This is a genomic window from Rhodothermales bacterium (assembly GCA_017643395.1).
GTDB lineage: Bacteria > Bacteroidota > Rhodothermia > Rhodothermales > UBA10348 > JABDJZ01.
This window is the reverse complement of the sequence record JAEPNP010000002.1, coordinates 346,029-403,699: the sequence shown is the minus strand read 5'-3', so window position 1 is coordinate 403,699 and position 57,671 is coordinate 346,029. Positions and strand designations below refer to the sequence as shown.

37 protein-coding genes and 1 tRNA gene (2 of these 38 cut by a window edge) are annotated in these 57,671 nt (G+C 63.4%); 23 read left to right on the top strand and 15 right to left on the bottom strand.

What is annotated here, in order from left to right:
- The 4 genes from JJ896_09990 to JJ896_09975 all read left to right on the top strand — a co-directional run.
- Nucleotides 1–474: the 3' portion of a DUF4956 domain-containing protein gene (locus JJ896_09990; protein ID MBO6779970.1), read on the top strand. 207 nt of this gene lie to the left of the window's left edge; only the last 474 of its 681 coding nucleotides appear in the window; its start codon lies beyond the left edge, outside the window; the stop codon is at nt 472–474.
- The gene (locus JJ896_09985; protein ID MBO6779969.1) at nt 461–2,689 is read left to right on the top strand and encodes a CotH kinase family protein; all 2,229 of its coding nucleotides are present in this window, start codon (nt 461–463) and stop codon (nt 2,687–2,689) included. The genes JJ896_09990 and JJ896_09985 overlap by 14 nt, the downstream gene beginning before the upstream one ends.
- The gene (locus JJ896_09980; protein MBO6779968.1) at nt 2,686–3,003 is read left to right on the top strand and encodes a Smr/MutS family protein; all 318 of its coding nucleotides are present in this window, start codon (nt 2,686–2,688) and stop codon (nt 3,001–3,003) included. Before JJ896_09985 ends, JJ896_09980 begins: the two co-directional genes overlap by 4 nt.
- Nucleotides 3,004–3,116: 113 nt before the next feature.
- A tRNA-Leu gene (locus JJ896_09975) sits at nt 3,117–3,204 on the top strand.
- Nucleotides 3,205–3,260: 56 nt separating this feature from the next.
- Here the strand turns inward: JJ896_09975 and JJ896_09970 are convergent.
- Nucleotides 3,261–4,658 (bottom strand): sulfatase, encoded by a 1,398-nt coding sequence (locus tag JJ896_09970; GenBank protein ID MBO6779967.1) that lies wholly within the window; start codon nt 4,656–4,658, stop codon nt 3,261–3,263.
- Nucleotides 4,659–4,757: 99 nt separating this feature from the next.
- Here JJ896_09970 and JJ896_09965 point away from each other — a divergent pair, with 99 nt between their 5' ends.
- The 5 genes from JJ896_09965 to JJ896_09945 all read left to right on the top strand — a co-directional run bounded on the left by JJ896_09965 (nt 4,758) and on the right by JJ896_09945 (nt 14,266).
- Complete coding sequence (locus JJ896_09965; protein ID MBO6779966.1) at nt 4,758–6,029, top strand: hypothetical protein; 1,272 nt, start codon at nt 4,758–4,760, stop codon at nt 6,027–6,029.
- Nucleotides 6,030–6,060: 31 nt separating this feature from the next.
- On the top strand, nt 6,061–6,741 hold the full coding sequence (locus JJ896_09960) for a hypothetical protein (protein MBO6779965.1): 681 nt from the start codon (nt 6,061–6,063) through the stop codon (nt 6,739–6,741).
- A gap of 93 nt (nt 6,742–6,834) precedes the next feature.
- Complete coding sequence (locus JJ896_09955; protein MBO6779964.1) at nt 6,835–7,950, top strand: hypothetical protein; 1,116 nt, start codon at nt 6,835–6,837, stop codon at nt 7,948–7,950.
- A gap of 65 nt (nt 7,951–8,015) precedes the next feature.
- Entirely contained in the window at nt 8,016–10,937 is a 2,922-nt protein-coding gene (locus JJ896_09950) for a PD-(D/E)XK nuclease family protein (GenBank protein MBO6779963.1), read from the top strand.
- Between the two features lie 29 nt (nt 10,938–10,966).
- Nucleotides 10,967–14,266, top strand: coding sequence for a UvrD-helicase domain-containing protein (locus JJ896_09945; protein ID MBO6779962.1), 3,300 nt, complete (start codon nt 10,967–10,969; stop codon nt 14,264–14,266).
- Nucleotides 14,267–14,628: 362 nt separating this feature from the next.
- Here JJ896_09945 and JJ896_09940 read toward each other — a convergent pair whose 3' ends face one another.
- From JJ896_09940 to JJ896_09930, 3 genes are read right to left on the bottom strand one after another with little or no spacing between them, the layout of a single operon-like run.
- Nucleotides 14,629–15,516, bottom strand: a complete 888-nt coding sequence (locus JJ896_09940) for a hypothetical protein (protein ID MBO6779961.1) — start codon at nt 15,514–15,516, stop codon at nt 14,629–14,631.
- Nucleotides 15,513–17,795: a TonB-dependent receptor gene (locus JJ896_09935; protein ID MBO6779960.1), complete on the bottom strand. Its 2,283-nt coding sequence runs from the start codon at nt 17,793–17,795 to the stop codon at nt 15,513–15,515. The genes JJ896_09940 and JJ896_09935 overlap by 4 nt, the downstream gene beginning before the upstream one ends.
- Nucleotides 17,795–19,273 (bottom strand): calcineurin-like phosphoesterase C-terminal domain-containing protein, encoded by a 1,479-nt coding sequence (locus JJ896_09930; GenBank protein MBO6779959.1) that lies wholly within the window; start codon nt 19,271–19,273, stop codon nt 17,795–17,797. The genes JJ896_09935 and JJ896_09930 overlap by 1 nt, the downstream gene beginning before the upstream one ends.
- Before the next feature lie 161 nt (nt 19,274–19,434).
- On the opposite strand from JJ896_09930, the gene JJ896_09925 reads away from it, so the two are divergent.
- On the top strand, nt 19,435–20,304 hold the full coding sequence (locus JJ896_09925) for an acyltransferase (protein MBO6779958.1): 870 nt from the start codon (nt 19,435–19,437) through the stop codon (nt 20,302–20,304).
- Nucleotides 20,305–20,306: 2 nt separating this feature from the next.
- Here the strand turns inward: JJ896_09925 and JJ896_09920 are convergent, their stop codons facing one another.
- A complete protein-coding gene (locus JJ896_09920; protein MBO6779957.1) occupies nt 20,307–21,095 on the bottom strand; it encodes a hypothetical protein in 789 nt (262 codons plus the stop codon).
- A gap of 98 nt (nt 21,096–21,193) precedes the next feature.
- Here JJ896_09920 and JJ896_09915 point away from each other — a divergent pair, with 98 nt between their 5' ends.
- The 6 genes from JJ896_09915 to preA are packed head-to-tail and all read left to right on the top strand — an operon-like array spanning nt 21,194 to nt 29,574.
- Nucleotides 21,194–22,717 carry an NCS1 family nucleobase:cation symporter-1 gene (locus tag JJ896_09915; protein ID MBO6779956.1) on the top strand — a complete coding sequence of 508 codons (1,524 nt, stop codon included), beginning with the start codon at nt 21,194–21,196 and terminating at the stop codon, nt 22,715–22,717.
- On the top strand, nt 22,714–24,069 hold the full coding sequence (locus JJ896_09910) for an aspartate aminotransferase family protein (GenBank protein ID MBO6779955.1): 1,356 nt from the start codon (nt 22,714–22,716) through the stop codon (nt 24,067–24,069). Before JJ896_09915 ends, JJ896_09910 begins: the two co-directional genes overlap by 4 nt.
- A gap of 3 nt (nt 24,070–24,072) precedes the next feature.
- Nucleotides 24,073–25,479 carry a dihydropyrimidinase gene (gene hydA / locus JJ896_09905; protein MBO6779954.1) on the top strand — a complete coding sequence of 469 codons (1,407 nt, stop codon included), beginning with the start codon at nt 24,073–24,075 and terminating at the stop codon, nt 25,477–25,479.
- Nucleotides 25,476–26,948, top strand: coding sequence for a CoA-acylating methylmalonate-semialdehyde dehydrogenase (mmsA, locus tag JJ896_09900; GenBank protein MBO6779953.1), 1,473 nt, complete (start codon nt 25,476–25,478; stop codon nt 26,946–26,948). Before hydA ends, mmsA begins: the two co-directional genes overlap by 4 nt.
- Nucleotides 26,945–28,192 (top strand): FAD-dependent oxidoreductase, encoded by a 1,248-nt coding sequence (locus tag JJ896_09895; GenBank protein ID MBO6779952.1) that lies wholly within the window; start codon nt 26,945–26,947, stop codon nt 28,190–28,192. The genes mmsA and JJ896_09895 overlap by 4 nt, the downstream gene beginning before the upstream one ends.
- Nucleotides 28,189–29,574, top strand: coding sequence for an NAD-dependent dihydropyrimidine dehydrogenase subunit PreA (gene preA, locus JJ896_09890; protein ID MBO6779951.1), 1,386 nt, complete (start codon nt 28,189–28,191; stop codon nt 29,572–29,574). Before JJ896_09895 ends, preA begins: the two co-directional genes overlap by 4 nt.
- 21 nt (nt 29,575–29,595) lie before the next feature.
- Here preA and JJ896_09885 read toward each other — a convergent pair whose 3' ends face one another.
- Nucleotides 29,596–29,919, bottom strand: a complete 324-nt coding sequence (locus JJ896_09885; protein ID MBO6779950.1) for a GIY-YIG nuclease family protein — start codon at nt 29,917–29,919, stop codon at nt 29,596–29,598.
- Nucleotides 29,920–30,111: 192 nt separating this feature from the next.
- Between JJ896_09885 and JJ896_09880 the strand changes: the two genes are divergently transcribed.
- Nucleotides 30,112–30,957, top strand: a complete 846-nt coding sequence (locus tag JJ896_09880; GenBank protein MBO6779949.1) for a hypothetical protein — start codon at nt 30,112–30,114, stop codon at nt 30,955–30,957.
- A gap of 310 nt (nt 30,958–31,267) precedes the next feature.
- Here JJ896_09880 and JJ896_09875 read toward each other — a convergent pair whose 3' ends face one another.
- From JJ896_09875 to JJ896_09865, 3 genes are all read right to left on the bottom strand, one after another.
- The gene (locus JJ896_09875) at nt 31,268–32,128 is read right to left on the bottom strand and encodes a hypothetical protein (protein ID MBO6779948.1); all 861 of its coding nucleotides are present in this window, start codon (nt 32,126–32,128) and stop codon (nt 31,268–31,270) included.
- Between the two features lie 466 nt (nt 32,129–32,594).
- Nucleotides 32,595–34,286 (bottom strand): sigma 54-interacting transcriptional regulator, encoded by a 1,692-nt coding sequence (locus JJ896_09870; protein MBO6779947.1) that lies wholly within the window; start codon nt 34,284–34,286, stop codon nt 32,595–32,597.
- Complete coding sequence (locus tag JJ896_09865; protein ID MBO6779946.1) at nt 34,283–37,339, bottom strand: hypothetical protein; 3,057 nt, start codon at nt 37,337–37,339, stop codon at nt 34,283–34,285. Before JJ896_09865 ends, JJ896_09870 begins: the two co-directional genes overlap by 4 nt.
- Nucleotides 37,340–37,573: 234 nt before the next feature.
- Here JJ896_09865 and JJ896_09860 point away from each other — a divergent pair, with 234 nt between their 5' ends.
- The 4 genes from JJ896_09860 to JJ896_09845 all read left to right on the top strand — a co-directional run bounded on the left by JJ896_09860 (nt 37,574) and on the right by JJ896_09845 (nt 43,914).
- Nucleotides 37,574–38,908 (top strand): S8 family serine peptidase, encoded by a 1,335-nt coding sequence (locus tag JJ896_09860; GenBank protein ID MBO6779945.1) that lies wholly within the window; start codon nt 37,574–37,576, stop codon nt 38,906–38,908.
- A gap of 178 nt (nt 38,909–39,086) precedes the next feature.
- A complete protein-coding gene (locus JJ896_09855; GenBank protein ID MBO6779944.1) occupies nt 39,087–40,481 on the top strand; it encodes an alpha/beta hydrolase in 1,395 nt (464 codons plus the stop codon).
- Between the two features lie 80 nt (nt 40,482–40,561).
- The gene (rmuC, locus tag JJ896_09850; GenBank protein MBO6779943.1) at nt 40,562–41,965 is read left to right on the top strand and encodes a DNA recombination protein RmuC; all 1,404 of its coding nucleotides are present in this window, start codon (nt 40,562–40,564) and stop codon (nt 41,963–41,965) included.
- Nucleotides 41,966–42,060: 95 nt separating this feature from the next.
- Nucleotides 42,061–43,914: a hypothetical protein gene (locus JJ896_09845; protein ID MBO6779942.1), complete on the top strand. Its 1,854-nt coding sequence runs from the start codon at nt 42,061–42,063 to the stop codon at nt 43,912–43,914.
- Nucleotides 43,915–43,969: 55 nt separating this feature from the next.
- On the opposite strand, the gene JJ896_09840 is transcribed toward JJ896_09845, so the two are convergent.
- The 6 genes from JJ896_09840 to JJ896_09815 all read right to left on the bottom strand — a co-directional run bounded on the left by JJ896_09840 (nt 43,970) and on the right by JJ896_09815 (nt 53,712).
- Nucleotides 43,970–44,392, bottom strand: coding sequence for a hypothetical protein (locus tag JJ896_09840; protein MBO6779941.1), 423 nt, complete (start codon nt 44,390–44,392; stop codon nt 43,970–43,972).
- A gap of 68 nt (nt 44,393–44,460) precedes the next feature.
- Nucleotides 44,461–44,997, bottom strand: a complete 537-nt coding sequence (locus tag JJ896_09835; protein ID MBO6779940.1) for a GNAT family N-acetyltransferase — start codon at nt 44,995–44,997, stop codon at nt 44,461–44,463.
- Nucleotides 44,994–48,569: a S8 family peptidase gene (locus JJ896_09830; GenBank protein ID MBO6779939.1), complete on the bottom strand. Its 3,576-nt coding sequence runs from the start codon at nt 48,567–48,569 to the stop codon at nt 44,994–44,996. Before JJ896_09830 ends, JJ896_09835 begins: the two co-directional genes overlap by 4 nt.
- Before the next feature lie 53 nt (nt 48,570–48,622).
- The gene (locus JJ896_09825; protein ID MBO6779938.1) at nt 48,623–49,462 is read right to left on the bottom strand and encodes a hypothetical protein; all 840 of its coding nucleotides are present in this window, start codon (nt 49,460–49,462) and stop codon (nt 48,623–48,625) included.
- Nucleotides 49,463–49,561: 99 nt separating this feature from the next.
- Nucleotides 49,562–53,437 carry a response regulator gene (locus JJ896_09820; protein ID MBO6779937.1) on the bottom strand — a complete coding sequence of 1,292 codons (3,876 nt, stop codon included), beginning with the start codon at nt 53,435–53,437 and terminating at the stop codon, nt 49,562–49,564.
- Nucleotides 53,434–53,712 carry a hypothetical protein gene (locus JJ896_09815; protein ID MBO6779936.1) on the bottom strand — a complete coding sequence of 93 codons (279 nt, stop codon included), beginning with the start codon at nt 53,710–53,712 and terminating at the stop codon, nt 53,434–53,436. Before JJ896_09815 ends, JJ896_09820 begins: the two co-directional genes overlap by 4 nt.
- A gap of 92 nt (nt 53,713–53,804) precedes the next feature.
- Here JJ896_09815 and JJ896_09810 point away from each other — a divergent pair, with 92 nt between their 5' ends.
- Complete coding sequence (locus tag JJ896_09810) at nt 53,805–54,638, top strand: hypothetical protein (GenBank protein ID MBO6779935.1); 834 nt, start codon at nt 53,805–53,807, stop codon at nt 54,636–54,638.
- Nucleotides 54,639–54,930: 292 nt separating this feature from the next.
- Nucleotides 54,931–57,671: the 5' portion of a DUF11 domain-containing protein gene (locus JJ896_09805; protein MBO6779934.1), read on the top strand. 1,735 nt of this gene lie beyond the right edge of the window; the window shows 2,741 of its 4,476 coding nt (coding positions 1–2,741); its start codon is at nt 54,931–54,933; its stop codon lies off the right edge, out of view.

The window sequence follows — 57,671 nt, the reverse complement described above, 5'->3', positions numbered from 1 at the left end:
TCGAACCTGGCACGCGCATTCGGCCTGGTGGGCGCCATGTCCATCATCCGTTTTCGAACGGCGGTAAAGGACACACACGACATCGTTTTCATCTTTTTTGCCCTGGCGGTTGGCCTGGCGGCGGGCGTCGGCATGTACCTCATTTCATGGATCGGCACGGCCGTGATCGGCCTGACCGTGCTGGCCACCACCGGCTTCGGATTCGGGACCGTTCAGCGCAACGCGATGCTGCTGGAATTTGGATACGAGGCCGATGGGGCGCCGGACGTGCCCACGTACCAGGCGGTCATCGATCGCTACTGCCGCAATTCGTCGGTGCTGAGCGTGCGGCAGCCCCTGGAACGCGATGATTTGGCCATCACGCTGCACGTGCGGCTAAAACGATCGATGCAGGCAGGGGAGTTGGTGTCGGAGCTCAGGAAGACGGACCGGGTAAGTCGGGTCAGCCTCTACTATGATGATGAGGAGCTGTAAGGGGGCCGGCACCACGGTGGTGCTGTTTTTGGTCGGGGTGCTCCCGATTTTTTGGGTGCCGGGGGCCGGGGCTCAGGTGTTTGATGACTCGGTCTTGCCGCGGGTGGATATCACGGTGGACCCGGGGAATCTGGCGTTGATGTTTCGGAGGGGGAATGAGGAGAGTGATACGGAGCACCTGGCCACGTTTCGGTGGACGTCGCCGAATCTGACGGCGGAGGTGGACTCGGTTGGCTTTCGGCTTCGGGGCAATACCTCGCGGTATGCACAGAAGAAGTCATTCAAGGTGTCCTTCAACACCTTTCGCCGGGGCGGCAAGTGGGAGGGGCTGGAGAAGCTGAACCTGAACGGGGAGCACAATGACCCGTCCATCATGCGCTCCAAGCTGTCGTGGGATTTGTTCGCCGACGTCGGAGTGCCGGCATCCCGGGCCAACCACGTCGAGCTCTACATCAACGGCGCCTACTACGGACTCTACATGAATGTGGAGCACGTGGACGAGCAGTTTTTGCAGCGATACTTCGGGGGCGACGGTGGCAACCTCTACAAGAGTTTGTGGCCTGCGGATTTGATAGTTCGCGGTTCGGACGGCAGTGCCTACAGACCAGCCGCCGGCGCCGAGCGGCGTCCCTATGACCTGACCCAGGGGCAAAGCGACGAGGAGGGCTACGAGGACATCGCCCGTTTCATCAGCGTGCTGAACACGACGTCCGATTCAGCTTTTCGCAGTGCGATTTCGGAGCTCTTCGATGTACCGGGTTTTCTGAAGGCGCTTGCGGTGACCGCCATCACCGGGTCCTGGGATACGTACTGGTATCTCAAGAACAACTTCTACCTGTACAACAGTCCCGAGACCGGACGCTGGCACTACATCCCGTTCGACATGGACAACTCGTTCGGGATCTGGTGGGGCGGCATCCAGTCGGGCATCGACTGGAGCACGCGTGATCTCTACGAGTGGGGACATCCGAGTGAGCCGAGACCGCTGACCGAGCGCATCCTGGGCGTGCCCGAGTTCAGGGAGCTGTACACGTACTACCTGCGAGAGCTGCTTTCGGACCACTTTCTGCCGTCCGCGCTGGAGGCGGACATTGACCGGCTGAAGACGATGACCGAGGCTGCGGCCGCGGTCGACAGCTTCCGCACCCGCGACTACGGCTGGAACGTGCAGGCCTACCAGAACAGCTTTACGCAGGCGCTTGGTGCACACGTGACGGCCGGGCTGAAGCCGTACATCTCGACCCGCTATTCGACGGCGTTCGGGCAGCTCGATTCGGGCACGTTCGCACCGTTCATCCTGGATGTGCGCATCGAGCCTTCGGACCCAAGGCCCAGCGATCCGCTGCGCGTTTCGGTTCAGGTGGAGTCGGACACGGAGCCCCAGGTGACGCTGTCCTGGTGGCCGGATCAGCCCGAGCGCAATCAGCAGGCAATGCGCCTGGACGGCGGTCGTTGGGTGGCCGACATTCCGCCGCTGGGTGCAACGGGCACGGTGGACCTGCAGATCTCAGCGTCCGCTGGTGGCTTGACGCGGGAGTCTGACCTGTTTCGCATCGGGGTCACGGCCAACCGGCCTGCGCTCTACATCAACGAGCTCATGGCCAACAACGAGACGACGCTCGCGGATGATGCCGGGGAGTTCGATGATTGGCTGGAGCTCTTCAACGGCTCCGATGTGCCCCTTCACCTGAACGGATTGACGATTTCGGACGACCCCGCGGTGCCGGACCGGTGGGCGCTACCGGACATCTTTGTGCCCGAGAATGGTTACCTGGTTCTCTGGATGGACGGCCAGCCCGAGCAGGGTGAGCTGCACGCGCCGTTTCGGCTCGACGCGGACGGGGAGTCGGTGGCACTGTACGATGCGGCGGGAGATGTGATTGATCAGGTGAGCTTTGGTGCCCTGGAGGCTGATCAGGCCTGGGGGCGGACTGAGGACGCAGGGCTGGTGTTCTCGGTGTTGGCGGCGCCGAGCCCAGGGGCGCCCAATGCCGTCGTCGATTCGGCGGAAGATGGCCCGGTACCGTTGGATGTCGCCGTTTACCCCAATCCGTTTTCTGAGCGGCTGCACGTGAGCGGATCGTTTGAGGTGTTCGATGTGCTGGGACGCCGGGTATTCCGCGGCGAGACGGCCTGGGACTCCGGAGGTGCCGCGCCCGGCGTGTATTTCGTGGTTGTGGGTACGGAGGTCCGGCCCGTGGTCAAGGTGCGATGACCCGGCGTGCGCCGGACGCGCCGCAGGCGGTGCGGGATGACGGCTCGGTGTTGACCGTCGATGTGCACGGCTGCACGGTGGACGCGGCGATGCGGATTGTGCGACGTGCGGTGGCTCTGGCTGTCCAGCGGGGACGCGGTTCCGTTGAGGTCATACACGGCCTAGGTGGTGTGATTGCCGGGCGCCTGGAGGCAGAAGGCGTGCCGGGCGCGACCGGAAACTTCCGCCAGGGCGGCCGCACGCTGTTCAGTTTGCCGCTTGGTGGCGGCGGATCGGATCCCGCGCGGATTACCGCCGCGGATTTGGTGGGGTGAAGTAAGACACGTCGCCGCGGGTCCTGAGCGTGAAGATTCACTCCGGAACCTTGTCGGGCCCGGGAGGATTTGTTACCATCTGCGCCCGCTCGCGAGCCTAGCTTGCGACACCTGCCCAGGTGGCGGAATTGGTAGACGCGCTAGATTCAGGTTCTAGTGTCCGTTTAGGACGTGGAGGTTCGAGTCCTCTCCTGGGCACCATCGGGTAGGACCCGGTGTTCTGGCAAACCCGTCGCACTTCGGTGCGGCGGGTTTTTTCACTCCACACGCCCCGGCTCGCGCACCCCGCTGCCAACAACCCCCGTCAGCCGGTCCCCCAGTTCCGCGCGCATCGAGTCCGCCAGCGCCGACAGCCGCGCTAAGACCTCCGGATTCGCCTCCGCGACGTCGCGCGTCTCACCGATGTCCTCCCGCAGGTTGAAGAGCTCAAGGCCCACCTCCGCTGAGTAGTCGTACCGCCCCGGCTGTCCATCGAGACCCGGCTCCCGGCCCTGCATCGTGCGATACGTATGCGGGAAGTGCAGCTTCCAGGGCCCAGACCGCACCGCGTGGAGCTCGTTGGTCCGGTAGTAAAAGAAGTACGCGTCCTGAACGGCGTCCTGCTCATCGCCCGAAAGAAGAGGCCAGATGGATGAGCCGTCGGTGGGAAACAGCCCCGGCTCGGCGCCGGTCAGTTCGGCCAGCGTGGGGAAGATGTCGATGGTCATGGCCGGCGCGCTCACTTCCAAACCGGCCGGAATCTGCCCGGGCCAGCGCGCCAGAAACGGCACGCGCACGCCGCCTTCCCACGCCGTGCCCTTGCCCTCGCGCAGCGGCTCTGCGCGGCCGGAATGATTGCCGTAGCTGAGCCAGGGCCCGTTATCGGAGGTGAAGATGACCAGGGTCTCCTCATCCAGATCCAACTCCTCCAGCGTCTCCAGAATGCGCCCGACTGACCAGTCGATTTCGTGGATCACGTCGCCGTACACACCCGCTCCGCTCAGACCCGCCCGTTCCTCTGACACAAACAGCGGCACGTGCGGCATGGGATGCGCCAGGTACAGCAAGAACGGTCGTTCCTCTGCCGCTGCCTGCTCAATAAACGCCACGCCGCGTTCGGTAAAGTCCGTAGTGAACCGCCTCTGATCCGTGTTCAGGCCCACCGTCTCTTCGCCCTCGATGGTCGGCAGATCTCCCCAGGCCTCCGGGTTCTCCGGATGGAAAGGCCACATGTCGTTCGAGTAGGGGATGCCGTAGAACTCGTCGAAACCGTGACGGGTGGGGAGGAAGGGCGGGTGGTGCCCCAGATGCCACTTTCCGAACACGGCAGTGCGGTAGCCTTGCTCCTGGAAGAGTTCGCCCAGCGTGCGCTCGCCTGCGCTGATGCCGTGCGTATTGCCGGGCCCGAGCGCTCCGTGGATGCCGATGCGGTTGGCATACATCCCGGTCAGCAGCGACGCCCGCGACGCCGAGCAGACGGCCTGACTCACGTAGAAATCAGTGAACCGCGCGCCTTCGGACGCCAGTCGATCCAGGTGCGGTGTCTCATAACCAGGCTCGCCAAATGCGCCGATGTCGGCGTAGCCCATGTCGTCCACAAAAATCAGGACCACGTTCGGCTGTGGGGGCGGACCCGCGCAGGCCATCAGGAAGAGGAGGGGGAGAACGATGCGCATGCCGGAGTATAGGCCTTCGTCAGAAGGCTCTGCGAAACCGCCCAGTCGCGGGACATCGGGTCGGTCCAAGGGGTTGCACCGGGAGAAAACCAGCTTGCAATGAAGACCGTATCTGCCTCCGAAGCCGTCCAGGCCATCCAGTCCGGAAACCGGGTATTTGTGCACACCGCGGCCGCCGCACCGGTGGCGCTGGTGGAGGCGATGGCCGCTCGCTCAGACACGCTCCGCGACGTTGAGGTGGTGCATCTGCACACCGAAGGTCCGGCTCCATACGCGCAGCCGGACATGGCCGCAAGTTTCCACACCCGCGCGCTCTTCGTGGGAGCCAACGTGCGCAGGGCTGTGGCCGAAGGACAGGCAGACTATGTGCCCGTCTTCCTCTCCGAAACACCAGGACTGTTTCGCGATGGGGTCCTGCCGCTGGACGTGGCGCTGGTCCAGGTTTCTCCGCCGGATCGCCACGGCTTTTGCTCTCTGGGTGTGTCGGTGGACTGCTCCAGCGCGGCGGTCGAGTGTACCTCGGTGGTCATCGCCCAAATCAACCCCAGGATGCCGCGCACGCACGGGGACGGGGTCATTCACGTGCGCGACATCGACTTCGCTGTTGAGCTGGAGGCACCGCTGCCCACCCATCCGGCACCGGAGCTTGGCGAGGTGGAAATGCGCATCGGGCAACTGGTGGCAGACCTGATCCCCGACGGCGCGTGCATGCAAATGGGTATCGGTGCCATTCCGGACGCGGTACTCGCTGCGCTTACCGGACACCGGGACCTGGGCATTCACACGGAAATGTTCTCCAGCGGCATCATTCCGCTGGTGGAATCCGGTGTGATCACGGGCGCGGAGAAGCGCACGCACCCAGGCAAGATTGTGGCCTCGTTCCTGGTCGGCAACCAGGAGCTGTACGACTTCGTGGACGACAATCCGCAGGTGCTAATGCTGGATTGCGCCTACACGAACGACACGGCCGTCATTCGCAGGAATCCCAACGTGGCGGCCATCAACAGCGCCATCGAGGTGGACCTGACCGGCCAGGTCGTCGCGGACTCCATCGGCACCCGCCAGTACTCCGGTGTGGGCGGACAGATGGACTTCATCCGCGGCGCGGCGCTCAGCCCGGGAGGCAAGCCCATCATTGCGCTGCCGTCCACGACGCGGCGCGGCGAGTCCCGTATTGTGCCATTCCTGAAAGAAGGCGCCGGCGTGGTGACCACACGGGCGCACGTGCATTTTGTGGTCACCGAACACGGGGTTGCCGACCTGTACGCGAAGAACCTGCGCGAGCGGGCGCGGGCGCTGATCGAAGTCGCGCACCCGGACCATCGGGAGGCCCTCGAGCGGAGCGCGGCTGAGCGCTTCCGGCGCCTGTAACACGGATGGTGCTAATTCCGTAGCACCGCACATGAAACGCTTCCTGGCCCTGCTGGCCGCCCTCACGCTCCCTCTGACCGCGCTCGCGCAGCCCGTCAGGCACTTTCAGGACGGCTACTTCACGTCGAGTGAGGATCCGGCCATTCGCATCCGCATCGCGCCCGAGTTCACGTATGTCGGCTCGATCAGCTTCATTCTGTTTGACAGGGCGGATGTGGAGCGCTATGTCTGGGTCAAAGCGCCCAAGGGCCGGGTAGAGGCGATGGTGGTCTTCCAGTTTGAAGGCCTGCGCGATGGGGTGGAGGGTCGGTACGCATTCAGCATTCCGGAGGGGAATCGATTCTCGTCAGCCGACCATCGATTCTCCCCGGAGCGCATCGAAATGGGCGGACTGCGATGGGTCCACAATACGTGGGCGTTCGACAACGCGAGAAATGCCTCGGAAAACCCGGACGCGGAGTCCGCCCGCACCCTCGCGATGCTGGAGGACGCCGGATACGGGCTTCCGGACGAGTTGATTATGTCCCGCTACGTGACGGAGGTCGGCCAGGAGTCCCGAAAGGAACTGATCCTGTTCTACATGGAGCCCATCTCGGCGTCCGGACATACCCTCGCTGATTTTGGGTCTGGCCCAGAGATCGGCGCCGAGTTCGACGCTCTGTCTGATCAGGTAGTGCGTCGGGGAGAAGGGGCCTTCCGCGTGCAGGACTGATCGCGCGGTTCGGAGCCGACGAGCTACCGTTCAGGGCGACAACTGGGGGTGCCGGCTTTGGCCCGTGTAGTCCGGTAAACAAGCCCTCCTGCCATGCGAACCTCCCCGCTGCTACTCCTGATTCTGCTGCTGACGGCCTGCGTCGACACCGTTTCCGATCCGGGTGACCCGGTCATCGAAGACGAACCTGCGGTGCGCCTGAACCTGCCGGACACACCGTTCGATTACGCCGGTCTGATGGTACCGCAGTTTGCCCGACCGCAGGCGGACGCCGAGGACAATACGCCCAACCGAAATCCGGTGACGAATGCCGGGGCGACACTCGGCCGGGTACTGTTCTACGACACGGAGCTCAGCGCCAATCGAACGGTGTCCTGCGCCAGTTGCCATCAGCAGGACGCTGGATTCTCGGATCCGTTGCCACTTAGCGTGGGGTTCGAGGGTGGCTTGACAGGCCGCAACGCGATGAGCGTGGCCAATGTGCGGTTCTACAGAAACGGCAACATGTTCTGGGATGAGCGCGCCATGAGTGTCGAAGAGCAGGCACTGATGCCCATTCAGGATGCGGTGGAGATGGGGTTGACGCTGGAGGAACTGGTGGCCCGTGTGTCGGCTGCAGCCTATTACCCTGACCTGTTCGAGGCTGCGTTCGGTACGCCCGAGGTGACGTCCGCGCGCATCGCAGACGCCATCGCCCAGTTCGAACGGTCCATGATCACGTTCGGCTCGCCGTTTGATACGGCCCGACGCGGTATGAACGGGCCGCCCGGACAGGATTTGCCCGGGTTTTCCGATCGGGAGAATCAGGGGCTGAGGCTGTTCTTTTCGAACCGAACCCAGTGCTCCCAATGCCACCGAGGCGACCTGTTGGTCGGGGACCAGGCCCGCAACAACGGGCTGGACGCGAACACATCGGCCGATCAGGGGGCAGGAAACGGGCGTTTCAAGACGGCGAGCCTGCGCAACATCGAACTGACCGCTCCCTACATGCACGATGGGCGCTTTGCCACCCTCGAAGACGTGGTGCGGTTCTACAACGACGGCATACAGGACCATCCGAATCTGGATAACCGGCTACAGGTTGGGGGTAGGCCGCGGCGCATGAACCTGTCTGAGTCGGAGGTCGATGCGCTGGTCGCCTTCATGCAGACGCTTACGGATCCATCCCTGGCCACCGAAGAACGGTTCAGCGATCCCTTCATTCGCTGAGTTTCCTGTGGACAACCAGGGTGTGACACTTGACTGACATATCCGGGCGCTAGTATTCGGGTAACATGCCCGAATCGCTTCAGGAAATACTCGCTCGACCCGGTCAGAAGACCCTGCTGGTTCCGTCTCCGCAGGCCGGGCGCAAGATTGTAGCAGCCTGGGCAAGGAGCGGACTTGCGACGCTGGGCGTGCGCCCGTACACCCCGGGCACCCTGGCAGAGGCCGTCCTTGCTGAGGCATTTCCGGACCGTGCGGTTTCCCGCCTGCCGGACCTGAGTCAGGTGTTGGGCATGGACGCCGTCCTGCGGGGATTCGACTTTCGCCGGCTGGAGTCCCTGGGCTGGTCCGGTCAGCAACTGGCCAGAAGCGCGCGCCTGATGCGGCTTACGGGCATCTCGCCCGACGAATACAAGTCAGGCGTGCCCGGCCGCCTTGGGAAGGAAGTGTCGGAGGTGTACCACGCCTTCACCAAATGGCTGTATGCCGAGGGGGCCGTCGACGAGACCGAGCGGCTGGTGCAGGCCGAGTTCGCGCTCTCGAAGACTGCGCCTCCCGGTACGGTATTGATCCTGGAGGACACACCGGTTTCCGATGCGGCGCGCAGCTTCATTGAAAAGGCTGCCGACAGGGCGGAAGCCTGCTTTGTGGTCGGCGATTCCACGGAGCACGAGGCGGGCTCGGCTGGTGCGGTCTTTTCCGACTGGGAGCGAGTTGGCTTTGCAGTCGGTGATTGCGGACCCACGCCCGATCTGGTGCGCGTAGGGGCCGTGGAGGATGAGGCCAGGTTCGTTTTCAATGAGGTGGTCCGCCGAGGCCTGCCGATCGACTCCGTGGAGGTCGCCTATCCACGCCACACGCCCTATCTGCCCCTACTTATCAAGGAAGCTGGACGGCGCGGATTCCAGGCAACGAGCGCCGCAGGCGTTCCGCTGTCAGATCTGCCGGTTGGTCAGGCGGTGCGACTGCTTCTGGCCTGGTTGGCGTCCGGTCAGGATTCGTTGGAGCTGGTGCGCCTGCTGAGAAGCGGGTTTGTCACCTTGCCGGACAACGTGGCACCGCATCAGGCGGTCTCCTGGTTGATTGAGGTGCATGTGGCCGGCACGCGAGCCGCATATCGCAAGGCGTTCCAGGGGCTGCGCAAGGGCGTGCAGGAGGAAAAAGATCAGGCGGCCGGCACCGAGCGCGAGAAGAGCGCCCGGATCCGGTTCAAGCGGGTGCGGGATGCGGAACGGGCCGTGGACCGCCTGTTCGACTATGTGCCGGCCCCGGACGACACGCTGCACGGGTTTGCAGATCGGCTGCGTCGATTTGTGGAGGCGCTCGTGCCGGCGGACGAAAACCCGGAGTCCGCCGCAGCGCGCGGGCGCGCGGAGCTGATCTCCCGCCTCGCGCAGATGGCAGATGGCCCGGACTCCAGCCATAGCGGCCCGCATCTGGTGGCCCGCTTCGCCGAGTGGCTGGACACGCTGATCGTTCACGCTCGTCTTGACAAACCCGGCACGATTCATTTCACGCCGCTGGATTCGGCGGCGCTTGCGGGTAGAGCGCATCTGTTTGTGGTCGGAATGGATGCGGGCAGTTTTTTGCCGTCTCCCGTCGAGGATGTGTTTCTCCCGGATGACTTTTGTCGCGCGTTCGAGCGCCTCTCGGCGCCCCTGACGTCAGAGGATCGGGTGGAACGTCGCCGACTGGCGCTGCGTCGGGCCCTGGCCCGAGCCCGGCAGTCTGTGGCGGTGGTCGTCTCAGAGGGGCGCATCGCGGATGATTCCGACGCCGGTCCTGCATCCTCCTTCCTGGAGTTGGAGCGGGAGTACGGCACGGCGCGCAGGGTCCGCCTGACCCCTGCTCGCGGGTTGACGGCGGCCGTACTGGGTGTGCGCCGGCAGGAGGTGGGGCGCAGGCTCATGGAGTTGCATCTGCCGGCCGCCGCGCGCGGTATCGAGGCACGGGAGGCACGGGCATCGTCGGCCTTTACGGAATGGGATGGCTTCGTCGGGCCCACGGGGACTGCGAGTCGATTGCTTGAGTCACCGCTGTCCCCGTCCCGATTGCAGAAGCTGGCAACCTGTCCCTTCCAGTTTTTTCAGGGCCAGATTCTGGGTGTACCAGAACTGCGAGAGCGCAAGCGCGGGGAGTGGATGACGCCGCTCGAGAATGGCAGTCTGGTACACGATGCGCTGAGCACGTTCAACAGCCGGATCATGGCCGGGGAGGTTCGCGCCGACGACACCTCTGCGCTAGAGGCCCTGCTTCTGGCCGGGTTCAAGACGTTCCGCAAGGGCAACGAGCCGCCGAACGAGTACCTGTGGAACAGAAAACTGCGCGAGCTGCGGCGAATTGCGCAGGTAGTCACGTCCGTTGAACGGGAGGTGGTAGCCGCCGAGCTCGGATTCGGCGTGCAGCCCTGGCGACAGGAGAGCGAGGCCGATCAGGTGGGAGAGTTCCGCCTCGATCTGGACGGCACGGGCCTGCTGCTGCGCGGACGCATCGATGTGGTGGAGCGCACCGCGCGCGGCGTGGTCATCACGGACTACAAGACGGGTCGATCCGACGACTTCAACGAGCAGGACCTGCTTGACGATGGCAGAAGACTCCAGTGGGTCCTGTATGCGTATGCCTATGAGCAGCTTCGCGGTGAGCGCGTCGACGAGTCCGGCTATCTGTTCGTGTCGGGAGATGCTGCCGGCCAGACCGCCTACGCCTCGCCTCCGGACCGGGAGACCATCGCACAGCTGCTGGGTAGTCAACTGGACCTGGCCCGACATGGCACGTACGGGGCCTCGGTGGAGCCCTCGCGACATTGCAAGTGGTGCGACTACCGGCGGGTCTGCGGCGACCTGTATCAACGGCGTTCCGAGATGCAGGCGAAACTTGATGCGGGGCTGGTAGACGATCCTGGCGGCGACGGCGTGCCGGCAGCCGCGCCTGGAGAAGAACTGCGCGGCTGGACCTGGGCGGAGAAGTATGTCAGTCGGAGGCGCCGGTGAGTCAGTCTGAACTCAGTTTCGTAGCCAGCATGCAACTTCCCCCGGATGAACCGGCGCGGCGCGTCATTCGCGGTGAACAAGACCTGCGCGTGCCGGTGCTGCAGGACAGGTCCATTGTGTTGGACCGCAACATTGTCGTGCGGGCGGGGGCCGGGAGTGGAAAGACCCGCTCCCTGGTAGATCGCATGGTGGCGCTGGTGCGCTCTGGCGTGGATGCCCGTCGCCTGGCCGCGATCACGTTCACCATCAAGGCAGCGGGTGAGTTGCGCACGCGATTTGGTGATTCCCTGCGCGACACTGAGGGGGTGCTGAGGGACCGGGCTCAGGAGACCACAGACGATAATCAGGAGGCCTGGCAGCGCGAACTCGAACACGTTCAGGCCGCGCTGCGACGACTGGAGCACGTCTTCATCGGGACGGTGCATGCATTCTGCGGGCGACTGCTTAGGGAGCGTCCGTTCGAGGCGGGAATCACCCCGGACTTCCGACACATCGATCCCGGCGCCGTCATGGCGCATCGGCGTCGATTCTGGAGCGGTTTCGTCGCGCGCTCCGCTGCAAAGTGGCTCAAGCGGCTGGAGGCGGTGGACCTCGACCCAGAGGACCTGTTCGAGTTCTTTTCAGACTGCGCCAACAATGAGGACGTGCCACTTACCGGACTGACGCTGCAGCCGCCGTGCCCCGACCTTCAGCCCGCGTGTGAGAGGGTGGTGGCCAAGCTGGACGAGATCACCGCGCGTACGCAGATCACCGTCGGCGAGGATGAGCTGCTGAAGGAAGTAAGGGCGTTGGTCAGGTCTCTCGAGCGGCAGCCGCTTGACTCGGTCACGGCGCGCGCGCGCTTTCTGCACGGTGCGCGCAGGCTGTCGGGGAGAAGCTGTGTGCTAAGCCGGTGGGGCGTTCGAGGCTCGGAGTTGAATGCGTACGCCAAGGAAATCCGGGACTCCATCGGGGACTTTGTCGATACCTACGTGGAGCCGGCATTGGCTCAGTGGCGGGACTACGTCTTCTTTGACGCCGGCCAGTTCATCAATGAAGCGGTTACCGAGTACAGCGCGGCCCGGCGACGCCGCGGCGAGCAGACCTTCGACGATCTACTCTGGGGAGCGCGCCGCATGCTGCAGGCTTCCCCCGAGAACCGCGCCCACTTTGCGCGCAAGTTCTCCCACGTTCTGGTCGACGAGTTTCAGGACACCGACCCGGTGCAGGCTGAGATCCTGCTCTACCTGACCTCCGAGAACAGAAAGGAGAAGGATGCCTGGAAGTGCGCTCCCGCGCCCGGTGCCCTGTTCATCGTCGGGGACGACAAACAGTCCATCTACCGGTTCCGTCGGGCGGACGTCGATGTATTTCACCGGTTCGAACAGGTCTTGCTGGACCACGATGGGGTAGACGTTGCCCTGACGACAAACTTCCGCTCCGATCCGCGCATCTGCGGCTTTGTGAACAGCGCCCTGTCGCCGGCATTCAGGGATCCGCTTCAGCCACCCGGCCAGGCTCGCTGGGAGGACCTTGTGGCCTACGCAGGGAACGGGCAGCCACAGGAGGAAGCCGTGCTGCGCATCGCCATCCCAGAAAAGACCCACAAGAAGCGGGGGGATCTGGTTTCAGCCGAGGCCCCGCTGGTGGCGCAGGCCATCGCCCAACTGGTGCGATCCGGCTCGTTGCAGCTGGAAGGGGGGCGTGCGCTGAGCACGCCGGACGAGATCTGCTGGTCAGATGTGATGGTTCTCTTCCGTACGGCGACCTATATCCCCCGGTTTGTGGAAGCGCTGGATCGGCTGGATATCCCATACGCCATCTCCGGCGGCAAGACTCTCGGCAAGTCCGAGAGTCTGCGACTGCTGCTCGATCCGCTGGACGCCGTGCTCGCACAGGACGCTATTGCCCAGTTGGCCTTCCTGCGGGGCCCCATGTGCGGCGTTTCGGATCTGGACCTTGTCGAGTTCATCGAGCGCGGCGGTTCGCTGCGCATGCCCCGCCGAGCCGGTGGGCTCGTGGAGCCGCGGCCGGCTTTGGCCGATGGGCTGGCCATGCTCGATGATCTCTCGCGACGCCTTGCCGCCCGGCCTCCGGCGGCCGCGCTGGAAGGCTGGCTGGAGGACCACGGGGTCCTGGCTGGCCTCGCCGTCCGGGAAGGTGGGGCCGGCCTCGCCGGGTCGCTGGTGCGACTGATGGCTTTGGTGCAATCCTGGGATGCGCAGGGACTGTCGTGGCCGGAGATCGTGGACGAGCTGCACCGACTGGAAAGCGACGACATCGAGGCGGAGCAGTTGACGCTTGATGCCCTGGAGGGCAATGCCGTCAATCTGATGACGGTGCACCAGGCGAAGGGTCTTGAGGCAAAGGTGGTGATTCTGGCAGACCCTCATTGGCCCAATCCCCCCGGAAATGACCTGTTCGTGGATCGCTCCGGTCGCACGCCCGTCCTGTCCGGACAGATCACGAACCGGCGTAAGGACATTCTGGCCTGGACACCCAACTGGACCGGTCTCCGGGTTCGGGACCTGGAACTGCAGCAGGCCGAGGAATTGCGACTCACCTACGTTGCGGCCACTCGCGCCGAGCAGTTGCTGCTGATCTCGTACCAGTCCAAAGTGGACGGACCGTGGAGTCCGTTGGCCCGGGGAGTTTTCGAACTACCCGCCTTCGAGGGAGGGCCCGCGCCGAAGGCTACCCAGCCGGAGGAGCGGACCATCGAAGAGATCGAAGCCGCGCTTGAGGAGGAGCAATCCATCCTGGAGTCTCTACGACACCCGACGTACGCCGAGGCCAGCGCCAGCGAGGACGGGGAGCAGACGCACTTCTTCGATGCGACCGGTGAGTCGCGCGGCCGCACGTACGGCACGCTGGTGCACCACCTCTTCGAGACGCTGGTCCTGAACCGCCACCGTTCGCTTGACGGGAGCTGGATTCAGCGCGTGGCCGCTCGACATGCAGCGGACTGCATAGAGGCCTCAGACCGCGCGCAGCGCACGGCAGATGCGCTGAAGGCGGCCGAGGATCTCCTGAACTCTCCCGTGTGGCTGGCGCTGCAGGATGCCGATGAGGTGCACGCAGAACTGCCGTACACCTTTGTCGCCTCGGCAGACGGTGACGAGCCGGAAACGCTGCATACCGGGGTGATCGACCTTGCGTGGCGAAAGGGTGACCTCTGGATGGTTGTGGACTACAAGACAGACGCAATTGCTGTCGAGGATCTCGCGACCAAGCACGGCATGCAGGTCCGGTGGTACGCGCATGCCCTCCGGCTGCTGGCCGCAGCCGGGGAGGTCCAGACCTACCTCTGGTCGACGCACCATGCGAGCCTGATTCCAATTCAGGACTGAGGCTCCTGGGTCGGTGGTGCCCCGGCGGGTGCTCGCAGGCGTTTTGGCGCGCGTTCCGGAGCCGCGAACCCGAATGCGGGATCGGTTTGCCCGCCGACCGCGCCAGGCGTGGAGGCCCCCGCCGCGCCTGAGACGGCTCCCGGGCGCCGGCCGCGGCAGACATGGCAATTTCGCCCCCCCGCCGGACCTGACATGGAAACCCGCGCCCCTATTCCACAAGCAGCCCGTCTTTTGGCGTGGTTAGGTGTAATCCGGGGGGGTATTCCACCTCGGGCCGCCGGATCGGGTGTCGCCGAGTGGAAAACGGGGCGCAAATCCCACGTCGTATCCGCCCGGAACTCGCGCTCCGGTCCCAAGAACCTCTAGCCGCCGCCGGACACGATCAGCGTGTCGAGCGGAATCCACGAAGCCTGGTGCCGATATCCCGCGCCCAGGAAGCCGAACCCGTTGGTCACGTTGGACATGAGTCCGGGTTGCACGAGCACGTCGGCATCGAACGAGCCGCCGGGCGGCTTCCATTCGGCGTTGGCTACGATGAGCCGCACGTCGATGCGCGAGACCTTGAACTCGGCCACATCCCGCCTGAGTCCTTCCGCGGCCAGGGCTCGCATCCGGCCTCCCACATCCAGTCCGGCGCTAACCGGAATGTCCCAACCTCCGGATGTTTGCACGGCCTCATCGTCATACCCGACGGTGAACCGCTCTATCTCGATGCCGCCAAAGCCGAGATAGCGCACGGAATAGGTGATCTCAATGCGAATCAGGTTTGGCGCAGCGCCCTGAACGCGCACGCTGAAAACGGACGCCGGTTGGTTCGTGCGCGCCGGCAGGATCATCTCCGTTTCAGGGGGCACAGTGGCGGTGGCCCTCGACATGCGCCCGTCGTCGCCGGAAACCCTGAGGGTGTACGTCCGCTCGTACTCCGCGCTGAAGGGAGCCCAGAAGACGTGGGCAAACTGGCCGCTGGTCTCGATCATCACGCTGTCGGTCCAGACTCGGCCATCAGGGCGCCCCCCGACATCCGATGTAACCGTCGCGGCCAGCGGCGAATCACCGGCCAGCCGGAGCGATCCTTCAATGGGGAACACCCTGACCCACTGCGTATCCAGTTGGGGGCTGAACACACCATACAGGCTATACGCCCGGTCCGTCCCGGTCACCGCGACGACCTCCTCGTCGCAGCCGGTGAAGAAGACCAGGGCAGCGAGGACCAGTAGCCAGACGGAGGTCGTGGCATAGACACGCTTCATCGCTCCCCTCCGAATTCGGCCCGGATGCCGAGCGAGGGCACGCGTGGGAGCTGATCCACGCGGTCCAGGGTGAACACATCCAGGAAAAAGAGATTTCGCCGATCGTAGGCATTGATGAGGCTCGCCTGCACGATCAAGTCCCAGCCTTCGAGACGGAAGGTCCGCTCTGCCGAGAGATCAAGTCGGTGATAGGTCGGCAGCCTCGCGCCAAACGGATCGGCATAGATCACGCGGCGCGACCCCTCGAAGTCCCCGGCGTTTCGAACGTCGTCCACGAGGGCGAATCCGTCGAAGCCCACGGCCCGGCTGAACGGCAACCCGGATCCGAACTGCCAGCGCGCGCTGAGCTGCCACCGCGGCTTGCGCAGGGCCGCCAACAGGTTCGCCTGGTGACGCCGGTCATGCGGGGGGTGGAAGGCCAGTCGCTCAGTGCCGTACCAAAGCAGCAGAGAACTTTGTTCGGCTTCATAGCGCGTCGCCGCGTACCCATACGTCCCGTAGAGCTGGAATGCGCCTCGTCGCACCTCGCCACGAATGTCGAACCCCGACGTTCTGCCTGTCGCCGGTTGCAGGCGGGTGGTGAACCGGGGAAAAGCAGTCCACTCCGCAATGAACAGGTTGTCGAGCTTCCTGACATAGCCTTCGATGGCGACTTCAATACCGCTTCCGGCGTCAAGTCGCACCCCCGCGATCGCATGTTTTGCCCGCTGTGCCCGACCTGCCCGCACGTCCCCAGTCAGGTCTGACGGTCCAGGCGTGTGCGTCCAGACCGTAAACACACTGGCAGCGTCCCGTCGGTCGCTCAGTCCGAGTACTGCCTGGTAGTAGATGCCGCCCGCTGCGCTGAACTCCACCGGTCCGACCTGCCAGGCAGCGCGTAGCCGCGGTTCCAGGAAGGGACTGAAACGAATGTCGAAGAACTGGGCTCGGATCCCTGGTTCGATGCGCAGGCCACGTGAGGGTCGGATCCTCGGCTCGAGATACACCCCGGCGTGCTCCAGGGTGCGATTGCGGACTTCGATGTTCTGGAACTGCCCTCCGAGCTCCGATGAAAGGCGCACGGTTCGCACAGAGGCTCCCCACGCCACGTCGCTTCGGCCGTAGAACACCCCGTCGATGGCGAAATGCAGGTTCTCGACGTCGGCTCGACGGACTTCGGCGGCATCCGCGCGTTGTTCGCTTTGCAGGCGCGACCAGGAGACGCGAGCATCGGCGGTTACGGGAAGCTGCCGGGGTATGACGAGCAGTCTTGAACTCAGCGCCGTGTTGCGCCAGGCGACCTCCCGCGCCGCCGCGCTGCCGGTCGGGTTCAGGCCGCCGCGGTCGAACGTATGCAGCGCAAACAGCTCGCCGCGTGCGTTGGGATTGAGCACGGCGTGCACTTTGGCGAACACATCCCCAAACGTGAAGGGCAGATCCTGGTCTACCAGGCCCGAGGCGCCGGTGCGAACCAGGCTGCGTCGCGCCGACAGCAGGGCAGAGGCCTTCCCCTCGGCGAGGGGTTGCTCCAGCACCAGGCCTATGGAGAATGGAGAGAGGGTCGCCGCCCCCTCGCGTCGGAACAGGTTGGCGTTTCGGGTAGAGATATCCAGCACTGATGAGACCCGCTCGCCATACCGGGCTCCAAACCCGCCGGCATAAACATCTGCGCGCCGCACAATGTCAGAGGGGAACGCGGAGAAGAACCCCAGAATGTGGAACGGCTGGTACAACAGCACCCCATCCAGCTGAACCAGATTCTGAGTCGGCTCTCCACCCCGTAGGAACAGCTGGCCCCCGCGATCGCCCAACGAAACCACACCCGGTTGGCTGGTCAGCGCGGTGACGAGGTCTGCCGACAGATCCGGAGACGGAATCAACTCCACGTCCTGGGGTGTCAGGGTTTGCCGACCGGCCGTCACCCGGGCGGCGCCGGAGGTACGCTCAGAGGCGACCACAACCTCACCAAGTGCTTGCTCGCCGGGCTGAAGGCGCACGTTGACGGTCCGGCTTTCACCGTCGACCAGGGCTAGGGTATCGGCAAATGTCTGAAACCCTACGAAGGAAACCCGCAGCACCCAGGTGCCCTCCGACAGGTCGGTAATGCGGTAGCGGCCCTCCTCGTCAGTGGTGCCCCCGATCAGCCGGTCTCCCTGCGCCACCAGGACATTGGCGAGTTCGATCGGCCTGCCACTGGACCCATCGCTCACAAACCCGAGCAAGGAAACCTGCCTGGCCTGGGCCGTCGAGAATGCGCCGATTAGCAGCGCGGCGGCTAGGAGCCCCCCCGACCGGCGCACTAACTCAGGCGGGAGGAATAGGTCCGGGAGAAACGATCCACGGCCTCCACGACCACGGATCCACGTGCATCGGAGATATCTGCGTGCAGCAGATGCTCCGTGGGCATGGGTTGCACCCAGGTGCGATGGGCAGGCGCATCGTCGCCGTCGAATCGCGACACCGAAAGCGGATCGAGCCCTACCCGCGGCTCCAGGCGACCGCGCTGCACGCCGTCCTCCAGCCAAACCACCTGCCAGGCGGGATCCCAGTCCCAGACATTGGCGATCAGCTCAGGTTGACCGTCCCGCGGGGCATAGAGCCGCATCTGGCTGCTGAACACCTGTCCGGTGCTCTTGTACCGCCAACTCAAGGCGTCACCACGCACGCTGTAGACGGCATATCCGTTCGGCGTTCCGTCATGACAGATGTCGTCAGACCACCAGGCGCCGCAAGTAGTACCCAGAACGTGCTCGTGAACACCGCCTTCGAGCACATGCTCGTTTTCGTGGGTGTGCCCCGAAATCAGGTGAGCATTGAAGGGCTCGAGGAGTCGGTACAGTAGCTCGCGGTTGGTCAGGGAGACGCTCGTGGAAGGCCGATCCTGTCCTCGCCGGCGATACTGGCTGGAAAGGGCGGGAATATGCAGAAAGACCACCACGGTCCGGCCGTCCTCAACCAGTCGCAGGTCCCGGGCGAGCCAGGTCAACTGATCGGCCGAGAGGTGTCCGATGTATCCGGAGCCGTGCCACAGGACATCATCCAGCACCACGTAGTGCACCGCGCCACGGTCGAACGAATAGTAGGCGGGGCCGAAGTGACGTTCGAAGGTCTTGACGGACTCCGGGTCGACCCCCGCGTCCATATCCAGGTCGTGATTGCCCACGGCCTGGAAGAAGGGGATACCGATGCGGCTGACCGCGCGTTCGTACTCAGGGAACAGCGACAGATCGTCGAACATGATGTCGCCGACTGCGATTCCGAATGCAGCATTGGACAGCCGCGCCGTCACGCGCTGCATGTCGGGCACGGACTCGGCATGCAGCCGCTGCATCTCGAACGCGGTCTGGGTTTGGGTGTCCCCCAGGGCAAGGAAGCTGTGCTCGGTGTCGTCGTGTCCGGGCTCAAGGCTGAAGTTGGCGGTCATGTCGCCTGAATCATCCGGCCGGATGGGGAGGTAGTGGGCGGCCGTGCCCATGCCTGTCGTAGGGATGCGAAAGCCTGCCGGTGTGCTTACGAACACGAACCGCTGCCTGTCCGAAGAAATCAGCTCGTAGGAGCCGTCCGCCGTGGTGACGGTGACATCGAACCCATCCGAGACCGCTACGCCAGCGAGTCCGGACCCGCCCGCTGAAACGGTGCCCCGGATGCGAACAGGAGCGCCTCCGAGCCGTCGGTGCAGCGCCGGTCGATACGGATCGGCGAGCACAAGCTCCGGAGCCAGCCAGAGCCCGGGAGCGGCGACGAGGGCAGATCTCAAAAAGGTGCGGCGACTGGGCATGGCTTCTCAAGTCTCTTGGGGACCGCAGACCGCAGTCCCTCCTGAATCACACTACGGTAGACGCGCCGCAGGCGCAATGACGCCCATACTGCCATCGACAGTCGGCGCGATTGCCCCGCGGCCCCTACCTTCGGTGCCACAAAACTACGAGGTACCCGTCCGTGGCACGACCCGTACGCGCCGGCCTGATCCAGGCCACCCTGACGCTGGATGGCACCCACTCCGTGGAGGCCATCAAGCAGTCGATGATGGACAAGCATGTGGCCCTCATTGAGGAAGCCGCTGCCAAGGGCGTGCAGGTGCTCTGCATGCAGGAGCTGTTCTACGGTCCGTACTTCTGCGCCGAGCAGGAGATCAAGTGGTACGACATGACCGAGCGCATCCCGGACGGGCCGACCACCCGCCTGATGCAGGAGTTGGCCAAAAAGCACAGCATGGTCATCGTGGTCCCGATGTACGAGGAGGAGTTGACCGGGGTCTACTACAATACCTGCGCGGTCATAGATGCCGACGGCAGCTACCTCGGCAAATTCCGCAAGGTGCACATCCCGCACTGCCACCCGGGCTTCTGGGAGAAGTTCTACTTCCGGCCTGGCAACCTCGGCTATCCGGTGTTCGATACCGCCGTCGGCAAGGTGGGCGTCTACATCTGCTATGACCGGCACTTCCCGGAAGGCTGGCGGGAGCTCGGCCTGAACGGTGCCGAGATCGTATTCAATCCCTCAGCTACTGTGGCCGGACTGTCCGAGTATCTCTGGAAGCTGGAGCAGCCCGCAGCGGCCTGCGCCAACATCTACTACGTCGGCGCGATCAACCGGCCGGGTACCGAAGCTCCCTGGAACTTCGGCGAGTTTTACGGGCAGTCCTACTTCTGTGACCCGCGCGGACAGATCATCGCTGAGGGTCCACGCTCAGAGGACGCCGTGATTGTCGCCGACCTGGATCTGGACCTGATCCGTGAGGTGCGCAACGTCTGGCAGTTCTACCGGGACCGCCGGCCGGACACCTACGAGGCCACCGCGCGCCGCTGAACTCAGCGGATCCGGCTGCGGCGGGAGGCTCGTTCGGATTCAGAGGCCGGTTCGTCCGTGATTTCGAGCGATGGGCCCTCGCCGGTTGCCACCACGTCTTCGTCTCCGAAGGCCCGCTCACGGCGCGCGCCTTCCGCCTCCGCGATCGCTTCCATGCGATCCAGCATATGGTCAAATTTCTCCCCGACACGTCGCTCCTTTGCGCGGTATCGCCCATAAAAGGCCAGGGCGGTCACCAGGGTCGCTGCGGTGAGCAACGCGCCGAGAATCAGGAGGCGCCAGGCCCCGTCCACCATTCCGACAAATCCCGCGAGAGTAGCAAAGAAGGCCAGCATGCCCGGAAGGCCGGCCAGACTGCGGACCTCATACGACCAATCCGCATCCGCCCTGAAGAGCGTGCCGTCCTCGGTTTCGTCAACCGAAATCTGAAGCGGCCGGCGATGCCACATGCGGGAAGAGCCGAAACTCTCAGCCTGCCCGAGTCCCCCGAGGGAACGACGCATCTCGGACACCATGCGCCCCCAGGCCTCGTCCGAGACTTCGCCCTTGAAGAGCCGCGTGCGGTGTACCGACACCGGCACACCAAGCCACGTCGAGGGCGCCTGAGCTCGCATTGCAGAAGCTGCGGCATGATCCACCCACTGCGGATCGATACCGGCCGCCCGGGCAGCCTCGCGCACTTCTTCAAGCGTCAGACCGGCCGTGTGAGACTCCTCGGCCCGTGCCTGCAGTCGCGCTGCCGCTCCCACGAGGGCGGCAACCTCCTTCTCCGAATAGATCTTTTTGGCCATGGAGCGGCAAACGTAGGTGCAGGGCTGCGGTTGCGCCCACTCTCGCTGCCGGAAAAGATGGCAGAAAAGCGCTTTTTGTGCGTTATTCAGCGAACCCGATGAGTGCCTCCAGCCACATCCCCAACAAGCAGGACATCGTAGCCAGGGATCCGAAAGATCCTTCTCCGAGCCTCTACAACCCCGATCTGGCGCCGGTCCTGGCTCACAAGCGCTCCTGGGGCAGGTGGAATATCGCCGCGCTCTGGGTGGGGATGGCCGTTTGCATTCCCACCTACACGCTCGCGGCCGGACTCATTTCCCAGGGCATGACGTGGACGCAGGCGCTCTTCACGATCCTTTTGGGCAATCTGATCGTGCTGATCCCGATGGTGCTGAATGCACATGCCGGGACACGCTACGGGATTCCGTTCCCCGTGCTGCTGCGCGCTTCCTTCGGCACGGTCGGAGCCAACGTGCCGGCGCTCATGCGCGCGCTGGTTGCCTGCGGCTGGTTTGGCATTCAGACATGGATTGGCGGATCCGCCATCTATACCCTCCACGCCGTCATTTTCGGATTCGAACCGGCCGGCCCGGCGGACATGCTGCCCGTCATCGGCCTGTCCTGGGGGCAGTTGGGCTGCTTCCTCCTCTTCTGGGCTATCAACATCGCGGTCATTCTGGCCGGGATCGATACGATCAAGTGGCTGGAGACCCTCGCGGCGCCGTTCTTGATTCTGATCGGACTGGGTCTCTTGTACTGGGGAATCTCCGCGGGCGGCGGCCTCGGCGCGATCCTGTCCGCCGAGACGGTGGCGCAGGTGCGCGGCTCGGGGGCCGGAGATTTCAACTTCTGGGCGGCATTCTGGCCGAATCTGACGGCAATGGTCGGGTTCTGGGCCACGCTGTCCCTCAACATCCCTGACTTCACCCGTTACGCGTACTCGCAGAAGGACCAGATCACGGGACAGGTCATCGGCCTGCCGCTGACCATGACGCTGTTCTCGTTCATCGGCATTGCGGTGACGGCGGCGACCGTGATTGTCTTTGGCGAAGCCGTTTGGGACCCGGTGATTCTCCTTGGCCGTTTCGAGAGCCCTGTCCTGATTGGCTTTGCGCTCTTTGCGCTGACCATCGCCACGCTGTCTACCAACATCGCGGCAAACGTGGTATCGCCTGCGAACGACTTCGCGAATCTCGCGCCATCAAAGATCTCGTTCCGCACCGGCGGGCTGATCACAGGCGTCATTGGCATCCTGATCTTCCCCTGGAAGCTCTACACCGATTTGGCCAACTACATCTTTATGTGGCTGATCGGCTATTCCTCGCTGCTGGGCGCCATCGGTGGCGTCATGCTCGTCGACTATTTCCTGGTCCGCGGCATGCACCTGTCCATCGACCATCTGTACAGCCGCTCAGGGACCTACTCCTACGGCGGCCGCGGTTTCAACTGGCGGGCGCTTGCCGCCCTGGCCATCGGCATCCTGCCCAACGTGCCCGGATTCCTGGCCAGCGCGTCCGGCGGTTCGATTGCCGTGCCTGACTTCTTCGTTTCACTGTACACGTACGCCTGGTTTGTGAGCCTCATGCTCTCGGGCATCGCGTATCTGATCCTCATGCGGGCCTACCCGCCCGAACGCTCATGACTATCTCTACCGCGCCGGCCATGCCGCCCTGTGACTACGCGCCGCCGGCCTATGACGGACCGAGCCGGGACGAGGTCCTGGCCCTGCGCCGACAGTTTGTCCACCCGTCCATTTTCGCGCTCTACAGGGAGCCGATCATGATCGTGGACGGGTACATGCAATGGCTGTTCGATGAGCAGGGCGGCCGGTATCTGGACATGATCGCAGGCATTGTGACGGTGAGCTGCGGGCACCGGCACCCGAAGGTGACCGAGGCCATCAACGAGCAGCTCCGCCACCTGCAGCACGCGACGACCATCTACCTGCATCCGAATCTGCCGCTGCTGGCGGAGAAGGTGGCGGCGAAGATGCCAGACGGCCTGGACGTCACGTACTTCGTCAATTCCGGCTCCGAGGCGAACGAACTGGCCATCAACATGGCCCGGGCGCACACGCGCAACATTGACGTGATCGCGCTTCGCAACGCCTATCACGGCATGTCGTCCACGTCGATGGGGCTGACCAGCCACCATACCTGGAAGCCGGTTATCCCCCAGGGCTACCGGATTCATCACACCATGAATCCGGACCCTTATCGCAATCCCTTTGACGGCACGCCTGAGGAGATCGCCGCCAAGAGCGCCGAGCAGCTCCGCGACCTTTTGCGCTACTCCACGCCGGGACAGGTCGCGGCGTTCATTGCCGAGCCCATCCAGGGTGTGGGTGGGGCGTCGCATGGCTCGGCGGCCTACTTGACCGAGGCCTACCAGATCATCCGCAATCATGGGGGCCTGTGTATCAGCGATGAGGTCCAGACCGGTTTCGGCCGCACGGGCGATCACTACTGGGGCTTCCAGCACTCCGGCGTCACACCGGACATGGTGGTCATGGCCAAAGGCATCGGCAACGGCGTGCCGCTGGCGGCCGTCACCACGACCCGGGAGATTGCGGAGTCCTTCACCGGGCGCCTGCATTTCAACACCTACGGCGGCAATCCCGTCAGCATGGCGGCGGGTCTCGCGGTCATGGACGTCATTGAAGAAGACGGACTTCAGGAAAACTCCCGGGTGGTCGGCGTACACCTGAAGGCGGGCCTCGAAAGCCTCATGGACCGCCACGAACTGGTCGGCGACGTGCGTGGCATGGGCCTCATGCTGGGCATGGAGCTCGTCCTGGACCGCGAAACCAAGGAGCCTGCCAAGGCTGAAACTGCGGCCGTGCTCGAAGTCTGTCGCGAACACCGCGTACTCATGGGCAAAGGCGGCCTGTACGGCAACGTGCTCCGGATCAAGCCTCCCATGTGTATCACCAAAGAGGACGCCGACTATGCGGTCGATGTCCTGGACGCGGCCCTGAGCGCTGCGAGAGGGTAGGCCATGTATGACACCGTGATCAAGGGCGGTCGGCTCGTCACGCCCGGTGGCGTGATTGAAGCCGATCTGGCCATCCGCGGCGAGAAGATTGCTGCGATCGGCGAGGACCTGCAGGGGAATCGGCAGATCGATGCAGCCGGTCATTTCGTGATTCCCGGCGTGCTGGATGTGCATGTGCACCTGGCGCTTCCCTTCTGCGGCACCACCTCATCGGACGACTATTTCACCGGCACGCGCGCCGGAGCGCGTGGGGGCGTGACGACACTCATCGACTTCGCGATTCCCTACGAAGGAGACTCGCTCAGCGATGCCGCCGACAATTGGATGCAGAAGGCCGAGGGCAAGGCGCTCATCGACTACACCTTCCACATCTGCATCACACGCTGGGACGAGCATCATGATCAGATCGAGGGCATGGTGGATCGCGGATTCACCACCTTCAAGGAGTTCATGATCTACGAGTCCGAGGGCTGGCAGTCCGACGACCGGGCCATGTTCGGCACCCTCGAGAAGATGCGTGATCTGGGCGCGATGCTGCTGGTGCATGCCGAGTCGTCGAGGGCACTCGATGAGCTCATCGCCCGTCATCATACGCCCGAGCTGATGGCCGAATACGGGGCGCGCCTGCATCGCATGACACGGCCCAATTTCATTGAATGGGAGGCCATTCAGCGCGCCGTCACGTGGTGCGAGGTCACCGGCGGGCAGCTGTACATCGTGCACATGTCCACCGGCGAGGGGGCCGACATCATCAAGGCCGCCCAGGCGCGCGGCGTTCCGGTGATCGCGGAGACCTGCGCGCAGTATCTGGTGCTGGATGACTCGGTCTTTGACAGGGAGGACGGGCACCTGTTCGCCTGCTGCCCGCAGCTCAAGAAGCCGGCCGATGTGGAGCGGCTCTGGAAGGGCCTGCAGGACGGCGAGGTTAGCGTGGTTTCGACCGACACCTGCACCTTCACGCGTGAGCAGAAGGCGATGTGGGAAGGGGACTGGACAAAGATTCCGATGGGCATGCCGGGACTCGAGACCCTGATGCCGTTGGTCTACACGCATGGCGTGCTCGCGGACCGCATCGACATCGAAACCATGGTGCGGAAGCTGTCAACGGATCCGGCGCGAATCATGGGCCTGTTCCCCCGCAAGGGTGCATTGCAGGTTGGTTCTGATGCGGACGTGGCCATCATCCATCCGGACCTGAAACTGAAGGTTGATCCGGACACGATGGAGACGAATGCAGACTGGAGCCCCTTTGAGGGATGGGACCTGGCCGGTTTTGCGCGGACCACGATATCCCGTGGCGACGTGATCGTTGACGACTACAAGGTCGTGGGTCAGGCAGGACGTGGTCAGTGGTTGCCGCGCACGTACGCCGGGCTCAGGGCAAGCAAACACGAGGAGGTGGAAGCATGAGTGTGATGGTGGAGCAATCGGTGCTGCCGAACGTGATCGGCGGCGAGCGCACGATCAGCCAAACAGCCCGGCATCTTCCGGTGACCGCACCGCGGACCGGCGAGGTGATCACCGAAGTGCCGCTGTCCACGGCGTCGGAACTCTCGGCTGCCGTCGCGGCGGCCGCCGAGGCGCAAAAGGCCTGGGCTGGGATGCCGCTCAAGGACCGCGTGCAGGTGATGTACCGACTGAAGGCGTTGATGGCTCGGGACGAAGACCGCATCTGCGAGGTCATCACCCTCGAGAACGGCAAGACCATCGCCGAGTCGCGAGGGGAAGTGCTGCGCGCGGTCGAGTGCGTTGAGTTCGCGGCGAGTCTGCCGCAGACGGCGACTGGCAACGTGATGGAAGTCAGCGCGGGCGTGCAGTGCCGGCTGGAGCGCGTGCCGATGGGCGTCGTGGCCGGCATCACGCCCTTCAACTTCCCGTTCATGGTGCCCCTGTGGATGATCCCGATGGCGATTGCGCTCGGCAATGCGTTCATCCTGAAGCCCAGCGAGCAGACGCCTCTGTCGGCCATGGAGATCGCGCGTTTGCTGGACGAGGCGGGACTGCCGCCGGGCATCTTCTCCGTGGTGCACGGGGACCGCGAAATCGTCGAGGCCATCTGCGACAACCCCGGGATCTCCGCCGTGGGATTCATCGGGTCGTCCCGCGTGGCGAAACTCGTGTTCGATCGGGGATCGGTCGCCGGAAAGCGGGTACGGGCGATGGGGGGTGCGAAAAATCACCTGGTCGTCGTGCCGGACGCGGACCCGGAAATGACGGCATCCAACGTGACGTCTTCCGTTACCGGTTGCGCGGGCCAGCGATGCATGGCCGCGTCTGTGCTGGTAGCCGTGGGCGAATGCGACCACATTCTTGACCGCATTACCGAGCACATGGCCCGCCTCGAGGGCGGCCGTGACATCGGCGCGATCATCTCCGAGGCGGCTTATGACCGAATTACGGGCTACCTGGATCGTGCGGAAGCCGGTGGTGCCGTGCTGGCGCTGGACGGCCGCAAAGCCGTGGCAGCGGACGCCCCGGCCGGAGGGCGCTATCTGGGCGCATCGATCATCGACCATGCCAAGCCGGATCACGAGGCTTCCTGCGAAGAGATCTTCGGCCCGACGCTGACAGTGATTCGGTGTGACACGCTGGAGGAGGCCATCGCCATCGAGAACGCCAATCCGTACGGCAATGCAGCGGCCATTTACACCTCAAGTGGCGGTACGGCCCAGTACTTTGCAGATCGAGCCAGTGCCGGAATGATCGGTGTCAATATCGGCGTTCCGGTGCCTCGGGAGCCCTTCGCGTTCGGGGGATGGAATGAATCCGCGTTTGGCGGGGGAGACATCACCGGAAATACGGCCATCGACTTCTGGACCAAGGCCAGGAAGATCACCACCAAGTGGGAAGCTTCCGGCAAAGCCAACTGGATGAGTTGATCGAAAAAACCCGACTTGGCGCCGAGGAGCTGGCGCAGAATTTCTCAGACCTGCACCCGGCCCTTACCAGGGACGAGGCCGTCGCGGCAGCCGCGCGGTGCCTCTACTGCTATGACGCGCCCTGCACGCGGGCCTGTCCAACCGGCATCGATGTGCCGTCTTTCATCCGGGACATTCTGCACGACAATCCGCTGGGTGCCGCCGAGACTATCTTCGAAGAGAACATCTTCGGCGGCTCCTGCGCGCGCGCCTGTCCTACGGAGGTGCTTTGCGAAGGAGCGTGCGTAGACCGGACCCTGCTGAAGGAGCCGGTTGAAATCGGCCGTCTGCAGCGCTTTGCGACCGATGCGGCCGCAGCTCGTGCCGTGCGGTTCTTTGAACCGGGTCCGGACACTGGAAAACGGGTTGCCATCGTCGGAGGTGGTCCAGCGGGCCTGACCTGCGGCTTTGAGCTTCGCAAGATGGGCCACGCAGCTGCGGTCTTCGAGGCCCGCGAGGTGGCGGGGGGGCTCAATACCCTCGGGCTGTCGCCCTACAAGGTGACCACCGAGTTTGCCCTGAGTGAGATTGAGCCCATCGAAGAAATGGGGGTGGACATCCGGCTCGGCGAGCATGTTGATGCGGAGCGGCTGGCCACTTTGCGCTCCGAGTACGACGCGGTGTTTGTGGCCGTCGGCCTCGGCCAGACGCGTACGCTGGATCTGCCGGGTGCCGGCCTTCCGGGGATCGTGGAAGCGCTGGACTTCATTTTTCCGGCTCATCTTGGTCCGCTGACAGAGTGTCGGGTCGGCCGCCACGTAGTCGTGGTTGGAGCCGGCAATACGGCCATCGATGTCGCGACCCAGGCTGTGAGGCTGGGCGCCGAGACGGTTACCATTGCCTACCGGCGTGGTCCCGGGCAGATGTCGGCCTTCGCCTACGAGTACGAACTGGCCAAGCAGGACGGAGTAGTCTTTGACTGGTTTGTGCGACCTGCTGCCTTCGAAGGCAATGCGCATGTCGAGGGCATTCGGCTACAGCCGGTGGACCCCGAATCGTTCTCGGACGCTGGTTCAACCCGCGTGCTTCCCTGCGACATGGTCATCATGGCCCTTGGACAGGAGGCCATCCTGGACCAGCTCGGGCGACTCGGCCAAGGCGTATTCGTAGGGGGTGATTGCGAGAGTGGAGGCGCAGAAATCGTTGACGCGGTCCAGGACGGCAAGAATGCTGCCCAGGCCATAGACGCATACCTGAAGGCATGAAGCAGCCGGACTTGACGGCCGACGTGGCCGGAATCAGGAGCCCGAATCCGTTCTGGCTGGCCTCTGGTCCGCCGACGAACTCCGCCTACCAGGTCCGGAGGGCATTCGAGGCTGGTTGGGGAGGCGTGGTCTGGAAGACCGTTGGTCATGAGCCTGCTGTAAACGTCAGCTCCCGATACGGCTCCATCGACTACGACGGTCGCAGGATGGTCGGCCTGAACAACATCGAGTTGATCACGGACCGAAGTCTGGAGGACAACCTGGAGGAGATCCGCGCCATCAAACGCGAGTTTCCCAACCACGCCGTGGTGGTGAGTCTGATGGTGGAGTCTACCCAGGATGCCTGGCATGACGTGGTTCGTCGCGTGGAGGACACGGGCTGTGACGGGCTGGAGCTCAACTTCGGGTGCCCGCATGGCATGTCTGAGCGTGGCATGGGCTCGGCTGTGGGTCAGGTGCCGGAATACACCTGCATGGTCACGGAGTGGGCCAAGGAAGTGGCCTCGACGCCTGTTCTGGTCAAACTGACTCCCAACGTCACGGACATCCGTGGACCCGGACGGGCGGCGGCGAAGGCCGGTGCCGACGGGATCTCTCTGATCAACACCATCAACTCGATCGTGGGAGTTGATCTGGACACGCTGGCACCGAGGCCCCAGGTGGCGGGTCGCGGGTCCCATGGCGGCTATTGCGGTCCTGCCGTAAAGCCTATCGCCCTCAACATGGTGCAGCAGATTGCTTCCGATCCGGATATCGGGCTGCCGGTGTCCGGAATCGGGGGCGTGCAGACCTGGCAGGACGCGGTGGAATTCCTGCTGCTGGGTGCGGGAAATGTGCAGGTCTGCACGGCCGCAATGCACTACGGCTTCCGCATCGTGGAGCAACTGGAGTCCGGCCTGAAGAACTGGATGCGCGAGAAGGGTTTCGAAACCCTGAACGACTTTGTCGGGGCCAGCGTGGCCCGAGTCGGTGCCTGGAATCAGCTGGACCTTGGGTACAAGGTCGTTGCAGACATCGACCAGGATACATGCATTCATTGCGGGCTCTGTTACATCGCCTGCGAGGACGGTGCGCATCAGTCGATCTCGCGCACAGAGGTGCCGCTGGCTGATTTCCTGGCCAACGGGCTGGGTACGACGGCAGTCATGGAGTCCGGCAAGCAGACGGTCGTGGCCGGTGCAGGCCACGGCTACGTAAACCGATACGAGATCAAAAAGGACACCTGCGTGGGGTGCAACCTGTGCTCTCTGGTCTGCCCGGTGAGCGGCTGCATCAGCATGGTCGAGATGGACTCCGGTTTGCCCAGCATGAACTGGAGCGAATACCAGGAGAAGCTGGCTCGTGGGGAAGTGGACCGGATCGAGCCGCCCGGGCACGTCTGAGGCGGCTGCGGCCCCGCGGGGTCAACCCTGCCAGACCCCCCAGCCTTCCTCGCGAAGGCGCTGGGCCAGGTATTCTTCCAATTCCAGGGCATCCTTCCGCGACGGAACGGGGTTGTAGCGACTGAACACGTCGGGCAAGAGGCACTCGCCGAACTCCCGCGCATAGCGATTGGCCTTGTACCCCTGTTTGTGCTGGTCAAAGCGCTCGTCTGGGGGGCGCACCGAACTGCCTACGTAGGCGCAGGGGCGTCCGGCGCGGTACCTCGGGTTGCGCTTCCTGAAGCCGGACCGATCCAGGACGGCAGGGTTCAACCGGATCACGTAGACGTAGTACGGTCGCTTCAATTCACGTGCAGATAATGGCCTCTCGGCGCTCGGATTCGCGCGAATAGCACGGTAAGGATTTGTTTTGCGCGAAGCGTCCGCTTTTATTTAAAGTCTTGTGACGGCGGGGTTTCGCCAAAACCCGGTCGTGCCGATGTACACCTGCAGCGCCGCCAGCCAGAAACGGGCGTCGCTGCGTAGACCAGCTTCGCCGTGGGACCGCTGATCACGGGCGTTGCCGTCGTGCTTGTGTTTTCGATCGCCTGGCCCCTGCCCATCCGGGGGGTCAACGGCTTCCTGTGCTTTGGGGTCGTTCTGGGCGGTTTTGTGGCAGGCACCAAGGCTGCAAAGGCCAACGACAACCGGTTGGAGTCCGTCAGGGGGCTCAAGCTCGGTGCCAAGGTAGGGTTCGTCGCGGCCCTGATTGTCATCCTTGTGGACCTGCTGGTCGAGTACACCGCACTGGGGGGGGACCAGGCCGGCGTGGACTACCTGGACCCGATTCCTCGTTATATCTATGCGACCATCTACGGCATCTGGGACGGTCTGCTAGACATGGTCGCTCGGGATGAGGGCCGCGACGGTCTCGAGTGGCCCGGTCGCATCGCACGCTACACGATTCTGATCGCCAGCACCGTGCTGTTCGGAGCTTTCGGTGGCGCGGTCGCGGCATCCACCTATGCCATCCAGCCGAGCCTGGACGAGGAGCCGGAGAATCGACCCAATACCCCCTTGCGGCCCACGTACGTGCGCAGCCCTGCCGTTTTCCAGATGCAGGCACCCCAGGAAGCCACCATTTTCCAGCCGGAGGCGCCCGCACGGCCCGCCGCCGCCACCGGCACGTTCGGCAGCCCGCCCGGCGGGGGAGTCCCGCCGCCAGCACGTCCCGCCTCGCCCTACGCCGTCGATCCTCCGGCAGCACCCGCATTCGCACAGGAGACCATTTTCACGCCACAGCCCTATTTCGATGAGGCTGCACAGGGCGCCAGCACCCGTAGACCGAATAGTCCGGTCTCCGTCGAGCCGCCGTCCCGGTCCAGGTCCGAGGAGCACGCCTAACGAGGCGCCGGTTCCGCAGGGAGCCTGGGAGCCTGGGAGCCCCGACGGCTGGCAAAGGGTATAGCCGTTATTGCAAGAGACGACTCTCCCGGAGACGGGACGGTAGCCCATAGCGGGAGGAAATACGGCGGCAACCGCGGGCCCCCGCACGGGCTCACGGTCCCGGGCCCGAGGCGCACCGCAAAAAGATCAAGGGCCCGATCCGCAATGGATCGGGCCCCATATGGCCCCGAAACAGCCACCCACTAGCGTTTCGGGGGCACCTCGCCGGGAAGAGGTGTAGGGCGAGGCGAATGTCAGTAGCGATTCCTCAGGCGGCCGCCGCTAGTGTCGGGCGATTGAGCAGACCGTTGCCCAGCGGGACCCAGCGGCGTCGAAGCGTGGCAGTGATGGCTCGTGCTGCGCATGTGGCGGCGCCACGGCTGCAGACTCGAATGCCCGACTTTCGAATGCGGCTGTCTCTCTTGAGGCTGCCGGCATCGGCTCGCGGAGACCAGAACGCGGCGACGTCGAGTCCGGCCTGTTCCGCCATTTGACGACCGAGCAGTGCCGCTCCGGGTTCGACCGCGGAGATCACGGCGGTGCTCGCGGCACGCGTGGCACCAATGATGGAGAGCATGATGCGCACGTCCTGCCGCCACAGTGTGCCTTCGAGCTCCATCACGATGACATCCGGGGAGGCGGCAGCAAGGTCGGAGAGCTGGACAGCGAACAGCCGCTCAAGCTCCCGGCCATCCAGGTGCTGGGTGCTGAGGTAACCGTAGTCCAGGAGGTCTCGCGTGACGACCCAGTTGCACGATTCTGCGAGCGCGGTGCGTCTGGTGCCCGTCAATCGAGAAACGGCGACCCTCAGGCCACGGTTCGCCAGGCAGTCGGCAATGCGGCCGGCCAGCATATTGATTCGCCCGGATTCGTTCGCGCTGAGAACGGCGACGATCGGGATGGCGGATCCGTCTGGCTTTCTCGGCGCCGGAAGATTCGGAGGCAGGACGGAGGTGGCTCGGTTAGGCTCCGGTCCTCGATCCTTGCCATATCCAAGGACGGCACTCTTTATCTGACGAAACGGGGACTCCTGCGAAAAACCGTTCGCGCTACACACGATCGTACGAGAGTACGTCTCATGTACGGCGACAAATCCGTCTTCCGCGGGGTGGGGGTCCGCAAAAAACATGGGGGTGGTGGGGGGGTGAAACACGTCGGTTCGAGCCATCGCTACTACGAACACCGTGCCAGTTTTTTGAAGTAACAGTGTAAACCGGCATTTTGTGGACAAAATGGAGGGTGCCCGGGAAATCCGTGGGGACGGGCAAAAAACGGAGTGTGTCAAACCTGTCTCACGTGTCTGTCCATGCGACACAGTCGTTCCACCATCGACTATGCGGGTATCTACGTACAACCGGGTGTTTTTACGTAAAGCATGCAGAAACAACACCTAAGGAGATCCACGTAGGACGTGGATCCCAGCGGCCGACGGGGGATGCGCATCCAGACTCCGAGGTGCCGGGCATCACGGCCTCGGCGGCAGGTCCACGGGATTCCCCCCGGAATGATCGTAGCGACTACCCGAGCGGTTGGCGGAAGGAGTCGATCGGGGGCCCAGCGTAGAGACCGGGAATGCCCGGACTCCTGCTGCCTCCTCAGTCGATTCCGTTTTCGGCCAGGCGGCGATAGAGCGTGGCCCTGCTTATTCCCAGCAGTTCCGCCGCGGCCTTCCTGTTGCCGTTGGTATGGTTCAGCGCGGCAACCAGGCGTTCCCTGGGGCTGCCGCCGGTAACCGGTAGGGCAATGACCTCGGGGCGACTCCGGATCTCGGGCGGCAGTTCCGAGGGTTGGATGACCGAGCCCGGGCACCGGATCACAGCATATTCGACAGCATTACGAAGCTCCCGAACGTTTCCCGGCCAGGCGTAGTCGATCAGTGCCCGCATTGCCGAGGAGCTGATCCCGGTGACCTCCTTGCCGATCCGGCTGGAGAATTTGGAAAGGAAGCTCTGCACAAGGATGGGAATGTCACCGGTACGCTCGCGGAGGGCCGGAAGGTCGATCCGGGCCACGCGAATCCGATAGAGCAGGTCGGCGCGGAAACGCCCGGCTTCCACTTCCGCCGGCAAATTGCGGTGGCTGGCGGCGACGATGCGTACGTCCACCTTGCGCTGGTGCGTTTCTCCTACTCGGGTCACGGCACGCTCTTCCAGTACACGAAGCAGGTTGACCTGCACGTCCATGGGGATGTCGCCGATCTCGTCGAGAAACAAGGTGCCTCCGTTGGCTGCGCCGAACAACCCGCGCTCGTCGCTTACTGCGCCCGTGAACGAGCCCTTCTTGTGACCGAACAACTGGCTGGCCGCAAGGGATTCGGTCAGGGCCGCACAGTTGACTGCGACGAAAGGCTCGCCTGCTCGGCGGCTTGACCGATGGATGGCTCGAGCTACCAGCTCCTTGCCGGTTCCGGTCTCGCCCTCGATAAGAACGGTCGTGTCAAGCGCCCCGACGGTTTCAATCTGTGAGAAGACAGCCTGCATGGAGACGCTCTCACCAATGAGATCGTGGAAACGCGAGTCCTCGTTGAGTTGACGCCGCAGGTCGTGGACTTCTGTGACGTCGTAGAACACGAAAATGCGTCGCAGGCTGTTGCGAGGATCCGGCTGCACGTCAACCTCGACGTAGAACGAGCGCCCGCTACGATGCTTGACCGTCGTGGACACCTTCTGGAGTCCAGTCGGGTCCGGCGCGGAGGCGATTTCACGCAGGCTGTTGGTGGTTTCGACGCTAAACGGAAACGCTTCGTGCCACAGCTTGCCGCGTGCCTTCTCCTCGGCAATGCCCAGCAGGCGCATGGCGATCCTGCTGATGAATGTGATGCGGCCGGCTTCGTCCGTCATCGCTGTGCCGACCCTCAATCCATCAAGGATCTCCTGTAGGTCGTCATGGCTCTTCTGGAGGTCGTGCAGGCGCTCGTGACGGTTGAGCGCGACCTCAATCATGGCGCGAAGCTCGCGCTCCTTGAAGGGCTTCAGGATGTATCCGAAGGCGCCGCATTCCTTGGCGCGAGAAATGGTCTCCTCGTCCCCGAACGCAGTCAGAAAGATGACGGGCACATCGTGCTCCTCCCGGATCTGCTGGAACGCATCAATGCCGTCCACGTCGCCCTCGAGCCGCACGTCCATCATCAGGAGGTCCGGCTTGAGGTCGACGGCACGCTCAACAGCCTGCTCGCCGGATGACACCAGATCGACGACCTCATACCCCAGCTGCTCCAGGTGAAACTGGAGCTCCAGGGCCGTGAAGACCTCGTCTTCAGCAATCATCACGCGATTGCGCATGGTCATAGAGCGGCGGCGGTGGTTCGTTCTACGGCAGGGAAAGCAGGGGTGGCATCACTCAGCGGAAAGTGCACCACACAACGGGTGCCTCCCTCCGGCCGTGCTTCGACACGGAGATGTCCTTTCAGACGAGTGACCAGGGCATCGACCAGATTCAGCCCGAGCCCATCCCGGCGCTCCTGACTGATGTCGGGCGAGAGTCCCAGGCCATCATCCTCAACAGTAAGCAGACCGGTCTCATTCATACGCGAGAAGTTGACCCAGATGGTGCCATGCGCCTGCGAGTTGAAGGCATGGCGCAGTGCGTTGGTCACGAATTCGGTCACTATCAGTCCACAGGGAATGACCTTGTCCACATCCATGTCACCCGGATCGACTCGAACCTCCAGTTCGATTTCGCGGTCTCGGCGGTGATGGGACCGAACGAGGGCGTGCGCAACGCCGCTGAGGTATTCCACAAAGTCAAAGTGCGCCATGTCCTTGGACCGGTACAGGCGCTCGTGCACCATGGAGAAGGAATAGATGCGGTTGCGGCACTCCTCGAAAAGAAGCTTCGTTTCGTGGTCGGTGACCTGCCGCGACTGGAGCTGCAGCAGACTCGAGATCATCTGCAGATTGTTCTTCACCCTGTGATGCACCTCGCGAAGCAGCACCTCCTTGTCGCGCAGGGAGGCACGCAGCGCGTCCGACTGAGCCAGAATCTGGTCACGGGCAGCCAGGACGTCGCGCGTACGCTCCTCCACCATTTGCTCAAGCTCAGTGCGCTGCCGCTTCAACTGTTCGGTGCGGCTGCGGAAGAACCATGCCCCCGCCATGAATCCGGCAGAGGCGATGAGCATCCAGAACCAGGAGGTCTGGAACAGATAGGGTTTGAGCGTGAACGATAGCGAGGCACCGTCCTCGTTCCAGACGCCGTCGTTGTTGGCTGCGGCCACCTGGAAGGTGTACGTGCCTGGATCGAGGAACGTGTAGGTGGCTGTGTTTCCGGCCATCGTCGTATTCCATTCCGTTTCTTCGCCGCGCAGGCGGAAGCGGTACTTGATGGCGGAGGCGTCGACGAGGCTGAGCGCCGCAAACTTGAACTCGAGCCGACGCGTGCCGGGCGCCAATTCGACCTCGGAGCCGACCGCGATAGCGACTCCGTCTGCCTCGACGCGTTCAATGACGACGGGAGGGGGCACCGTGTTGCGGCTCAGGTCCGACGGGTCCACCACGGCCACGCCGGCGATGGAGGGAAACCAGAGCCGACCGTCCGTGCTCTTCCAGCCTGCAGGTTGCGCGCCGCCGTTGATTTCAGGCGATTTGAGTCCATCGTCCGTACCGAACGCCTCGTGGGGAATGGCCGGAAGACCTCCGTTTCGATACGCGAGAATGTCCGCCTTGCGAACGCGGGAGATGCCGCGGTTGGAGCCCATCCACAGGAATCCGAAGTCGTCTTCGAGGATCTGGAAGACGGAGCGGTCGAACAGGCCGTCGCGAATAGAGAAATTCTCGATGTGGCCGTTGTCCAGCATGCTGAGGCCCCCTTCGAGCGTGCCTATCCAGAGCACGCCTTCGCGGTCCAGATGGAGCGCGCTGACAATGTCGGAGTCGAGTCCATCCTCCGTGTTGTAGGTGCGCGTGGTGCCGTCCGGGTTGAACACGGTCAGTCCGCCGCCATAGGTGCCGACCCAGACGCGCCCTGCGCCGTCGTCTTCGATATCGACGATGGAATTGCTGCCGAGTCCATCGTCTTCCGTGTATACCGACGTCCCCGAGTCCGAGAGGCGAACCAGGCCGGCGTCGGTGCCGATCCAGACCTCACCATTACGGGCGCGATGTAGCGCATAGACGGATTGTGAGGGCAGTCCGGGGATGGATCGCACGCGAGACCCCACAACCCGAGAGACGCCGGCATCTATGGACGCGACAAGAATCGACCCATCCGCCGCCGGCAGAACTCCGGTCACATTGGCTGAAGGCAACCCCCGTATCCGTTCGCGGACCATCAACTTCTCGGGGTCCAGGACGTGCAGGCCCCCGCCGAAGGTGCCGGCCAGCATGGCGCCATCCGGTCCCTGTGAGACGGTGGTCACGTATTCTTCGGCAAGGCCGGACTGGCTGTCGATGGTCGTAAAGGCCCCATTGCGGAAGCGGAGAAGGCCGCCGCCCTCGGTGCCTACCCAGACGCTGCCTTCTCGATCTTCCGTGATGGACAGCACCCGCGTTCCCGGCAGGCCTTCTTTCTGACCGAACGCATTGACGGTGGTGCCGGACATGCGCAGGAGACTGCGGCCTTCTACGCCGAACCACAAAGAACCCTCGCGATCCGCAAGCACGGCCCACACCCTCTCGGTGGGCCAGTTGGCATCCTCCGGGCGGGAAACACGGCGACCGTTACTGTCGAATCTCAGGACCCCACCTTCCCGCTCGGTAACCAGGAGGTCGCCCCCGGGTAGCACATCCATCGCCGAGACCACAAGGCCGTTGGCGACCGGCTGGGGCCCATCGTCGTCCGGACGCAGACGGAAGAGGCCTGACTCGGTCCCGATCCAAAGCGTGCCGCTGCCCAGACGCAGCCCCTGAATGCGGCCTATGTCCGCGCCTCCCTGGTGGCTGCACGCGTCCTCCCGGCATCGGTACAATCCGTTGCTCCACGTCCCGACCCACACCTCGCCATCGTCCGCCGGGACGAGGGCTTCGACGCGCACGCTTCGTGGCAGTGCCTCCAACGGCCGCGCTCCCGAGCGATCGACCACCACGACACCCGTGAGCGTGCCTGCCCACAAGGCGCCCTCTCCGGACTCTGCCAGACTTCTAACCTCGTGTGAGGAGAAGGCTGGATTGCGATCAAAGCTGGTAAAGGTGATGCCGTTGTAGCGAGCCAGGCCGGCGTCCGTGCCGACCCACAGATAACCGTCGCTGGTCTGGAGCAAGGCTCCGACCGCGTTGTTGGGAAGGCCCTCTTCCATGGTCCAGGTGTCCATGACGAACTGCCTGATGGACTTGTCCGGATCGAGGGACTTGGCCGGCTCTGCTGCTGCCAGGGGCAACAGCAGACAGAGAAGTGAAATCAGCATGGGGGAGGTTGGTGGGTGAACCTCGCTACTCAAAAACCTTACCGGACAGCGACCGATTTCGGTTCGTCGAAAGAAAAAGTTGGCATTTGCTTGGGTTTCTGGTGCTTAAATTACGGATTAATAGATACTTGGATCGCTGGCCATTGCCGACCTGGTCGATATGGTCGATTTGAATTGGCACCTGCTTTGTACTAGGGTTCGGACCCCACCACCCCCACATACCCCCACCCGGCCATGATTCGCCGTGCTTCCACCGCCGCACTGGTTGCGGCCGTTTTCGTCGCGTCCGGATGTGTTGAACCGATCGCGTCCCCCGAATTCACCCCCCTTGAGCTCGAGGAACAGGTGCTCGGCGACCCCAAGCTGGTCAACGGACATCTGCTTGCACAGACCGCCCTCGAGACAGAGGCGGGCAAGGACGATCCTGACGAAATTCGCATCATTATTCGGTATTTCGACTCGAATGAGTCTCTCGCCGACAACTTCCTGAAGCGTCACAACTTCCTGAAGCGCCACAACTTCCTGAAGCGTCACAGCACGGGGGGGCAGATCCTGGAGTTGTCCAGTGCTGTTCAGTTCGACAAGAAGGCTATCAAGAAGGCCTTCAACCTCCAGGCGGGAGACGACATCGTCATGCCCGCTTTGAACGCGCTGCTGGCCTCTCCGGAGGTGGCCGAAATCGAGCCGGATTTGCGTGTTCAGGCCGAAAGCGTCACGATGTCGCCGGCAAGCAACAACCAGACTACGCCCTGGGGCGTGCCGCACATCAACGCGCCCCTGGCAGGCGTTACCGAGGCGGATATGCAGGGCGTGCATCTGTACGTCCTCGACACCCGCGTCAATGAGGACGACGTCAATCTGGTGGAGGAGCGGGAGTTCGTAAAGCGTGCCGGCAAGGACGTCTTCACGCACGGCTACCACATCGCCGGTACGGCCGGTGCACTGGACAACAACACCGGCGTGATTGGTGTCGCGCCGGGTGTCTCCGTGCATAACATGGTGGTGCTCAACAAGTTCGGGATGACGTCGATGTCCATTGTGATCGATGCCATCAACCAGATCATTGAGGAGAAAGAGGCCAATCCGTCCACGCCGATGATCATCTCGGCCAGCTTTGGTGCTTACATCGGCGTGACGTGGAAGACGGCCCTCGACAAGGCGTTCACGGCTGCCCACAAGGCAGGGATAATTGTCGTCGTATCGGCCGGAAACGACGGTCTGAACGCCAACAAGGTTACGCCGGCTCATGCGCGCGGCGTGATTACGGTGGGCTCCCACGGACCGAACAATGAACACTCCTCCTTCTCCAACTACGGGAAGAAAGTCGACATTTACGCTCCGGGAGAAGACATCCTGTCGCTCGGCAAGATCAGCAAGAAAAAAATCGTCCTGCTGCTGGGATCGGGTACGTCCTTTGCAGTCCCGCATGTAGCCGGGGCCATCGCGGCAGTCATGGCTCGAGATGGAGACATGAGCGCAGAACAGGCGCTACAGGCCATCTCATCGCCAGAAGGCTGCGTCAGCGGCGTCCCCGGTAACACCACTACTGCCTGTGTACACCTCAGGTAGCTGCCCCGAGGTGTCTCACGTGAGACACACGTGAGACACCTCTGAGACACCGGAACTGTCTCAACCTCAGGTTCGGCGACTCGGCTCTTGGTCGGAAGAGGGGTCCGACTCAGAAATGATCGTCTAACCTTGAAAATGCCGGCCCGTATATGCGGGGCGGCATTTTCTATTTTGCCTTATGCGGTTCCGCCAGTGTCTTCTATTCGTTTCGGCCGTCTTGCTCCTTGCGGCGTGCGAGGCGCCGGAGGCGACCATTCAGGTTCACTTCCGGGTCGACATGAATCCCGCCACGGCCGAGGGTGTGTTCGACCCTCGAACTGACGCGGTCGGTGTGCGCGGCAGCGTGGAGCCGCTGGAGTGGAGTGAAAGCGTGCTCGCCACCGACCTGGACAACGACGGCGTCTACGAGGTCCGCATAGAAGTCGCCCGCGCCGGAGAGCCCTTGCGCTACAAGTTCAAGATCGACCGGCCCGGCAACTCCAACGAAGGCTGGGAGGAAGGCCGGGATCGACTGATCAGTCGGGAGAGCGGCGATGTGGAGGTCCGGCGTGTATTCAACGATCCGCCGGAGCAGCTTGAACCGACAATCGTGGGCGATGTGCGCACCCATGAGGGCTTTTCGACCAGCTTTCTGCCGGAGGAGAAGCAGTTCATGGTATATCTGCCTCCCGGATACGATGACGGAGACAGGAGGTACCCGGTCCTGTATATGATGGACGGTCAACATCTGTTTGACCAGCGTCTCTCCGGGTATGAGTGGTCCGCCGACGAGACGGCGGAGCGGCTCATCGCACGGGGCATTATCGAGCCGGTCATCATTGTCGGGATTTTCGCCAGCCCCGCGAACCGCACGCGCGAGTATACGCCCGGCGGCAGGCAGTGGGAGTTCCGGCGCGTGGAAGGAGGAAGGGGATGGGTCGGTGACTACACGACCGTCATGGAGCCGGACCTCAGCCTGTCCTTCCGCGAAATCGAGGGCGATCTGAAGGTCCAGTTGCCCTATGAGGATGTCTGGACAGAGCTCGAGCCGGAAGGAGACGAGTTGTTCGTACCCCGGGAGGGGATCTACTTCAGCCCGACGATTGTGCAGGCGGGTCGGGTCTCGCAGTTCAGTGCGCTCATGACCCAGGGGGGTGGGCTTGCGGACGATTTCGGCCGATTCCTTCTCGAGGATCTCAAACCCTTCATCGACGCGACCTACCGGACGGATCCTGAGCGGACTTCTCTTGGCGGTGCTTCACTGGGCGGGCTACTCACCATCTATCTGGCCACTCGCTATCCTGGGCAGTTTGACGGCCTGCTCGTGGCATCCCCGTCCGTCTGGTGGGACGAGCGGTTCATTCTGGACGATGCGGCCAACGCGGATTTGTCGGGGATGCGGATCTGGATCGACGTCGGCTCTGACGAGGCTGCGGGCATGGTTTCGGACGCGCGTGAACTGCACCTGGTGGTGTCGGAGAGGGTGGATGACCCGAGCGATGCCTACTTCGTGGAGGCGCTTGGCGCCTCGCACAATGAGTTGGCCTGGGCGGCGCGTTTTCCGGACATGCTGCGCTTTCTGTACCGTCGCTAGGAGGATGTGACAGATAACTGTCACCCCTCGGCTTTAGGTTGCAGACAGGGACTTTTCCCGTGCCGTCAGCCTGGACCGAAATGGATCTCACCACCTTGTCGATGCTCGGAGTAGCTGCCGCGGCCGGAGCTCTCCTCGTCTGGATGCTGCAGCGCCCAAAGGCCGCCCGCATGAGAGCGGATCTCGAGCACGTGCGAAAAGCGGAGGCGTATCTCAGAGATCGACTCCAGATTCGAGAGCAGGAGTACGTGGATCTGGACAAGGCCTTCACGGCAGAGCGCACGGCGCGAAACGTGGAGAGACGGGCCGACCAGGAGAAGATCGAGGCGCTCGCGGAGGCGCAGCAGGCCTGGATGCACCAGATTGACGCCCTGTCTCGCAAGGCTCTGGACGAAAACGCCAAGTCGTTCATGGAACTGGCCAGGTCGCAGTTCGACGGCATGCTTTTGCGGGCCGAGGAGAAGGGAGAGCAGCGCCGCCTGAAGATGCAACAACTGGTTCAGCCCCTGGGCAAGTCCCTGGAGGCCGTGCAGCAGCACCTGTCGTCGGTCGAAAAGGAGCGAACCGAGACGTATGCTTCGCTTTCCGAGCAGGTGCGACTCCTGGGGGAGTCGCAGGTCAAATTGCAGAAGGAGGCATCCAATCTGGTCAACGCGCTTCGCAAGCCGGCCGTGCGGGGCAGATGGGGGGAGGTTCAACTCCGGCGCGTCGTGGAACTGGCTGGCATGGTCAGCTACTGCGACTTCGATGAACAGCCTACCGTGTCGACCGCCGACGGCCGACTCCGGCCCGACCTGATCGTACGGCTCCCGGGAGACCGCATCATCGTCGTAGACGCCAAGGTGCCGCTAGAGGCCTATCTGGAGGCCATTGAGGCGGAGGATGAGAAAACGCGCAAGGCAGAGTCGCGGCGTCACGTTTCGCAGCTGCGCGAGCACATCAGGAAGTTGGGCGCCAAGGCGTACTTCGACCAATTCGATACGACGCCGGATATGGTGGTCCTCTTCCTGCCGGGTGAGTCGTTTTACTATTCTGCCCTCCAGACGGACCCCGGGCTTTTCGAGTACGGCATAGACAACAACGTCATTGTCGCGACTCCCATGACCCTCATCGCGTTGCTTCGGGCAGTGGCCTACGGCTGGCGACAGGAACAGGTGGCCGAGAATGCGCGACAGATCAGTTCGCTGGGCCAGGAGCTCTACGATCGCATTTGTGTCATGGCCGAGCACTTTGCCAAGGTGGGAAATGGGCTGGGCACCGCTATCAGCAACTACAACCGCGCTGTGGGCACCCTGGAGTCGCGCGTGCTGGTCTCAGCTCGTCGCTTCAGGGATCTCGGGAGTGGCTCCTCGAAGCAGATGGATGCCGTGGAGCCCGTCGACGCAGCACCGCGAAGAATCAACGCGGTGGAGCTGCGCCCGGTACCGCAACTCTTCGGGGGTGACGGAGATGGCGGCCTCGCAAAAGAACCCTCGGGCGACTAGCCCGGATTACCCGGCGGTTCAGGCTGTCCATGGCGCCTTTGGAGTGGCCGGATCGGGTCGATACTTGCTCCGAAAGGTAGATCCCACCCATGGCCGTGCGAACCATACTCCCAATAGCCGTCTCGTTGCCGCTCCTGCTGGGAGCCTGGCTGGCGGTTTCGCATGGCTCCAGGGACCTGGCAAGGGGGCAGGGAAGTATCTTTTCGGGATCGGGCAACTGTGCTACCTGCCACACCCCGTCCTCAGACGGCCGTCCCGATCTACGGGATGAAAACGGCAATGACGTGTCTCCTCCTACGTATTGGCGCAGCACGATGATGGCCAACGCGTCCAAGGATCCGTTCTGGCGCGCCAAAGTGTCGGCCGAGGTGGCCGCAAATCCAGGGCTCCAGGCGGCCATCGAAGACAAATGCGCCAAGTGCCATGCACCGATGGGTCGCGCCGAGGCGCTGGCATCCGGTGAGAGCAGCTTCCGCATGGAGCAACTGGATGACGATGAGCTGGCATTGGACGGCGTCAGCTGTACCGTCTGCCACCAGATCCTGTCCGACAACCTCGGCACCCCGGAGAGCTTTTCCGGCGGGTTCGAGATCAGCCACGACCAGACCATCTACGGCCCCTACACCGAGCCGTTCGCCTGGCCAATGCTGGCCATGTCCGGCTACGAGCCCAAATACGGCGAGCACATGAACCGTTCGGCGTTGTGCGCTACCTGTCACACGCTGTACACCGATGCGGTCGACGCCTCGGGTCAGGTAGTTGGGCGTATTGCGGAGCAGACACCCTACCTGGAGTGGCTCAACTCGTCGTACCCCGGTTCGAACACCCAGTGTCAGACCTGTCACATGCCCGTGCAGCCAGGTCAGATCCCCATCTCAAACACGCCCAAAGGCCTGGATGGCAGAGAGCCCTTCTATCGCCATGAATTTGTAGGAGGCAACGCATTCATGCTCGGCATGCTGCGGGACCACGGAGATTCGCTCGGTGTGACGGCAGAGCCTGTGCATTTCGACTCAACCATTGCCCGCACGCGACGCATGCTGCAGAGTGCCGCGTCGCTGGATCTCTCACCAGCGTGGCAGGGAGATACGCTCGCGATCACGGTCACGGTCACCAACCTGAGCGGTCACAAGCTGCCCACGGGGTATCCCAGTCGACGCGCCTGGCTGGAACTGCAAATCACCAGTGCGGATGGGGATGAGGTCTTCCATTCCGGCGGGTGGGATGCGGATTCAGGAAGGCTGCAGCATGAGGCCGGATACCCCGCGCCCCACCTCGAGCACATCCGCTCGGAGTCGGAGACTCAGGTTTATGAGTCCGTGATGGGCGACCCGGACGGGTCCCCCACCTACGGACTTCTCCGTGCATCCGGCTACCTCAAGGACAACCGTATTCCTCCGACAGGCTGGTTGCCAACGGGGCCGTGGTCCGAGGACACGGCTGTGCACGGTCGCGCCGCTTCTGACGATGATTTCGCAGCGGGCGATGGCCTGGATCGCCTTGAGTACCGTGCCGCGTTGCCGGATGGCAGCTATCACGTCTCGGCCTGGTTGCGCTACCAGAGTCTGGCGCCGTCCTTCATTGACGAAATGCTGACCTGGGATACGGCTGACACAAGGCGTTTCGCACGCATGTATGAAGGTCGCGACATGACACCGGAGACGATTGCGGAGGCCTCCCTGGAGGTCGGCGCCTCCGTCTCGGTAGAGCAGACCGTGCCGACTTCCCGCGCCACCCTGAGCGCATTCCCGAATCCGGCGCACTCTACCGTCTCGGTGACCGGGGGCCAGGGGGCCGTCCGGGCTTTCGACGTGCTGGGTCGGCACGTCGCGACGCTATCCGGCATGACGTGGTCACTGCGGGATGGCTCGGATCGGCCGGTGCCGGCGGGCATCTATCTACTGGTGGACCAGCGGGGGACGTCCACGCTGATCAGTGTCGCGCGCTAAGTCGCTGGAGGCTGCCCTTCCCGGCAGTCCCGAATAAAGAGTGATCCCGGCGCCGTCAGCCTACCGGAACCCTTCCTCGGCCGCGAGCGGCCCGTCTCGTAGCCTGTAGTTCGGCGTATTTCTCGACCTCTTCCTTGGTCAGCACCTCGGAGAGCATGGTGGTGGTTTCCTCATCGAGAGCCGCAAGCTGTTCGCGCATACCACCTCTCCGTCCCTGTCCCTGTCGTTGACCCTGACCCTGGCCTCGCCGCTCTCGCAATTCCTGCATCATCGTCGTGCGTTTTTCGGCCTGGCTGGTGAGAATGGCGCGCACGCTTTCGGCCTTGTCTCCGGTCAGCTCCAGGGCTGCAACCGTCTCCTCAATCTGGGCCTTCATGCGTTCGCGCATCGCGTCCGGATCCAGTCGGCCCTGGGCCGCCGCGGTGCCAGCCAGGAACAGGCCGAGGACAAGCAGTTGGGGAAGTGCTCGTGCAGACATGGTGTTTCCGTTGTGAGTTTCCGGATCTACAGGGTGTATGCGGGCTGGTTCTGTCAAACCCGACAACATTATGTGTCAATTCTGTAGCGAACGGCGGCGCGACGCTCGACCGGCCATCCCGGCAGCACCTCCGGTGGATAGGTAAAACTGAACTCGAACCGCATGCCCGCCTTCTCCATGACCCGGCGCGAAGCCCGGTTTGCCGCCAGGGTCCTCGCGACGACTGATTCTCGGCCCCACTCATGCAGGGCATGATCGATCATGCCGCAGGCCACCTCGGTAGCAATTCCCGATCCCCATACTTCCCGGATCAGCCGATAGCCCAACTCGTCAAGCTCTCTGTCCGCCCAGTCCGGCTTCAGGTGCACCCAGCCCACGAAGCGATCTGAGTACGCAAGGTGTATCGCCCAGAATCCGCCGGGCCGTGCGGCGCGGTAGTGAGCCGTCCAGTCTGCCAGCTTCTCGGCCATTCGATTGCGAGACGTGGGCTTGCCGCCGTTGATGTACCGCATGACCTCCGGGTCCGAGTCGAGATTCACCAGATGGTCCAGGTAGGAGGCATCCATCTCGCGGACAACCGTGCGTGCAGTGGTAAACAGGATCATCGCACCAATACAAGGGGCGCAGACGTCGCGACATCTCCCGTGCGTGCAACCACCTGGTACACGCCTGCCGTCAGGCCATCCAGTTGGAGTCGAACATCGTGAGTGCCGGCGCCCAGGATGCTGCGATGCACGGTGGCCGCTTGACGACCGAGAAGATCGAACAGCGTAATCTCGATGTCGGCAGGTCTGTCGACGTCGATACGGACCGAGGCTGCCGACCGGGCGGGATTCGGGAAGGGCCCGGCCATCTTAACTCGTGAGGCCAACTCGGCAGGCGCGCGCTCTACGCCCACCAGCGACGGATTCCCCCCAGCCTCAAGCACCAGACGGCGCATAAAGTCCGGCCGCTGCCACTCCTCCAGGTGCTCCGGCGATACCGTGGAAAGTACCGCACCGTCGATGCGGGCGACGAGCACCCCGTCGCCGTCGGAGACCAGCGCCTCGCCGCCGATCCAACGGGGCACGGCCGGCGCGTGTGGCAGGGTGGCCCTGAAACCGTTCCACACCGGACTTGCGGGGGCGCCGTTCACCATCGTCACCTGGCGAGTCTCGCCGTGTGTCATTCCCCGCTGGACAAGGTCGTCGGTGGTCGTCGCCGTGCCGATAAGGACGAGGGGATGACCCTGGACAAGGAGCGCGCCGAGCAGCGCCGTGTCCTCCGGCCGGTTGAGCGTCCGGTTTGCCCAGCTCCATATGACGACTTCATAGGCGGAGGCTGTTGAATCAGGAATCTGGCTCCGTACATCGAACTCCCAGAAGTCGTGAGCCACCCCGGCCTGAGCCAGCGCACTCCGGTGCGCGTCTGTCCGGGTTTCCCGCTCGGACCACGTCAGCAGGATCACCGGTGCTTCTTTCAGGAAGGGGCGGGAAGAGACATGCCAGGCACCGAAGCGAGTCCATGCGTTCCCCAGGGCGTCCACGGCCCGGTAGTCGACTCGATACTCGGAAGGTCTCGTGGGCGAGAACAGGCCACTGAACAGCCGATCAGAAGGGACCGCATCACCCGTGCCGACCCAGTCACCTTCGTCTTTCAGCGGCAGAGCGCGCACAAAGCCTCCGCCGTCCCGCTCCGAAATGAGAGCAGTGACGGTGGTCGGTCCGCTCGGGTCGAGAACGTCCGCCCTAAGGATGATTTCCGAGCCGGGAGCAGCGTACGCTCGGCCTTCGACGGGAATACTGGCATAGATCAGGGGGGCCAACGTGTCGCTGCCGGCAATCTGCCAGGACATTGTATCCGCCGCAACGAGGCGATAAGACCGGTCCGAAATGGAATAGGGGATGCGAACGGGCCCCGAGGAAGCATCAGGGGACAGCCACACAATGGGTACGCGTTGCCTGTATAACCCCGGCTCGCTCGAGGACAGCGCATACCAGGCACCCGTTGCTGCCAATCGGTTGGCCTGATCTCCGAGCCACGGCGCGAGTCCAGGGACATTCTCGAGCTTCAGTGACACCCGACCTCCCTGCAGGTCGATCCCGGCCATCGCGCGCACGGACACTTCGGCACCGTAAACACCTCCCGGAACCGGAGTCGACACGGGCAGCCGCGACCCGCTCTCCGTGCTTGTCAGCAGATCGGGTGAGAAGAAGAACTCGGTGCTCTCGACGTGGGCCCCGGCCGGGGCTGAGAACTGCGCAAAACTCTCCGTCCCCACGTCCAGCCAGAGGGTGTCGGGCTGGAATCGAAGACCCGGCTGTGGAACTACCGCGGTGCGACCGGCAGGCAGGTCGGGAAAAACAAAGGAGCCGTCCGCGGCAGAAGCAGTCTGTGCGGCGCCTGCGGAAATGGTGACCCCGCCGACGCCGATCGACCCCACGACCACCCGGCCGGATACCCAGCCGCGACTTGCGCTCCCGTCTGGCGCCGCACCGGTGACGAGGGAGAACTCCTGCGCGTCGGATCCTCGCGAAGTGACGGTGAGCACGTAGCTGCCGGGTGCTACCCCAGCGGAGATGCGCTCCACGGTGTCCACTCGGTTGGGAGCGCGGATCGCAGGAGCATTTGGCTGGGCAGGGCTGAGCGTCCATGGATACACGTCGCCCCCGGAACCCGAGGCGACCAGGTCGAGGTCGTTCACCAGCCTTGATGTCGTGCTGTTCAGTCGTGGCGTCTCCGGTTCGGCCGCGGGGTCCGTCCAGGCAAGCGTGGCTTCAAGCAGCCCGTCCTGCCCGACCTGTATGGGGACACGCACCGTTTCACCCGGAGACACGACGCCGGTGATGATGCGCTCAGGTTTGCTGCCTGCCGCCTGAATGTGCGCAACGGCCCGTGCAACGTTGATGAGCCCCCACCCGAATCGATAGTCTGGTCCGGGTGAGGTGCCCGCCTCGTCGGCAGCATGAATCAGGATTGCTCGCACCATCGAGGAGAGTGGAACGGCTCCCAGCACCTGCTCAAACGCTTCCTGAACCAGGACCACCGCGCCTGCAGCAACAGGTGTCGACATGGACGTGCCGGAGGAGTGGGCATACGCCATCTCGTCTCCCGCAACTGATGAGAGTACGGAGGTCCCGTTGGCAACGAGATCGGGTTTGATGCGGCCGTCATCGGTAGGACCGAACCCCGAAAAGGTGCTCATGGCCACGTCTTCCGGGCCCGCATAGCCCCCCGGGAGATCCTCTACCGCGCCGATGGTCAGCACGTTCTTGCCAATGCCGGCGTCCAGAATCGAGTCGAAGCCAGTTTGCCCTCCATCAGGCTCGCGAGAAACGTTGCTGATGATCCAGCCATCCGAGAACACGTCGTGGGGCGCCCCGGCCGGAGGTCCCCTGTCAGCCCGCTCGTTACCCGCAGACTTTACGATGACATAGTGCGGGGAAGCATGAGCGATGGCGTCCCAGGCGGCCGCCTCGTCTCCGTAGTAGCCGTACCGGTAGTCTTCCATCTGCGATATCGATGGATCGCCCATCCAGGCCCATCGGCCGGTGCCACGGAGGTCGTTGACCCATCCTCCGAACGTGCCGTAGGAGTGGTTGGAAACCAGCGTTCCGTTCGCTCCCGCCGTGGCCATTTCCGAACTGTCATTCTGCCAGTCCCAGGCATCCACCAGGGCCTCCGGGACGATGCCCTCCGCCTCCGGGCGAACTCCCGCAGCAACCAGGGTGCCCGTCACGTGGGTGGCGTGGGAGGCCGACTCGGAGCCATCTCGTACGGTGATGCGACCGGCGAGCTCTACATGGGAGGTCAGGGCAGTCTCGGCGTCCCAGATGGCCACCACCCGATTGCGGCCGCGCAGATCCGTGCCGACCCATCCGCCGGCTCGCACGTCGGCCACCCGGATCGAGATACCGGCCGCATAGTTGTGCGTGCCCCGCAGCACAGGATGTCCGTCGACGAGCCGAAGCAATTCGAAGCGTCCTCCAGGCAGCTGACCGGCACTCAGCTCGGGGAATCGGAGGAGAAACGCGGCGTTCGCGTCTGCGTCGTGCAACTCTGCCGCTCGAAGCTCCGTCGCCAGGGCCAGGGAGCGGGCTGCGTCCTCAACGGACCGGGCCTGGCCACGGACCTGAGGCGCGGAGAGCACGCATCCGCACAGAACCAGTGCCGCCAGTCGAGTCGCAGGAATGCCCATCGCCCAAGATACTTCCGCTTGCGACGACCGGGTCCGGCCTTCAGGCGCAAACCTCAGGCGCCCGAGGCTTCCGGTTCACCAAAATGTGCCGCGACCTTCTTTCGGAACTCCTCGCGGGGGATGCCCGAGCACGCGCCTTTGCAAAGGTTCTTTACGTGTCTCGGGAAATCGGCCTTCTCCTGAATCCAAACCAGGTAGTCTTCATCCAGCGCCGCCACATCGAACAGAGGCCGGCCCTCGTACTTGCCGAATCCGAATACGATGTATCCGGCCTCCCAGCGGAAGTGGTGAGACCCGCCGATCCAGGCGGCGCGGTGCGGTGCCGTCATCTCGGCAAGGTCGGTCCAGTCGGAATCCTTGAGACCGAAGGATTCTTTCATGCCCCGGAAGACATGCAGGACGGCCTCCGTATCCGCATCCGCGGAGTGAGCCGCTTCCAGTGATCCGCCCACGAAGCGCTCGTAGGCATTCTCGAGCCGACGCGGCTCCATGGAGTGCCAGATCCGCAGGGGGTCGACGACCATTTTCCCGGACAGGTCGAGCTTGCGATTAAGGCGCTCAAACTCACACTCCAGAAATCGGATGTCGAAGCTGACGTTGTACCCCATCAGAATATCGGCTTCTTCGAGCATGGACTCGATCTGATCGGCGTGCTCGGCGAAGGAGGGTTCGCCGGCGAGGTCGAGGTCCGATATGCCGTGAACGGCCTGTGCGCCGGGAGAAACCGGAACCATCGGCCGAAATCGCTGCACGTAGCGATCCGCTGCGTCGAGGTCCTCGATACCGTCCGTCGAAAGGGTTCGCAGGATGGACAGTTCGATGATCTGGTCGGCCGCGGGGTTGCGCCCCGTGGTTTCGACATCGAACGCGGCGATGATTACGGAGTCGTTCATGCCCAAAAGTACCCCAGGCATGTGACAGCCAAGTGGCACAGGCATGTCACATATCGAGAACGGAGCCCCTCATCGACCGGTTCGGGCTCGGGCATGTGCTCAGCTGTACCCTTCCGACAATACGCGGCGCAGGTCTTCTACCCGAACGGGTTTGGCCAGATATGCGTCCATGCCGGCGTCCAGACACGCTGCCCGGTCCTGCGCGGTTGCGTTCGCGGTCATGGCCACGATTCGCGGACCCCGTCTGGCCGCTCTGTCTTTTCGAATCCGTCGGGTTGCTTCGAGTCCGTCCACGACCGGCATCTGCACATCCATCAGAATGATGTCGTAGTCCTGTTCTCTGGCGGCTTCCACCGCCTTGGCGCCGTCCGCCACGACATCGGCGGACATGCCGAGTCGCTCCAGCATGCGGATGGCCACCTTCTGATTGACCGGGTTGTCCTCTGCGAGCAGGATTCGATATCGGCTTGCAGGCCCGAGTTTGCCCCGGGATGTCGCTACCTGCACGGACTCACCCCGCACTGCTTCCAGCAACGCCTTGCGTCGAACCGGCCGGTGGTGCCAGACACTCCAGGCACTGCGGTTTGATTCTCCAAGCCTGCCGAGGCGAATCAGGCGAACACCGGACATTCCGGACCGGAAAGCGCTAACGGCGGCAGCATCCATCTCATCGCCGGGCGTTCCGACGATCACGACTGCTGCATCGGGGCGGACCTGTTCTGGTTCGTGAGCTACGCGCACCACGGCACCGGCTGTAGTCAGCATGTCCCGCACCATGCGTCTTACGGCGGGATCGCGTTCGAGCAGGATCACGCGGTCTCCGTCAAGTCGAGGCAATGCCGAATCCGAGTTTTCCGCCGTTGAAACCAGCACATCGAACGAGAACTCGGAGCCGACCCCTATTTCACTGCGCACGGTCAAGTCTCCGCCGAGTCGACGGGTCAGTTCCCGGCAGATCGGCAGACCGAGCCCGGTCCCGCCGTACTTGCGGGTTGTGGACGCGTCCACCTGTGCAAACGCATCAAAAACGGCCTCGAGGCGCTCCTCCGGGATGCCGATACCGGTGTCGGTCACCGTGAAGCGCAGGCGATATCCATCCAACTCCTGTTCACCGGAAGCTGTGACCGTCACCCGGCCATTTTCGGTGAACTTCACCGCGTTCGACAACAGATTGACCAGGATCTGCCGGATGCGACCGACGTCACCGGCCAGCAAGGGAACTCGCTGGTCGACAAAGTGCACCACCTCCAGGCCCCGGGTTGCTGCGGGCTGCGCCACGCTCTGTACGGCCTGCTCCACCGCATCCCTCAGGCTGAAGTCCTCGACGTCAAGTTCGACCCGACCCGCCTCGATCTTGCTGAAGTCCAGGATGTCGTTGATGATGCCAAGCAGAGACCTCCCCGAGGTACGCACAATCTGCACATACTCCTCCTGTTCGGGGGTCAGGGATGTCTCCGCGAGCAGACTTGTCATGCCAATGACTCCGTTCATTGGCGTGCGGATTTCGTGACTCATGTTGGCCAGGAACGCACTTTTCGCGCGACCGGCAGCCTCGGCGGCCTCCTTGGCTTCTTCCAACTCGGCCACCGTGCGTTCCAGGTCCAGCTTGGCGGCGGTCAACTCGACCGCACGATCCACCAGAGCACGCTCCGCCTGGCGGCGCTTGCGCGTCGCCTGCACCACGTGGCTTCCAAACAAAAGAATAGCAGCAATGAGGGCCAGGTTCAGACCGACCGCCCATTTGGACCAGTACCAATGTGGCCGCACGACCACAACGTAGATCAGCGACCGACTCCAGCCGAGGCCACGTTGCCGCGACTGAATCTCCAGGCGATGGGTTCCGGTGTCAAGATCACCGACATGCAACCCGGCCTCGCTGGGTTGCCGCCAGTCCGCACCTGGGCCGACCCGGTACCGATACTCAAGGCCCTCACTCGGGAAGGACGGTGTGGCCAGACGCAGGTGTATCCTTTCGCCCGCTGAGAGTCGGATCGGTCCTTCCACCGGCAAGTCGAAGCCTTCCGCTCCGCGTGCCGTGGGCCGAGGCGTCTGTCGCATGGTCGATGTGGGATGCTGCCACACCGCATAGCCTGCCGTGGAACCGAGCCACACCCGCCCCAGCGCGTCGAGATGAATCGCTGCGGCAGCTGCCGTCATCGACGGAATACCATCACTTCGATCATAGGCTGAAATATTGCCGTCGGCGTAGCGGAAGAACCCGCGAGCCGATCCGAACCACACTGTGCTGTACTGATCGACGGCCACGCTGGATAGGCCCATTCCCGCAAGGTGCTCGGTTCCGGGGGCTCTGATCAGCCGACCGGACTCGTGATACTGCAGGCCCTGATCTGTGCCGAGCCAGAACCGACCGTTGGCATCCCGCGCGAAATCGACCACGTGGAGGATGGTCCGATTGAGCGGGTCTGAGAGATTCTCAAAAGACTGCGTTTCGTCGTCATAGCGGAAGAGGTATGCGCTTTGACCCGAAGACGACATGTAGATCTCGCCGTCAATCAGCTTGACTGTGTAGAACTGGCCCGGCGTGCGAACGCCTCCGTCAAGGAGGTCGATCTGCCCATCGTCCAGGACTCGATAGACGCCCCGGACACCCATCTGCACCACCCAGAGCGCGCCGGCATCATCTACTGCAAGGCTAACGACGGCCTGAGGCGACGGCAGTTGCAGGTGCAATGGCGGAAGTCCGCCTCCGCGGCGTTCCAGTGTCCCGGAGGAACTTCCAAACCAGAGCACGTCGTCCCGATAGGTCGCGGCCGTCGTGAGTGTTGCGCCTGTTGCGACCACTCGTGTGCGTTCCTCCCGTACCAGGTGCAGCACCAGCGTGTCTTCCTGAATACTGAGCAGGTCTCCGCGGTCAGTCAAAACCAAAGGATGCAATCCGCGCCGGGGCCCCTTGTATACGGGCTTGAAATAGGGTAGGTAGAGAATGCTCAATCCGTCGTCTCCGGCTACGAACAGATGCTCCTGACCGTCTGCAACAAGGCCGTTGACAGTCTCACCCAGGTGGGCCTCCAGGCGACGGATCGCAAACGAGCCGTCCATGACGTACAGGCCCGTGAGCGAGGTGCCTATCAGGAAAGCGCCGTCGGTCGTAGGCTCCAGCTCGTGCACATCCAGTGGCGAGCCTTCAATGTGTCGGGGGAGCGCTCCTGGTTCGAGGCTCAGCTCGAACAATCCACTGTCGGCTCCGACGAGCAGGTTGCCGTTCCCGAGCCGCTCGATATCATTGACCCGGTCCCATGGACGCGCTGTGGCAAGCTCCTCCCATGCATCGGCAGCCTCGTTGTAGGCGAAGAAATGCCCGGTTTCCGCCGATGCAACGAGCGGTCCTTCCTGAAGTTGGAGTAGGCGGTAGGTGCGCGTGAAGCTGTCCGGCCAGCTGTAGGAGGGGAGGTCGTACCGGATGGGCCGGCCGGGCTCGGAGATGCGGAAGATTCCTCGCGCGTCAGACCCCCAAATACGGTTCTGTGCGTCTTCGTACAGATGTTTAGGGTAGAAGAGCGTAGAGTCGGTCGGCGTATCCGATCCTGGGGCCACCAGTTCGAAGGTGAAGTCGTCGCGCCCCTCGCTCACCCTGAGGACCCCGCCGTCGGTAACCGCGAACGTGAACCCTGAGCGGCACACGTAGATGCTTTTCACGTAGTTCGACGGCAGTCCGTCCGCTACGGTATACGTGTCGAACCGCTTGCCGTCATAGTGGACCAGACCCTGGTCCGTGGCAATCCACAGAAAGCCGTCCTGGTCGTGGACCACGTCCTTGACCATATTCGTCGGCAGCCCGTCGTCTGTGGTGTAGACAATGCTGCGCAGCACGAGCGAGCCGTCCGGGTCGGCAAGGGCACTCCAACTCCAGGTGGGGTCGTCAACGCCGTTGGTGCTCGCTGCACGGACAAGGGCGGGGCCGTGAAGCACGACCACGGCCGTCAGCAAGAGAACTCTGAGTCGGAGGAGCTTCAAGTGGCTGGTTTGGAAGCCGCGCGTGATCCTGCACGCTTGGCTCGTTGTGCCGTGGTCCGGTCGCGTCGGGCCGCTCCAACCGTGGGGTCGGGGCCGGGCCAGGCGTTTCCGGGATTCGCTTCCATCCACTGCAGTCGGCCGGCCAGGGCACGCATGGCCTCCAGCAGGTCGTGCAAGGGGATTTCCCGATTGAACTCGGGTCCCGATGGCGTCTGACGCGCGATCCAGACGCTCGGGGCGGCGCCATCCGAAGGCGAGTGGTTGGGAGACGGCATGATTCTTCAAGGGGGGTCCGGATGGGTATCGGCCTCCGGCGGGCCTGCATAAGGCGCGCGAGTTATCATGCCGTCATTCCAGCAACTCCTCCGTGTACCACATGACTGTCAACCCCGAAGCCCATCGCGTTCGACCTGAGCAGGGCTTTGATCTGTCGCTCCTGTCGACATCAGATACGCAGGGCCTTGAAATGAGCAAGGCGGAGGCCAGAGAGCACCTCAAGGGCCTCAACCGAGAGGCGGCCGAGCTTCAGGAGCGGCTCTATGCCGAGTCCGAGCAGTCCCTGCTTCTGGTCCTTCAGGCGATGGACACGGGGGGTAAGGACAGCACGCTGCGTTCGGTGCTGACCGGCATCAATCCCCAGGGGGTTTGGGTGCGCAACTTCAAGAAGCCGTCTGCCAACGAACTCGCACGGGACTACCTGTGGCGCATTCACCGGGACACGCCACCGCGCGGTCGCATCGGCGTCTACAACCGGTCGCACTACGAGGACGTGCTGATCGTGAAAGTGCACGGATGGGTGCCCCCGGAGGTCATCGCCCGTCGCTACCGGGAGATTCGGGAGTATGAGCGCATGCTTTCGGACAACGGAACCCGCATCATCAAAGTGATGCTCAACATCTCCAAGGAGTACCAGCTGGAACGCCTGCGCAGGCGTCTGAGGCGTCCCGACAAGCACTGGAAGTTCAACCCGTCCGATCTCAAGGAGCGGGCGCATTGGGACGCCTACATGGAGGCCTATCAGCGTGCGCTGCAGGAGTGCTCCACCGAGCAGTGCCCCTGGTACGTTGTGCCGGCTGAGACCAGGTGGTACCGGAACCTGGTGGTGGCTCAACTTCTGGTAAATGCACTCAAGGCGATGAACCCGACGTTCCCACCCCCGGAATTCGACCCAAACGACTATCCGCCGGAGTCTTTGGTGTAGTTTGTACGTGTTGTCGCACAACGACTTGCAAAAAAGAACAAAAAAAGTTCGCGACGCCTCGCGAATCCGGAATTTTTCTACGTAAGACGATTGTAACGGGTACTTTCGCGTTCCTTACATAAGTTTTAGTACCCGTCCGCCACCCACACACCCACAGCGGACCGCCCCGCCGGAGTTTCCCGCCAGGAACCCCGGCAGCCCAGAGGGCGCTCTGTTCCTACACATGTTTGCCAGAACCGCCCCTTCGGCGGCGCCCGCCAGCGCCGTCGGCTTCCGGCGCACCGTGCTATTCATGGCACTGCTGCCGTGCCTGGCCCAGGTCAGCCAGGCCCAGGATTTCTATGTCGCCCCGGGAGGCAATGATGCAGCCGCGTGCACAACGCCTGGAACCGCCTGCCAAACCATATCGGCGGCAATCGGCAAAGCGTCTTCGGGCGATGAGATCTCCGTCGCTGCGGGCACCTATGCCGAATCCGTGGTTATTGACAAGGCGCTGACTCTGAACGGCGCTCAGTCCGGCACCGCGACGTCATCCCGGACCGCGGGATCCGGCACGGAATCGATCCTTGACGTGCGTGGATTGCCCTTTGGCTTCGATGTGCAGGCCGACAACGTGATCATTGATGGATTCGACATCCTCGGTGACGCAAGCACGTGGGCGGGCGTGCGCATGTTCGGTACCCGGGAGTTCGTGGACATCCGGTACAACTTCATCCACGGCATGGCTAACGAGAACCCGAACTCGAGTTCGTTCTCGTACGCCTACGGCATCTGGGCACTTGGCGGCGGCTCTGTCGGCAGCCGGGGAAGCATCCAGCGGCTGACGATCAACGCCAACCACATCTATGACCTGGGTGGTGCCGCGCTGGGGTCAGGTCACGTTTCTGGTGGCGCAGGTCTTTTCCTGATGAGCCTGGAGGGCAACAACACGGGCACCGGCGCGCTGATTGCGGCGAATACGTTCTCGGACATGGCCGATGGCTCACACACGCTCTGGCCGCAGCCGGGTCTGGGCGCGGCCCTTCTGCAGGATGACGACAACGGCCGCATCGATTCCGGCGTTCAGATCACAGCCAATACCTACAGTGATCTGGTTCTTGGCGTCGTGATGCAGACCGATGCGAGCCGGGTCACCGAGAGCAACAGTTCGTTCTCGAATGTCGATGTCCTGGTCAAGCAGCTCGACGGTTTGGGCGAAGTCAACGAGGCTCCGCTTCAACCCTTCAATACCCGCGACGATGATCACCTCGTGGTATTTCCGGCGAGCGGTGTCACTTCAAAGGCCTACTTCCCGACCGGGCAAGACCGCTACGTGTCTTCCACAGGGTCAGACAACTTCAACATCTGCACCGACGCGTCCAATCCTTGCCGCACCATTCAGTGGGCCCACGATCGCGCGTTTGCAGGTGAAACGGTCCACGTGGGTGCGGGCACCTTTGCCGAGTCCGTGACCGCTACGAAGGCGCTCTCATTCCAGGGCGCCGGGGCAGGAACTGCGGTGACGAGTCGTACTTCCGGGAGTGCTTCCGAGACCATTCTGGATGCCTCTGGTCAAGCCGTTGGGTTCGACGTTCAGGCGTCCGACGTTTCCATCGATGGATTTGACGTGACCGGCAATCACCTGACGTGGGCCGGTGTGAAGCTGTTCGGGGCCTTTGACGGAGTGACGGTGCAGAACAGCTTCTTCCGCGACTATTCCGGCGCCAATCCCAACAGTTCGTCCTTCACCTATGCATACGGCATCTGGGGCCTTGGCGGAGGCTCAGTCGGCAACCGTGGCGCTATCACCGACCTGACGATCCAGGGAAATGAAGTCAACAACCTGGGTGGAAGCGCGGTGACGAACGGGCTGTCGGGCGGCGCCGGAGTGTTTCTGATGAGCATCTCGGGCGCTTCAGCGGGTGCGGGTGCAACCATCTCCGGCAACCGGTTTGTGGGCCTGAAGGACGGCACGCACGGTGTATTTGCCACGCAGCCTGGCGTGGGCGTGGCCATCCTTCAGGATGACGATGGCGGGGCCGACGATGGCGGGGCCTCCGTTACCGGCAACACGTACTCCGGCACAGAGCTCGGTGTGGTGCTGGAGGCAATCAACTCCTCGGTGTCAGAGCAAAACTCGAGCTTCACGGGGGCATCGGTATTCGTTCTCAACGCCTCGAGCCTCGCCTCGGTGAATGCCACGGCACTCGAGCCGTACGCCTTGTCCACCAGCCCATCGCTCAACGGATTCAGTGCGCCGGCAGGCTCTGTGGCCTATTTCTCCAACGCCCAGGATGCGTTCGACAGTTCTGCGGGAGCGGCGACCGTGCAGGTCCAGGGCAACGTCAGTGGCACCGGAACGGCGACGGCCACGTCCATGGAGCTTGACGCCGGGCAACTGGTCATCATCCAGAACGGCGTGGAGATTTTCCGGGGCAGTCCGTCTGCCGTGAACGCCATTGTCATCACCGGCACGGCCGGCAATGACACGCTGGACATCAATCTCAACCTCCTGGGCTCGCTTCCCGCCGGAGGAATTGCATTCAACGCCGGGGCGGGGTTCGACACCATCACCCTGTCCGGTGGCTCCGGGCTCAACACGGTCACGCACACGTTCTTCAACGCCAATGACGGCACCGTCGACGTGGATGGAACGCTGGTGGCGACCTACACGGGGTTGGACCCGATTATTGACAACCTCTCGGCCGTCAACCGCGTGTTCACCTTCACTGGTGGGTCCGAATCCGTGACCCTTTCGGACGATGGGGTGGCCGGCAATGGCTACTCTTTCATCGATTCCGACATGGCGGAGTCCGTCACCTTTCTCAATCCGACTACCTCCCTGACGGTCAATCTCGGATCGGGTGACGATACCATCACCATGACCGCGCTGGACAGCGGATTCGCGGTGGATCCGGTGATCAACGGCGACGATGGGGAGGACCGATTCAATATCACACCAAGCGCGAATTACGCCATCACCGTGAACGGGGGAATCCCGACCGGCGCGCCTGGCGACGTGCTTGATATCGCGCTTGTCGGCACCACCGGGGC

What these genes read in the sequence shown, in the direction of transcription:
- JJ896_09835 (MBO6779940.1), bottom strand. Translation starts at nt 44,997, where the DNA reads ATGATCCTGTTTACCACTGCACGCACGGTTGTCCGCGAGATGGATGCC.
- JJ896_09830 (MBO6779939.1), bottom strand. Translation starts at nt 48,569, where the DNA reads ATGGGCATTCCTGCGACTCGACTGGCGGCACTGGTTCTGTGCGGATGC.
- JJ896_09840 (MBO6779941.1), bottom strand. Translation starts at nt 44,392, where the DNA reads ATGTCTGCACGAGCACTTCCCCAACTGCTTGTCCTCGGCCTGTTCCTG.
- JJ896_09970 (MBO6779967.1), bottom strand. Translation starts at nt 4,658, where the DNA reads ATGCGCATCGTTCTCCCCCTCCTCTTCCTGATGGCCTGCGCGGGTCCG.
- preA (MBO6779951.1), top strand. Translation starts at nt 28,189, where the DNA reads ATGAAGCAGCCGGACTTGACGGCCGACGTGGCCGGAATCAGGAGCCCG.
- JJ896_09930 (MBO6779959.1), bottom strand. Translation starts at nt 19,273, where the DNA reads ATGCCCAGTCGCCGCACCTTTTTGAGATCTGCCCTCGTCGCCGCTCCC.
- JJ896_09950 (MBO6779963.1), top strand. Translation starts at nt 8,016, where the DNA reads ATGCCCGAATCGCTTCAGGAAATACTCGCTCGACCCGGTCAGAAGACC.
- JJ896_09825 (MBO6779938.1), bottom strand. Translation starts at nt 49,462, where the DNA reads ATGAACGACTCCGTAATCATCGCCGCGTTCGATGTCGAAACCACGGGG.
- JJ896_09965 (MBO6779966.1), top strand. Translation starts at nt 4,758, where the DNA reads ATGAAGACCGTATCTGCCTCCGAAGCCGTCCAGGCCATCCAGTCCGGA.
- JJ896_09875 (MBO6779948.1), bottom strand. Translation starts at nt 32,128, where the DNA reads ATGTTTTTTGCGGACCCCCACCCCGCGGAAGACGGATTTGTCGCCGTA.
- JJ896_09945 (MBO6779962.1), top strand. Translation starts at nt 10,967, where the DNA reads ATGCAACTTCCCCCGGATGAACCGGCGCGGCGCGTCATTCGCGGTGAA.
- JJ896_09980 (MBO6779968.1), top strand. Translation starts at nt 2,686, where the DNA reads ATGACCCGGCGTGCGCCGGACGCGCCGCAGGCGGTGCGGGATGACGGC.
- JJ896_09855 (MBO6779944.1), top strand. Translation starts at nt 39,087, where the DNA reads ATGCGGTTCCGCCAGTGTCTTCTATTCGTTTCGGCCGTCTTGCTCCTT.
- JJ896_09865 (MBO6779946.1), bottom strand. Translation starts at nt 37,339, where the DNA reads ATGCTGATTTCACTTCTCTGTCTGCTGTTGCCCCTGGCAGCAGCAGAG.
- JJ896_09955 (MBO6779964.1), top strand. Translation starts at nt 6,835, where the DNA reads ATGCGAACCTCCCCGCTGCTACTCCTGATTCTGCTGCTGACGGCCTGC.
- JJ896_09940 (MBO6779961.1), bottom strand. Translation starts at nt 15,516, where the DNA reads ATGAAGCGTGTCTATGCCACGACCTCCGTCTGGCTACTGGTCCTCGCT.
- rmuC (MBO6779943.1), top strand. Translation starts at nt 40,562, where the DNA reads ATGGATCTCACCACCTTGTCGATGCTCGGAGTAGCTGCCGCGGCCGGA.
- JJ896_09910 (MBO6779955.1), top strand. Translation starts at nt 22,714, where the DNA reads ATGACTATCTCTACCGCGCCGGCCATGCCGCCCTGTGACTACGCGCCG.
- JJ896_09985 (MBO6779969.1), top strand. Translation starts at nt 461, where the DNA reads ATGAGGAGCTGTAAGGGGGCCGGCACCACGGTGGTGCTGTTTTTGGTC.
- JJ896_09920 (MBO6779957.1), bottom strand. Translation starts at nt 21,095, where the DNA reads ATGGCCAAAAAGATCTATTCGGAGAAGGAGGTTGCCGCCCTCGTGGGA.
- JJ896_09960 (MBO6779965.1), top strand. Translation starts at nt 6,061, where the DNA reads ATGAAACGCTTCCTGGCCCTGCTGGCCGCCCTCACGCTCCCTCTGACC.
- JJ896_09870 (MBO6779947.1), bottom strand. Translation starts at nt 34,286, where the DNA reads ATGACCATGCGCAATCGCGTGATGATTGCTGAAGACGAGGTCTTCACG.
- hydA (MBO6779954.1), top strand. Translation starts at nt 24,073, where the DNA reads ATGTATGACACCGTGATCAAGGGCGGTCGGCTCGTCACGCCCGGTGGC.
- JJ896_09915 (MBO6779956.1), top strand. Translation starts at nt 21,194, where the DNA reads ATGAGTGCCTCCAGCCACATCCCCAACAAGCAGGACATCGTAGCCAGG.
- JJ896_09860 (MBO6779945.1), top strand. Translation starts at nt 37,574, where the DNA reads ATGATTCGCCGTGCTTCCACCGCCGCACTGGTTGCGGCCGTTTTCGTC.
- JJ896_09815 (MBO6779936.1), bottom strand. Translation starts at nt 53,712, where the DNA reads ATGCCGTCTCCCAACCACTCGCCTTCGGATGGCGCCGCCCCGAGCGTC.
- mmsA (MBO6779953.1), top strand. Translation starts at nt 25,476, where the DNA reads ATGAGTGTGATGGTGGAGCAATCGGTGCTGCCGAACGTGATCGGCGGC.